The sequence below is a fragment of the Caldalkalibacillus salinus genome, from assembly GCF_016745835.1.
GTDB lineage: Bacteria > Bacillota > Bacilli > Caldalkalibacillales > JCM-10596 > Caldalkalibacillus_A > Caldalkalibacillus_A salinus.
Genome location: NZ_JAERVL010000006.1, coordinates 173015 through 230685 on the forward strand (window position 1 = coordinate 173015; position 57671 = coordinate 230685).

The 57671-nt window shown below is 45.2% G+C and carries 50 protein-coding genes, 2 pseudogenes and 2 riboswitches (2 of these 54 running past the window's edge); of the genes and pseudogenes, 7 read left to right on the forward strand and 45 right to left on the reverse strand.

Annotated elements, in window-relative coordinates:
- The 4 genes from JKM87_RS06720 to ftsE form a co-directional block, all read right to left on the reverse strand.
- Nucleotides 1-1017, reverse strand: partial view of a S41 family peptidase gene (locus JKM87_RS06720; RefSeq protein WP_202079548.1) — the 5' portion only. 450 nt of this gene lie to the left of the window's left edge; the window shows 1017 of its 1467 coding nt (coding positions 1-1017); the start codon lies at nucleotides 1015-1017; its stop codon lies off the left edge, out of view.
- Nucleotides 1018-1142: 125 nt separating this feature from the next.
- On the reverse strand, nucleotides 1143-2348 hold the full coding sequence (locus JKM87_RS06725) for a murein hydrolase activator EnvC family protein (RefSeq protein WP_202079305.1): 1206 nt from the start codon (nucleotides 2346-2348) through the stop codon (nucleotides 1143-1145).
- A 46-nt stretch (nucleotides 2349-2394) separates the two neighbouring features.
- Nucleotides 2395-3294, reverse strand: coding sequence for a permease-like cell division protein FtsX (gene ftsX / locus JKM87_RS06730; protein ID WP_202079552.1), 900 nt, complete (start codon nucleotides 3292-3294; stop codon nucleotides 2395-2397).
- Nucleotides 3284-3970 (reverse strand): cell division ATP-binding protein FtsE, encoded by a 687-nt coding sequence (ftsE, locus tag JKM87_RS06735; protein ID WP_202079550.1) that lies wholly within the window; start codon nucleotides 3968-3970, stop codon nucleotides 3284-3286. The genes ftsX and ftsE overlap by 11 nt, the downstream gene beginning before the upstream one ends.
- Before the next feature lie 344 nt (nucleotides 3971-4314).
- Between ftsE and JKM87_RS06740 the strand changes: the two genes are divergently transcribed.
- Nucleotides 4315-5295: a YpdA family putative bacillithiol disulfide reductase gene (locus JKM87_RS06740; RefSeq protein WP_202079555.1), complete on the forward strand. Its 981-nt coding sequence runs from the start codon at nucleotides 4315-4317 to the stop codon at nucleotides 5293-5295.
- A gap of 11 nt (nucleotides 5296-5306) precedes the next feature.
- Here the strand turns inward: JKM87_RS06740 and JKM87_RS06745 are convergent, their stop codons facing one another.
- The 23 genes from JKM87_RS06745 to JKM87_RS06855 form a co-directional block, all read right to left on the reverse strand.
- Nucleotides 5307-5612, reverse strand: coding sequence for a hypothetical protein (locus JKM87_RS06745; RefSeq protein ID WP_202079307.1), 306 nt, complete (start codon nucleotides 5610-5612; stop codon nucleotides 5307-5309).
- 241 nt (nucleotides 5613-5853) lie between these two features.
- The gene (locus JKM87_RS06750; RefSeq protein ID WP_202079309.1) at nucleotides 5854-6579 is read right to left on the reverse strand and encodes a CPBP family intramembrane glutamic endopeptidase; all 726 of its coding nucleotides are present in this window, start codon (nucleotides 6577-6579) and stop codon (nucleotides 5854-5856) included.
- A gap of 125 nt (nucleotides 6580-6704) precedes the next feature.
- Complete coding sequence (locus JKM87_RS06755; RefSeq protein WP_202079311.1) at nucleotides 6705-7874, reverse strand: phenylacetate--CoA ligase family protein; 1170 nt, start codon at nucleotides 7872-7874, stop codon at nucleotides 6705-6707.
- The gene (locus JKM87_RS06760) at nucleotides 7874-8665 is read right to left on the reverse strand and encodes an ATP-binding cassette domain-containing protein (RefSeq protein ID WP_202079556.1); all 792 of its coding nucleotides are present in this window, start codon (nucleotides 8663-8665) and stop codon (nucleotides 7874-7876) included. Before JKM87_RS06760 ends, JKM87_RS06755 begins: the two co-directional genes overlap by 1 nt.
- Before the next feature lie 117 nt (nucleotides 8666-8782).
- Entirely contained in the window at nucleotides 8783-9970 is a 1188-nt protein-coding gene (locus JKM87_RS06765) for an ABC transporter substrate-binding protein (protein ID WP_202079313.1), read from the reverse strand.
- 77 nt (nucleotides 9971-10047) lie between these two features.
- Nucleotides 10048-11118: a branched-chain amino acid ABC transporter permease gene (locus JKM87_RS06770; protein WP_202079315.1), complete on the reverse strand. Its 1071-nt coding sequence runs from the start codon at nucleotides 11116-11118 to the stop codon at nucleotides 10048-10050.
- A 3-nt stretch (nucleotides 11119-11121) separates the two neighbouring features.
- Nucleotides 11122-12006, reverse strand: coding sequence for a branched-chain amino acid ABC transporter permease (locus JKM87_RS06775; RefSeq protein ID WP_202079317.1), 885 nt, complete (start codon nucleotides 12004-12006; stop codon nucleotides 11122-11124).
- A gap of 2 nt (nucleotides 12007-12008) precedes the next feature.
- Nucleotides 12009-13913, reverse strand: coding sequence for an AMP-binding protein (locus JKM87_RS06780; protein ID WP_202079558.1), 1905 nt, complete (start codon nucleotides 13911-13913; stop codon nucleotides 12009-12011).
- Between the two features lie 11 nt (nucleotides 13914-13924).
- Nucleotides 13925-14695: an ABC transporter ATP-binding protein gene (locus tag JKM87_RS06785; RefSeq protein ID WP_202079319.1), complete on the reverse strand. Its 771-nt coding sequence runs from the start codon at nucleotides 14693-14695 to the stop codon at nucleotides 13925-13927.
- A gap of 214 nt (nucleotides 14696-14909) precedes the next feature.
- On the reverse strand, nucleotides 14910-15806 hold the full coding sequence (locus JKM87_RS06790) for a YitT family protein (protein ID WP_202079321.1): 897 nt from the start codon (nucleotides 15804-15806) through the stop codon (nucleotides 14910-14912).
- 245 nt (nucleotides 15807-16051) lie between these two features.
- Nucleotides 16052-17153, reverse strand: a protein-coding gene (prfB, locus tag JKM87_RS06795; protein WP_202079323.1) for a peptide chain release factor 2 whose coding sequence is annotated in 2 segments (ribosomal slippage) — nucleotides 16052-17080 and nucleotides 17082-17153 — 1101 coding nt in all. Because the reading frame shifts where the segments join, the coding sequence is not laid out codon by codon here.
- A gap of 78 nt (nucleotides 17154-17231) precedes the next feature.
- Nucleotides 17232-19736 (reverse strand): preprotein translocase subunit SecA, encoded by a 2505-nt coding sequence (gene secA, locus JKM87_RS06800; RefSeq protein WP_202079325.1) that lies wholly within the window; start codon nucleotides 19734-19736, stop codon nucleotides 17232-17234.
- 432 nt (nucleotides 19737-20168) lie between these two features.
- A complete protein-coding gene (gene hpf / locus JKM87_RS06805; protein WP_202079327.1) occupies nucleotides 20169-20735 on the reverse strand; it encodes a ribosome hibernation-promoting factor, HPF/YfiA family in 567 nt (188 codons plus the stop codon).
- 490 nt (nucleotides 20736-21225) lie between these two features.
- Nucleotides 21226-21633, reverse strand: a complete 408-nt coding sequence (gene fliS, locus JKM87_RS06810; protein ID WP_202079329.1) for a flagellar export chaperone FliS — start codon at nucleotides 21631-21633, stop codon at nucleotides 21226-21228.
- A 25-nt stretch (nucleotides 21634-21658) separates the two neighbouring features.
- A complete protein-coding gene (fliT, locus tag JKM87_RS06815) occupies nucleotides 21659-22054 on the reverse strand; it encodes a flagellar protein FliT (RefSeq protein WP_202079331.1) in 396 nt (131 codons plus the stop codon).
- On the reverse strand, nucleotides 22054-23556 hold the full coding sequence (gene fliD / locus JKM87_RS06820) for a flagellar filament capping protein FliD (protein ID WP_202079333.1): 1503 nt from the start codon (nucleotides 23554-23556) through the stop codon (nucleotides 22054-22056). The genes fliT and fliD overlap by 1 nt, the downstream gene beginning before the upstream one ends.
- Before the next feature lie 15 nt (nucleotides 23557-23571).
- On the reverse strand, nucleotides 23572-23925 hold the full coding sequence (locus tag JKM87_RS06825; RefSeq protein WP_202079335.1) for a flagellar protein FlaG: 354 nt from the start codon (nucleotides 23923-23925) through the stop codon (nucleotides 23572-23574).
- A gap of 169 nt (nucleotides 23926-24094) precedes the next feature.
- A complete protein-coding gene (locus JKM87_RS06830; protein WP_336885142.1) occupies nucleotides 24095-27328 on the reverse strand; it encodes a M36 family metallopeptidase in 3234 nt (1077 codons plus the stop codon).
- Between the two features lie 350 nt (nucleotides 27329-27678).
- Nucleotides 27679-29118, reverse strand: a complete 1440-nt coding sequence (locus tag JKM87_RS06835; protein ID WP_202079338.1) for an OmpL47-type beta-barrel domain-containing protein — start codon at nucleotides 29116-29118, stop codon at nucleotides 27679-27681.
- Nucleotides 29119-29136: 18 nt separating this feature from the next.
- On the reverse strand, nucleotides 29137-29292 hold the full coding sequence (locus tag JKM87_RS06840; RefSeq protein ID WP_202079339.1) for a hypothetical protein: 156 nt from the start codon (nucleotides 29290-29292) through the stop codon (nucleotides 29137-29139).
- A gap of 12 nt (nucleotides 29293-29304) precedes the next feature.
- Nucleotides 29305-29538 (reverse strand): OmpL47-type beta-barrel domain-containing protein, encoded by a 234-nt coding sequence (locus tag JKM87_RS06845; protein WP_202079341.1) that lies wholly within the window; start codon nucleotides 29536-29538, stop codon nucleotides 29305-29307.
- A 12-nt stretch (nucleotides 29539-29550) separates the two neighbouring features.
- A complete protein-coding gene (locus JKM87_RS06850) occupies nucleotides 29551-32457 on the reverse strand; it encodes an OmpL47-type beta-barrel domain-containing protein (protein ID WP_202079343.1) in 2907 nt (968 codons plus the stop codon).
- 86 nt (nucleotides 32458-32543) lie between these two features.
- Nucleotides 32544-32634, reverse strand: a riboswitch (cyclic di-GMP riboswitch).
- 353 nt (nucleotides 32635-32987) lie between these two features.
- On the reverse strand, nucleotides 32988-33812 hold the full coding sequence (locus JKM87_RS06855) for a flagellin N-terminal helical domain-containing protein (RefSeq protein WP_202079345.1): 825 nt from the start codon (nucleotides 33810-33812) through the stop codon (nucleotides 32988-32990).
- Between the two features lie 261 nt (nucleotides 33813-34073).
- Here JKM87_RS06855 and JKM87_RS06860 point away from each other — a divergent pair, with 261 nt between their 5' ends.
- The 4 genes from JKM87_RS06860 to pdxA all read left to right on the forward strand — a co-directional run bounded on the left by JKM87_RS06860 (nucleotide 34074) and on the right by pdxA (nucleotide 39404).
- The gene (locus JKM87_RS06860; protein WP_202079347.1) at nucleotides 34074-35840 is read left to right on the forward strand and encodes a sigma-54-dependent Fis family transcriptional regulator; all 1767 of its coding nucleotides are present in this window, start codon (nucleotides 34074-34076) and stop codon (nucleotides 35838-35840) included.
- A gap of 244 nt (nucleotides 35841-36084) precedes the next feature.
- Entirely contained in the window at nucleotides 36085-37092 is a 1008-nt protein-coding gene (locus tag JKM87_RS06865) for a 2-keto-3-deoxygluconate permease (protein WP_202079350.1), read from the forward strand.
- A gap of 21 nt (nucleotides 37093-37113) precedes the next feature.
- Entirely contained in the window at nucleotides 37114-38406 is a 1293-nt protein-coding gene (locus JKM87_RS06870) for a four-carbon acid sugar kinase family protein (RefSeq protein ID WP_202079352.1), read from the forward strand.
- Entirely contained in the window at nucleotides 38406-39404 is a 999-nt protein-coding gene (gene pdxA, locus JKM87_RS06875) for a 4-hydroxythreonine-4-phosphate dehydrogenase PdxA (RefSeq protein WP_202079354.1), read from the forward strand. Before JKM87_RS06870 ends, pdxA begins: the two co-directional genes overlap by 1 nt.
- Before the next feature lie 240 nt (nucleotides 39405-39644).
- Here pdxA and csrA read toward each other — a convergent pair whose 3' ends face one another.
- The 16 genes and pseudogenes from csrA to metK form a co-directional block, all read right to left on the reverse strand.
- On the reverse strand, nucleotides 39645-39917 hold the full coding sequence (csrA, locus tag JKM87_RS06880) for a carbon storage regulator CsrA (protein WP_202079356.1): 273 nt from the start codon (nucleotides 39915-39917) through the stop codon (nucleotides 39645-39647).
- Nucleotides 39918-39920: 3 nt separating this feature from the next.
- Nucleotides 39921-40412, reverse strand: a complete 492-nt coding sequence (fliW, locus tag JKM87_RS06885; RefSeq protein WP_202079358.1) for a flagellar assembly protein FliW — start codon at nucleotides 40410-40412, stop codon at nucleotides 39921-39923.
- 117 nt (nucleotides 40413-40529) lie between these two features.
- Nucleotides 40530-41441, reverse strand: coding sequence for a flagellar hook-associated protein FlgL (gene flgL / locus JKM87_RS06890; protein WP_336885143.1), 912 nt, complete (start codon nucleotides 41439-41441; stop codon nucleotides 40530-40532).
- 138 nt (nucleotides 41442-41579) lie between these two features.
- Nucleotides 41580-43151: a flagellar hook-associated protein FlgK gene (gene flgK / locus JKM87_RS18180; protein WP_202079362.1), complete on the reverse strand. Its 1572-nt coding sequence runs from the start codon at nucleotides 43149-43151 to the stop codon at nucleotides 41580-41582.
- Nucleotides 43152-43172: 21 nt separating this feature from the next.
- The gene (locus tag JKM87_RS06900) at nucleotides 43173-43706 is read right to left on the reverse strand and encodes a flagellar export chaperone FlgN (RefSeq protein WP_202079364.1); all 534 of its coding nucleotides are present in this window, start codon (nucleotides 43704-43706) and stop codon (nucleotides 43173-43175) included.
- 37 nt (nucleotides 43707-43743) lie between these two features.
- The gene (gene flgM / locus JKM87_RS06905) at nucleotides 43744-44013 is read right to left on the reverse strand and encodes a flagellar biosynthesis anti-sigma factor FlgM (RefSeq protein ID WP_202079366.1); all 270 of its coding nucleotides are present in this window, start codon (nucleotides 44011-44013) and stop codon (nucleotides 43744-43746) included.
- A 3-nt stretch (nucleotides 44014-44016) separates the two neighbouring features.
- On the reverse strand, nucleotides 44017-44445 hold the full coding sequence (locus JKM87_RS06910) for a TIGR03826 family flagellar region protein (RefSeq protein WP_202079368.1): 429 nt from the start codon (nucleotides 44443-44445) through the stop codon (nucleotides 44017-44019).
- Nucleotides 44446-44489: 44 nt separating this feature from the next.
- Nucleotides 44490-45362 carry a ComF family protein gene (locus JKM87_RS06915; RefSeq protein WP_202079370.1) on the reverse strand — a complete coding sequence of 291 codons (873 nt, stop codon included), beginning with the start codon at nucleotides 45360-45362 and terminating at the stop codon, nucleotides 44490-44492.
- 21 nt (nucleotides 45363-45383) lie between these two features.
- Nucleotides 45384-47417: a helicase-related protein gene (locus tag JKM87_RS06920; RefSeq protein WP_202079372.1), complete on the reverse strand. Its 2034-nt coding sequence runs from the start codon at nucleotides 47415-47417 to the stop codon at nucleotides 45384-45386.
- Complete coding sequence (locus tag JKM87_RS06925; RefSeq protein ID WP_202079374.1) at nucleotides 47402-48010, reverse strand: hypothetical protein; 609 nt, start codon at nucleotides 48008-48010, stop codon at nucleotides 47402-47404. Before JKM87_RS06925 ends, JKM87_RS06920 begins: the two co-directional genes overlap by 16 nt.
- Complete coding sequence (locus JKM87_RS06930) at nucleotides 48007-49731, reverse strand: sensor domain-containing diguanylate cyclase (RefSeq protein WP_202079376.1); 1725 nt, start codon at nucleotides 49729-49731, stop codon at nucleotides 48007-48009. Before JKM87_RS06930 ends, JKM87_RS06925 begins: the two co-directional genes overlap by 4 nt.
- A 228-nt stretch (nucleotides 49732-49959) precedes the next feature.
- The gene (locus JKM87_RS06935; protein ID WP_202079378.1) at nucleotides 49960-50397 is read right to left on the reverse strand and encodes a YaaR family protein; all 438 of its coding nucleotides are present in this window, start codon (nucleotides 50395-50397) and stop codon (nucleotides 49960-49962) included.
- On the reverse strand, nucleotides 50376-50759 hold the full coding sequence (locus JKM87_RS06940; protein ID WP_202079380.1) for a glycosyltransferase family protein: 384 nt from the start codon (nucleotides 50757-50759) through the stop codon (nucleotides 50376-50378). The genes JKM87_RS06935 and JKM87_RS06940 overlap by 22 nt, the downstream gene beginning before the upstream one ends.
- A gap of 185 nt (nucleotides 50760-50944) precedes the next feature.
- Nucleotides 50945-51530: pseudogene (locus tag JKM87_RS06945) on the reverse strand (response regulator).
- Nucleotides 51490-52692: a sensor histidine kinase gene (locus tag JKM87_RS06950; protein WP_236838655.1), complete on the reverse strand. Its 1203-nt coding sequence runs from the start codon at nucleotides 52690-52692 to the stop codon at nucleotides 51490-51492. The pseudogene JKM87_RS06945 and the gene JKM87_RS06950 overlap by 41 nt, the downstream one beginning before the upstream one ends.
- Nucleotides 52693-53024: 332 nt before the next feature.
- A complete protein-coding gene (gene metK, locus JKM87_RS06955; RefSeq protein ID WP_202079384.1) occupies nucleotides 53025-54227 on the reverse strand; it encodes a methionine adenosyltransferase in 1203 nt (400 codons plus the stop codon).
- A gap of 146 nt (nucleotides 54228-54373) precedes the next feature.
- A riboswitch (SAM riboswitch) is annotated at nucleotides 54374-54495 on the reverse strand.
- Nucleotides 54496-54748: 253 nt separating this feature from the next.
- Between metK and JKM87_RS06960 the strand changes: the two genes are divergently transcribed.
- A complete protein-coding gene (locus tag JKM87_RS06960; protein WP_202079385.1) occupies nucleotides 54749-56539 on the forward strand; it encodes a methyl-accepting chemotaxis protein in 1791 nt (596 codons plus the stop codon).
- A gap of 192 nt (nucleotides 56540-56731) precedes the next feature.
- Nucleotides 56732-56872, forward strand: coding sequence for an aspartyl-phosphate phosphatase Spo0E family protein (locus JKM87_RS06965; RefSeq protein ID WP_336885144.1), 141 nt, complete (start codon nucleotides 56732-56734; stop codon nucleotides 56870-56872).
- A 472-nt stretch (nucleotides 56873-57344) separates the two neighbouring features.
- Here the strand turns inward: JKM87_RS06965 and JKM87_RS06970 are convergent.
- Together JKM87_RS06970 and JKM87_RS06975 are read right to left on the reverse strand one after the other, a co-directional pair.
- Nucleotides 57345-57560, reverse strand: a pseudogene (locus JKM87_RS06970) (hypothetical protein); the annotation flags it as partial.
- A 21-nt stretch (nucleotides 57561-57581) separates the two neighbouring features.
- Nucleotides 57582-57671 carry the 3' end of an acyltransferase gene (locus JKM87_RS06975; protein ID WP_202079387.1) on the reverse strand. The gene runs 1107 nt beyond the window's last position, so only the last 90 of its 1197 coding nucleotides appear in the window; its start codon lies beyond the right edge, outside the window; it ends in the stop codon at nucleotides 57582-57584.

Genomic DNA, 57671 nt, shown 5'->3' on the forward strand with positions numbered 1-57671 from the left:
TCCAAAGGATTGCTGTCCAACAACCTTATAACCGCCCGCTTCCTTCAGCGCTGCCGCTAGAATCTCTGATGCACTCGCGCTCCCGTTATCAACGAGGATTGTAATAGGATAAGGCTTTTTACCCTCTAGTGTGGAATGATAAGAGGCGATCTCACCGTTCCGACTATTAATTTTGGTAATGACACTTTCATTTGGCACGATTAAATCACCAATTTCACTCACAGCTTCTAAATACCCACCTGGATTCCCTCTAACGTCGATGACAAGACCGTCGATCCCGTCCTGTTCAAACGCCATTAATTGCTCTTCAAAATCTTGTGCTGTTTGCTGAGCAAAAGATGTGATTTCAATCATACCGAAGGTCTTTCCGTTCGCTCTAATCGTTTCACCATACACGGTATGAAGTGGAATTTCATCACGCGTCACTGTAATGGAAATCGGATCGGACACACCTGGACGCATGACCTCGAGTTCGGCCTCAGAATCCTTAGGTCCTCTTATCTTTAATACGGCACGATGAAGGTCTAATCCTTCTAGACTTTCACCATTTACACTAATAATTTGGTCATTTGGCCTTAAACCTGCTTTTTCTGCTGGAGCCCCACGTATTGGTGCGACGATTGTGACGCGTCCATCTTGCATCATGACTTCTGCACCTATGCCCTCAAAAGATGACTCCAACGAGGACCTGAACTGCTCCGCTGCATCTGGATCCATATACACGGAATAAGGGTCATCTAATGTTTCTAGCATCCCCTCTACGGCACCTTCTAAGAGTTCTGCTTCGTTCACATCTAAAACATAATTACTACGAATAATATCATAAGCTTCTTGAATCTTAGAGAAGTTTAAATCACCCTCAGTATCTCCATCCATTTGCCCTGTTTGTGGGTGACTGACTTCGTTATTAGAACCGCCAGCTAAACCAGGTGTACCCAACACGAGCATCGTCACAACACTGCTCAGAACTATCGATAATGCTACGAGTACAAGAACCGTTCTACCTTTAAATTGCATGGATACGTCACCACCTATTTTTCCTCTTGATTGCATGAAGGAGACCCCAGATAAGGCTATGCATAGCGCCCTATGTGAAGTCTCCTGTTATCTTTATGTGAAGCCTGTACGAGTTATGTGTCTTTTTAGTTTGTATTCTTCAAATAATTCATAGGGTCCACTTGTTGGCCATTTTCGTGCACCTCGAAATGCAAATGTGGCCCCGTCGATCGTCCTGTAGACCCAATTTCAGCTATTTTTTGGCCTTTTTCAACTCGTTGACCACTGTTCACGACAATACCACCATTTCGAATGTGCCCATACAGTGTCCGTGTATTATCCCCATGTTCTATGATTACAGTGTTACCGTACCCTCTTAGGTACTCAGCAACAATGACGATACCGTCCGCTGCTGCTACAATGGTTGTCCCCTGTGGCGCCCCAACATCCATCCCGTTATGTCCTCTGCTTGCACCTGTAAATGGATCAGTACGAAGTCCGAAGTGTGAGGTGATTCTCTGACTGTCTGGTACAGGCCAAGCGAAAACACCATCAAATTGTAGGGTTTGAATTTCCTTCTGTTTCGCACTAATGTCATTGGCCAATTGCATGGCATTTTGAGCCATTTCTGCCTCTCTCTTCGCTAATTCTTCTTCGCTTTCATCTACCTCGGCAATGGCCACGCTTTTTTGTTTACGCTTGTCGCGTAAACTTGCGCGTAGAGTGTCTAGCTCATCCATTTGCTCTTCAAGATCCACTAGAATGCCCTCTAAAACTAATTTCTTTTCATTAATTGTTTCTTTCTCTTCAATAAAGTCCTCTATAATTTTCTGATCTTGCTGTACGAGCAGACTAAGCATATCGAGTCGTTCAATAAATTCTCCAAAGCTTGCAGCGCCAAGCAAAACCTCAAGATAGTTGACCGCTCCTCCGTTCTCGTACATCGCACGGACGCGTGTCTTTAACAAATCCTCTTGGGAGGCTACGCGTTCTTCAGCTTCTTTAAGCTCGACCGCTTTTTCCTCTGCTTGTGTTTCAATAGTGGCAATCTCTTCTCTTTTATTTGAGATCTTGATTTCAGTCTCCGCCATCTCTTGGTCTATTTCTAGTATTTCACGGTTCAACTGATCTCTTTTTCGTTGTAACTCTTCTATTTCCCCTTGCACCTGAGCCCGTTGTTCGTCTGCTTTTCTCCGTTCTTGCTCAAGACGCTCAATTTCCCGCTCAAGTCTCTCAACCTCTTCGGAACTGGCTTGTCCCACATTCTGAGGACCAATATCCCAGAATAGCGCACCTGCTACTAACGTTAATGACATTACAACGGCCATCGTCATTCTCATTCTTGTTACCAACAACGGATACTCCCCTCCAGTCTTACTTATTGTATTGAGCTTTCATTTATACTTTTAAAAAGCGTCTGACGGACGCGATGCTTCCCCACATGCCGATAAAAGCACCGATACCTAATAGTAATACAGCCATTTGATATACGAGTGGGAACAATGGTAAAAGATTGAATAGGTTATAACTGAGTAAATCACCGTACGTTTCAAGCACATGATAATATCCAAAACCTAATAGAATAATAGGTATAACGGCTCCAATCACACCGAGTAGTAAGCCCTCAATAAAGAATGGCCAACGGATAAACCCGTTCGTTGCTCCCACTAGTTTCATAATTTCAATCTCCGTTTGACGCGCATAAATGGTTACTTTAATCGTATTAGCAATCAGAAACATCGCCGTGAAAGCTAAACCAATGATAAAGGCCACACCGATATTGCGTAAGTTATTGGTGATTGAGAAGAGCCGATCAATAATGCCAGCGCCATACTCCACATTATAAACGTCTTCTACTTCCTGCACCCGTCTAGCGATGCGTTCAGTTTGCTGTGGAAATTCTGCTTTGATGATGAACTTATCAGGTAGCGGGTTATTCTCTTCATCGCGGAACCCTTCGAAGAAACGTCCTTGTTCACCTAAACCATCAATAAAATTGTCAATGCCTTCTTCTTTGGGGACATACTCGATAGTATCAACGCCTTGTATTTCTTCAAGATCCTTTTCAATACGGTTGATGTCCTCTTCGTCTGTTGTGAGTTCAACGTAGGCACTGATCTCTACTTGGTCTTCCAATTCTTCTGTGAAATTATTAATATTCATCGCTAGCAGTAAGAAAACGCCTAAGATAAACAACGTGATGGCCACCGATAATACAGACGCAAACGTCATCCAACCGTTACGTCCTATGTTTTTTACCCCTTCTTTGACGTGTCTGCCCAATGTACTAATCTTCATAGCCGTAGTCACCTCGATGCTCATCACGTACAATGTTGCCACTCTCTATGGCAATGACGCGCTTTTTCATGGTGTTTACAATCTCTTTGTTATGCGTCGCCATCACGATCGTTGTACCGGAGTAATTAATATCTTCGAAGAGGCGCATAATATCCCAAGACGTCTCTGGATCAAGGTTCCCCGTCGGTTCGTCTGCAATAATGAGGCTTGGACTATTCACAATGGAACGTGCAATCGCCACTCTTTGCTGCTCCCCACCCGATAGTTCATTAGGGAGATAACGTGCTTTGTGCCTGATATTGACCAAATCCAGTACATCCATGACGCGTTTTTTAATCTCTCGACGCGGTTTCTCAATCACTTCCATGGCATAGGCTACGTTTTCATAGACGGATAAGCGAGGGAGTAACTTAAAATCTTGGAACACAACGCCTAGCGACCGTCTTAGTTTAGGTATCTGTTTTCTTTTCATTTGACTCACGTTCATACCGTTAATGAAAATTTGCCCACTCGTGGGTTCTTCTTCACGGTACATGAGCTTAATAAAAGTTGACTTACCGGCCCCACTAGGACCCACAACGTACACAAATTCTCCCTTGTCGATCTGTACATCTAAGCCATTGAGGGCTTGGACACCGTTATCGTAGGTCTTCCAAACACCGTACATATCAATCATTACTATCACTTCCAATTTCCTCAAGTTGTCTGTCACCATTATGTAGTTGAAGTGTCAATAAATAAGAGTGCATGGCTCATATCTTCAACTATGCCGTACTAGTCGTAAACTTCATGATGTGGTTATCATATATTAACAGTTGTTCACACCGCTTTAGACATTCTTCAAGTATACTTCGACAGCATCAGTAATTTTCCTTTTAAAATTGACAAAACATTTGGGTAAAATATTTGTCAGAAGCAACATATATCTATTATACTTTAAAACTATTGAACATGGTTTGACAATTCCTGTTACTAGGGCAGAATATAGAGAGAGAAGGAGGGTCCATATTGGGTCATCAAGTGCATGAAGAACAAGTCATTATTGTTGGCGCAGGGCCATGTGGTCTTGCTGCTGCCATAGCACTACAACAAAAAGGCATACATCCCTTAGTTATAGATAAAGGCAATGTGGTACACACATTGAGCCGCTATCCTACACATCAGACATTCTTCAGTTCAGCTGAGAAGTTAGAGATTGCAGACGTACCGTTTATCATTGAACAACGTAAACCTTCTCGTAATCAGGCACTGGCTTACTATCGGGAAGTGGCACGCAAAAAGAAGATTCGTATCCAATCTTACGAAAATGTCAAGCAAGTCCAGAAAAAAGACAACCAATATTTTCTAGTGGATACTGAGACTTTAGAAGGTGCGGCTCATACGTATCAGTGTGAGCACGTGATTATCGCCACTGGTTACTACGACAATCATAATACACTGGGGGTCCCAGGCGATCAATTAAAGAAGGTCCATTATTACTTTAAAGAAGCCCATCCGTTTTTCGATAAAGACGTGGTGGTCATCGGTGGCAAAAATTCAGCTGTCGATGCCACTTTAGAATTAGAAAAGGCAGGCGCTCGTGTCACTGCTTTATACCGTGGCCGTGATTACTCTTCGAGCGTAAAACCATGGATACTCCCTGAATTTGTCTCATTGGTGAATCATGGAAAGGTTAAGATGGAATTTGAAGCGCATGTCAAGGAAATCACCCCTCATACCGTCACTTATGAGCAACATGGGGAGAGGAAGGAAATCAAAAATGACTTTGTATTCGCTATGATCGGATACCATCCGGACCACAGCTTCTTAACTAAAATGGGGGTGGACATTGATGAGGAGACGGGACGCCCGCATTTTAATCCTGACACAATGGAGACGAACGTCGATAACATCTATATTGCCGGTGTGATTGCAGCGGGCAACAATGCGAATGAGATATTCATTGAAAATGGGCGTTACCACGGGGAGCGTATCGCTTCAGCTATTGTTACTAAGGCCTAACAATCTAGCCTTCATTTATATCTCAGATCTCTCGTGTATAGGAAGGATAGCGCTTCTCTATCCTTGGTATAGCGTTCGACGTCAACTTCAATCAGATTTTGCTGTATGATATCTAGAAGTCCGTCAACGGTATATTGTTGTAAGGCGTGCGCATGAACAGAGGATAAGTAACCGCTCTGAGGCAATAAAACCTCAATGAGTGTTTCACCGTCCTCTGTTCTTTTAAATTGTATGGACACCTGGCCATATGCCTGCTGTAGAACCTGTTTGATTTGTTCTAAATGATCTAACCTTGAAAGGACACATGGATCCATCATAGAGGGAACACTTCCTTTTACTTTTATGAGAAATGGTTGTTGTTTACAGTTACCATCCTTTCCCTCTAGATGTGGCCGTATACTCGATTCCTGAGACATTCAGCGTCAATGTTAAACGAGCGTTTAAGGTAATTTATTCTTCCAACACATCCCGCGTCGCGCCTAAAACAAAAAGACGTGGATTTAAGACACCCACGTCTGTTGTATGTGTTGTATGTTTTCCGATGTATGTTTTCCGACCTTATTCTAATGTGAGTATGATCACTCCTACAGCGTTCCAGATCATATGCAAGAGGATCGGAGCGGATAGGGATTGGGTAAGACGGTAAAGGAGGACGAATACGACGCCCATTGTCGTTGCGGTAAAAGGATAATCTGTATGGAGAACACCAAACACAATAGCTGAAATGATTAACCCCATCACCCAATGATGGCGCATTTCAAAGAAGCGGTGCAAAACGCCTCTAAATAAGATTTCTTCTTTTAGTGGGGTAAAAAAGGCCACGGCTAAGAAAAAAAGTGTATACTGTACCAACCCACTGACATTGTCCAGCCCTATCATTTGTGATTGGTTTGACGGATCGTCCACATTTAACCACTCGATAAACACATACTGAGCGACCATGACAATGAGTGCACCGGCGGCCATATAAGCGTAAGTACGCCCTTGTTTCAACGCGGATAAGCGAATACTATCTAACACAAAACGTCTGATGTTCTTAAAGAACAATAACAGGATAGCGACCATCAATGCATCTCCGAGTAGATAAGGGTAGCTAATGAGAGAATCAAATTCTATCCCCGCATACTCGCTGTAGATGAGCAGACTAAAGGTGAGTACGAAGCTACCGATAAAAAAAGCGACGATAAAACTTACAAATAGTGGGTAACCAAAGCTGAGCTTAGGTCGTTGATTTGACGACTGGTCTTGTTCACTAACCTGATTCGGTTCTAGATCGTTGTTCATGATTCACGCTATACCTCCCACAGAGTGATGACAAAATGAAACGTAACGAGGGTCAGACCAATAAGATTGTTACCCTCATCAGTTTCGACACCTATGGGGCACATTCCTGCCTTAAGCTTTACATATCACGCTTCTCTCATATCCACTAACTTGTCTCGCTCTGGTTCATGGTGTTGTTCACTAATGTGAATTGTGGGGGTCACCCGAATATGCTCCTTGACGTGTCTCGTCCATTGAGGAAGCAAGTGTGTCTCAACGTGTTCTAAAGGCACCCCTCCCGCTAACGTCACGTGAATTCGCAACACATCTTGACCGCCCTCGTGTTGAATTTGTGCTTGATACGTCTCAACCTCGCGTATACTGTTCATTACCTCGTCTAACTGCTGTGCATGGACGAACATCCCCTTTACCTTATAACTGTCCGCGACGCGACCTAACATCCCAGCGATCGCCTTATCCTTCACAACCCAACGTGACAAGTCACCCGTCCCAAAACGAATGAGGGGATAGACCTGTGATGATAGACTAATCACCACTTCCCCTACTTCTCCTTCTGTCAGTTCTAAGCCTGTATCAGGGTCACATATTTGGAGGAAAATGTCCTCTGTTACGTTAAAGTGATTTTCGCCTTGTAGGCGGTAGGCGATGGCCCCAACATCGGCCGTTCCGTAAGTATCAATGTACTGAATTCCCCGCTCATTGAGTATGGCTTCCATCTCTCGTGTGACCGTTTCCGCTGTAAAAACAGCTTTCTGTAAAGCCAGTTCACGCCCCACTCGGTAGCCTTTCTCTTCCGCTTTTTGCAGTAGATGCATGAGAAAACTCGGCGTCCCGCTATAAACAGTGGTTTGTAGATCTCGCATGACGTCTACTTGGAGATTCGTGTGGCCAGTGCCTGCGGGGATGACTTTGGCCCCTCTAGATCTTGCTGCCTGATCAAACATAAACCCAGCCGGAGACAAATGGTAACTGAACGTATTTTGAACGACATCCTGATGTTGTACGCCTATTTTGTCTAGCAACGGACCGAAACGCCAGTAATCCTCATCCTCTCCCTGAGGATCATAGATAGGACCGGGCGAAACAAAGATTCGGGCCACCTCATCCGTTTGCACAAATTCAGCAAACGGGAGAGATTGCCTTTGCAGCTTGGGCAGATCCTGCTTCTTTAACACGGGTAAGCGGCTAAAGCTGTCTCGACTATCAACGTCCCTTAAATCATAGCCTTGTGCAATGTAATGTGCTTGCCATCCCGTCTTCGTCTGTAATACGTTCCGTATCATATCACGCCACATTAGGATAGCCACCTCTTTCGCCGCTTATAGTGCTTCACATCGCGATAACGCTTTTGCCCCTTGTCACTCATCCCTAAATAAAACTCCTGTACGTCTTGGTTCGCTTTGAGCTGTTCCACCGTCCCTTCAAATACGATCCGACCATTCTCCATAATGTAGCCATAATCCGCAATGGAGAGCGCAATATTTGCATTTTGTTCAACGACTAAGATCGTGACCCCTTCTTCTTGGTTAATACGCTTAATGATGTCGAAAATTTCTTTTACAAGCCGGGGGGCAAGACCGAGAGAAGGCTCATCAAGAAGGATAACCTTAGGTTTGGCCATCAAAGCCCGACCAATCGCCAGCATTTGCTGTTCCCCCCCACTGAGATAGCCGGCAATGTTGGCGCGTAACATTTTGAGTTTAGGAAAATAATCATAGACCATCTGAATATCATGGCTAAGATGTTTACGATCCTTTCTCGTATGGGCCCCAGCGATCAGGTTTTCTTCCACCGTTAAATGCTCGAAAACACGACGCCCTTCCATCACTTGAAAAATGCCCTGTTTGACGATGAGCTCCGGGTCTTCACCCGTCATCAGTTCCTGGCGGAAACGAATATGACCGTCGGTGACCTCTCCATTTTCGCTTTTCAACAAGCCGGATATAGCCTTTAAAGTTGTTGTTTTCCCTGCCCCGTTACTGCCCAGCAGGGCTACAATCTTACCCTCCGGGACATCCATAGACATCCCTTTGAGGACAAGAATGACTTTATCGTACATCACTTCCACGTTATTTAACGACAGTATGGTCATAGATACCCTCCCTCTGTGTACATTCATGCCACCTCTAATAGGACCTTGCCTAGTCAGTAACCGTTCATACATACGTTTGAAAAGTGCCTCATGTTATATACTTGCTGGGCTTTACTCGTAGCCGATATAATCCGTTAACATGACGAATTCACGGTCTTGTATTTGCGCTAATCTAATCTGATTGGCACCTCTATGACTCTCGGCGGAAAAAGTGACGGGTGCGCCTAGTCCCCCAGTGTTGAATTCATTCAATTGCTCTAAGCCCTCACGTACCGTTTCACCGGTCACCGTATCACCTGCTAGACGGACCCCTTCTAGCATAATTTTGGCACTTGTCCAACCTTGGACAAATTTCTGGTCGATGTCCGCAAGTGTCTTATCCTTGGTGTCTAAATAACTTTCAATCTCTGAAAGGCCTTCCACCGTTTCCCCTTCATTAGGAAAGGCGTGAGTGACCACCCCGATAAAGCCTTCCCCTGCTTCTTCCGTAAGAGGGATGAGACCTTCACCCGTGGTCCAATTGAGCCCCATGAAAGTGGCGTCAATGCCTAATCGACGGGCATCTTTTAAAATCGTTGAGGTCGCTCCCCACGTCTGGTTAATGATCACGAAATCAGGGTCTTTCTCCTGCAAATTCAGTAGTTGTGAGGAGGCATCCAACGACGTCAGATCAACAACCTGTTCATCAACTAACTCTACCCCCCGTTCTTCAGCATAGACTCTGGTGTCAGCAACGGGTGAGCGACCGAATGGCGTATCGTTGTAGATTAACGCCAAGCGAGGGGCGCGATTTTCATCCCACTGTTCCAAAAACCAATGTATGGCTACCTTGGCTTGGTCTGAGTAAGTTGCAGCGCTGAGGAAGTTATAAGGGTTCTCCTCTATATCCGCTAAGTTTTCGGAATATGAGGCTGAGATGTAAGGAATATGATCTTCGGCCACTAACGCTCTCAAGGCTTCTGTATCCCCCGTCCCCCAACCTAAGATTCCAACCACCTGGTCTTGTTGAGTGAGCTTTCTATATCCTTCTTGGGCCTGAGGGACACTGTAAGCATAATCAATATCAATGAGGTCTACTTTTTTTCCGTTCACACCGCCTTCGTCATTGATATACTCCACATACGCTTTAGCGCCATCAGCGTAAGGTTTCCCTACATCTCCTGTGGCACCTGTGACATCAAATAATCCTCCTAGGCGGATAACATCCGATCCACCCGCGGGTGAACTACAAGCGGTCAACAGTAACACCGTAAGTCCCACAATCCATCCTAATAACTGTGCACGTTTGATCCCGTTCATTCGTCATCCCCCTTATGTTCTATCGCTTTGATATTTTTTGTTTAATGGCGCTTATCTCCTATCGAAAATGAACCAGCCTACTTCTTGGAGTAAGAGAAAGGCCACAGCTTTAAGTAATCCTTCAGGTTTCGCCACATCTTCACGATACCTTCAGGCTCATAGATTAGGAACAAAATAATCATTAAACCGAAGACGAGCTCACGCAGGGCGGAAAAATGCTCGGCAAGGTGAGGCAGAATGGGCGTAAGTAGATTCAGAGACTCCCGCAAAACGACAGGAAGTAACGTGATGAACACGGCGCCAAAAATAGCCCCGATCACACTCCCTAAGCCGCCAATGAGAATCATGGCCAAGTAAGATATAGATACCTCGATATCGTAATGTTCTGGGCCAATGATGCGCGAGTAATGCCCCATGAGGGCACCCGCAATGCCGATGAAAAAGGAGCTAATGGCAAACGCGTATATTTTATACTTGAAAAGGTTGATTCCCATGACCTCGGCGGCAAGATCGCGGTCTCGAATGGCCACTAACGCGCGACCTACTCTCGTACGGAAAAGGTTCATGGTAAACAGCGCCGTCCCGATTAAGCACACGAGTACTAAGTAGTAATAGCTACGCTCAGAGGCCAAACGGTATCCGAAAATATCGGGTCGTTGTAAGCTCATCCCAGCTGTACCGCCCGTCAAACCCTCCCAACGCACGATGACAAATAGGATAATAACTTGTGCTGCTAGCGTTGCCATCGCGAGATATAAACCTTTAAGACGTAGAGAGGGCACGCCAAACAGAGCACCCACAAACGCTGTCACGAGGCCGGCCAGAGGGACCGCAATCCAAAAAGGTAATCCTAAATGAGTCGTCACAATGGCTGACGTGTATCCTCCTACACCAAGAAAAGCACCTACCCCAATCGAAATCAGTCCTGTGTACCCCGTTAATATATTCAACCCTATCGCACCGATGGCGGCCATGGCGGCCATCGTCGCCAGTGAGATATAGTAAGGGGTTGCGAGCAAGGGGTAGAGAAAGAAGAGACCCAAGACGAAGAGGACCCTACGTCTCACTCTGGGGACTTTATACAGCGCTAAATCATCTTTGTAACGGACTCGGAACTCTCCACATTGAAAAGCAAAAGGATTTCTCATCGCTTACACCCTCTCAATTTCTTGCTTGCCGAATAATCCATAAGGCTTCATCATCAGGACGATGACAAGAATGATAAAAGGCACTACTTCCTTCACGCCGCCCCCTACGAGTGGATCTATATAGCCCCCAGCTAGGTTCTCGATGATGCCGATCGCGAAACCGGCGATAATGGCCCCCTGAATACTGTCCAAGCCGCCTAGTAAAGCGACAGGCAGGACCTTCAGTCCAATCAAGGCCATAGAGGCATTCACGCCATTAATATGACCGAGGAGTATGCCTCCTACAGCTGCTACGATCGCTGCGATAGCCCAAGTCACCGCAAACACGCTTTTGACACTAATCCCCATCGATTGGGCCGCCTGTTGATCATCTGCTGTGGCCCGCATTGCAATACCTGTTTTTGAAAATTTAAAAAACAGACTAAAGACGATGAGAAGTAGTACAACGATGGCTAATGCCCATAGGTACACAGGTGATATGACGACACCACCCATGTGCACCGTATCTGAAGAAAACAGAGGTGGGAATACCCTGAGCTCTGTTCCCCATATCATGTGGACCACGCCGGCCATTAAGCTGGCTAAGCCGATGGTGGCCATAATCATAGAGATCACCGGTTCACCGATGAAGGGACGCAGAATCAGCCTCTCTATAGCGAGACCTAACAGAGCACTGAACGCTAAAGTGATGATGATCGCTGGGAGCAACGGAATGTTGTACGTGGCAATAAGGGTCAGCGATACATACGCCCCGACCAACAAAAATTCACCCTGAGCAAAATTAATCGCATCAGATGATTTATATATCAACACAAATCCTAACGCGACTAGAGCATAAATTCCTCCGATGACAAAACCACCCACTAAGAGTTGCAGGAAAAAGTCCATCGTTATGCGACCTCCTCATCAGTGACCATGATTTGAAGCTGTGTACGGATCATCGTTTCTTGTCCGTCCCGATAGCGTATCTTGCCTTCCACTTGGATCATGGACTCGCTGGAATACAATCCCTCAATAACGGAAGCGTATTTTTCTGCTACAAATTGGCGACGCACTTTTCTCGTTCTCGTCAGCTCCTCATCATCTGCGTCTAATTCTTTGTACAGTAAAACGAACTTCCTGACCCTGGCCCGTTCAGGTAACGCATCATTAATCCGTTCAACCTCTTGCTGTATAAGCTCAAGCACGGCTTCTTTTTGAGATAAGTCTGTATAGGTGGTGTAGGCGATGTGGTTATTCTCCGCCCACTGCCCAACGTTTTCCATGTCAATATTCAGTATGGTGGCCACATAAGGTCGCCCTGTTCCAATCGCTACGGCCTCTTTGATATAAGGGCTGAACTTGAGCTTATTCTCAATGAACTGCGGGCTAAACATGTCTCCGCTGTCTAAGCGAATCACATCTTTCAAACGATCTATCACGATTAAGTGTCCAGATTCATCAATACGCCCTGCATCCCCGGTATGTAGCCAGCCATCCGTTATCGTTTCGGCCGTGGCCTCATCATTCTGATAGTAGCCCTTAAACACGCTCGGACTTTTGATCAGAATTTCTCCCTGCTCCGACATCTTCAGCTCTGTTCCAGGGATGGGCACCCCTACGGTTTCGTATTGCACATCGCCATCCTGGTGGACGATGGCAATACCAGCGACTTCAGTTTGACCGTAAATCTGTTTGAGGTTCACCCCTATAGCATGAAAAAACTTAGTGACATCAGGACCTAACGCAGCGCCACCCGTGTAGGCTCTTTTGAGACGTAAGAGTCCTAAGTGGTCTTTGATCGCGCTAAAGATGAGCCAGTCAGCGAAGCGATACTGCCATCTCAATAACGACGGTATACGTTGTTTGTTAAAGATGTGATCTGCCACTTTAAACCCGATGGGCATGGCCCAATCGTAGCACTTTTTCTTCAGCCAGCCCGCGTCTTGAATACGAACTTGAATCCTCGAGACCATATCCTCCCAGATCCTCGGGGGTGAAAACATACAGTGGGGCCCTATTTCCCGCAGGTTGTCCTGTACGGTCGTCGTTTCTTCTGGGAAGTTCACAGTGAATCCAATGGTCAAAGCGGAAGATAAGCTCATCATCTGTTCTCCTATCCAGGCGAGTGGTAGAAAGGATAAAAACTCATCTCCCGGTTCAAGTGGGTCCATCTCCATCAGATGTTTACCCATGCTAATCAAGTTATCGTGTGTTAACATCGCAGCCTTGGGATTTCCGGTCGTACCAGACGTGTAACAAAAAATGGCCACGTCATCTCCTTGGCCTTGTCTGACCACTTCCTCATAAAGCTTGGGGTCTTCGACTAAAGCTTCGGAGCCTAGCGCTTGAACATCTTCAAAGCGCAATAACCCTTCGTGGCCATAATGTCTCAATCCCTTCGCATCGTAGAAGATAATATACTTAACGTGTGGAATGTCTTCTCTAATCTCTAGAAGCTTGTCGACTTGCTCTTGGTCCTCAACAACGACCATGCTGACTTCGCTATGATTTAAGTAATAGGTGATTTCTTTGGGTAAGGCGTCTTGGTATATTCCCACTGAGATACCACCCACGCTCTGAGCACTTAAGGCTGCGATGAGCCACTCCGGTCTATTATCCCCGATGATGGCTAAGCGGTCTTCCCTTTTAAATCCAAGGGTACTTAGCCCCATCGTAAACGCTTTCACTTTTTCGTAATAATCTTGCCAAGTGTATTCTTGCCAGATTCCGAATTCTTTTTCTCTCAGCGCGATTTGTTTCCCCATTGACTGTGCCCGATTAAAAAGTAGCTTTGGTAGTGTGAGCTCATTCATCCCCATGATGCCTAACCCACCTCCTCTTGTCCAAGATAAGCTTCAATGACCTGCTGGTTCTGTTGAATGTCTTCTGGTGTCCCATAACCAATGCGCTTTCCAAAGTCTAAAACGGCGATACGGTGAGACAGTTCCATGACGACACCCATGTCATGCTCGATAAGGACAACGGTGACGTCCCGGTCTTCATTAATATCAATAATGAAGCGAGCGATGTCTTCTTTTTCTTCATTATTCATACCGGCCATAGGTTCATCTAAGAGGATGAGTTTGGGGTCAGCCGCTAAGGCCCTCCCCAGCTCGACACGTTTTTTTAACCCGTAGGACAACCGCCCCACGGGTTGTTCTCTAATATGCTGTATTTCTAGAAAATCAATGACTTCTTCTACCGCTTCACGATGAGCCACTTCTTCTCTCTGAGCCTTCCCCCAGTACAATCCCCCAGACAGAATACCTGTTTTCATGAGACTATGGCGACCTAGCATCAGATTATCTAAGACGCTCATATGCTTGAACAACTCAATGTTTTGAAACGATCGTGAGAGACCAAGGGAGGTTCTACGGTAAGGCTTCATCCTCGTGATATCCTGGCCCTCAAAGGAAATTCGTCCTGTTGAGGGGCGGTACACTCCACTGACACAGTTGAGCATACTCGTCTTCCCTGCCCCATTCGGACCGATAATGGAAAAGATTTCGCCTTTTTCAACTGAGAGGCTCACATCAGATAAAGCGGCGACCCCACCGAAATGCAATGAGACGCTGTCTACTTGTAATAAGCTCATGGATCTCCCCCTTTGCTGTTTTACTGAAAATATATATGTTTATTATGAAATAATATGGTGGCTTGGTCAATTTATTTTTAGAAAATTCTAAATTGTTACATAAAATGATATAAACTGATAAAAATCGATATACACCAAAGAAAAAAGCACTTCATGTCGAACATGACATTGAGTGCTTCAGTCGTTTATCGAGTATGAATGTATGAACCCCACGCTATGGTGAATGGAGTTCACCTCTAAACCCTTCGCCTAGTACTTCGTTCGCGTTATGCACGATGACAAAGGCTTGAGGATCGTGCGCCCTTACGAGTGTCTTTAGCTTCGTCACCTCACGTTGATTGACCACACACATGAGGACGGGACGTTCACTTTCTGTATAGCCTCCCGTACCAGATAGCTTCGTGACACCGCGGTCTAAATCATTGAGGATCGCATTTCTGAGTTCGTTAGGCACACTGGAAATGATATAAGCCACCTTGGCGTAGCCTAGCCCCACTTGGACCATATCGATCGTTTTACTCGTGACCCATAGCCCTATCAGCGCGTATAACGCTAATTCCAAGTTGAAAAATATTGCAGCACTGGCTACGACCAAACCGTCCATCAGTAAAACGGCCACGCCTAAAGATAGGCCTGTATAGTGGTGGACGATCTGCGCGCCTAAGTCCGTTCCACCCGTGGACGCTTTGCCACGGAAGACGATACCGAGGCCTAAGCCGACACCGATTCCACCGAATAACGCGGCCAATAAAGGCTCCTGTGTGACAGGCTCTAAGTTCCGAGTGAAGTATACAGCAAAAGGCAAATAGATGGTCCCCATCAGTGTTTTAAGCCCAAATTGCTTACCTAGTACGAGTAATCCCAGTCCGAAAAAGGCGATGTTCAACACCCATTGTGTAATCGCAGGCTCTATATTGAGCACGTGTCCTACAACGGTACTGATCCCACTTACACCACCTGAAGCTATACCGTGGGGGAATAAAAACACATTAAAGGCCAGACCCACGATGGTCGCACCAATAAAAACGTTGAGATATTCCAGAAAAATTTGTAGTCCTCTGGGTCTCTGTGGTTGTTTTCGCTTTCTTTTATTGTCATTTTTTGTCAACATTTGTTTATCACCAGCTACGAGTATAACACGCGACTCCCCACGGGGTAAACCCGCTTTTACCCCTTTAAAGCGGGCCTTCAGAGACGTCGTGCTGTATTTTTACACCTGAATCAGATTCCTTTTCGAAGAGCATTCTTGACAATGAGATACACTTATAGGGTGTACGCCTTTGTCGAAAAATACTACATATAAAAAGAGTGCCAATCATATGATTGACACTCCGGTTGATTGAGTCGGATTTGTATTTAATCTAATCGTGATCGGAGGTAACTCTCAATAAATGGATCTAGTTCCCCATCCATCACCGCTTGCACGTTACCCGTTTCCATATTGGTACGATGGTCTTTGACCATACTGTACGGGTGGAAGACGTAGGAGCGAATTTGACTCCCCCAAGCGATATCCTTCTGTTCCCCCTTGATCTCGTTTAGTTCCTTCTGTTGCTCTTCTAGCTGTCTTTCATAAAGTCGACCTTTTAAAATTTTCATGGCGCGTTCTCTGTTTTTAATCTGGGAACGCTCAGATTGACACGTGACGACAACCCCCGTCGGCTCATGGGTAATGCGGACGGCTGAGTCCGTCGTGTTCACGTGCTGACCTCCAGCACCGCTGGCACGATACGTGTCGATTTTCAAGTCTTCTGTTCGAATATCAATATCGATGTCATCATCTAGCTCAGGCATGACGTGACAGGATACAAAGGACGTATGACGTCTTCCTGAGGCATCAAACGGCGAGATGCGAACGAGTCGATGCACCCCGCGCTCCGCTTTAAGAAAACCAAAAGCGTTATGCCCTTTAACGAGCAATGTGACACTTTTCACACCCGCTTCGTCTCCAGGAAGATAATCGAGTGTCTCAACTTTATAACCTTTACTTTCAGCCCATCTCGTGTACATTCTCAGTAGCATAGAGGCCCAATCTTGTGACTCTGTCCCACCTGCACCGGGATGAAGCTCAAGAATGGCACTATTGCGGTCATATTCTTCGCTCAATAACAGTTCAAGCTCAAAGGCCTCTAAGTCCAGCTTTAGCTGTTTCACACCTTCTAAGGCCTCTTTCAGCATGTCGTCATCGTTCTCTTCTTCAGCCAGACCCGTTAAGACCTCTATATCCTCTAGTTGTCCGTTTAATTTATGGTACGTATCGACACTAGACTTAAGGGCATTCGTCTCGTCGATCGTTTTCTGTGCTTTATCTTGGTCATCCCAAAAAGTCGGCTGAGACATGATTTCCTCAAGCTCTGCTACCCGACGCTCTTTTTCTTCGAGGTCAAAGAGACCCCCTTATTTCGTCTAGTTTCTTTTCTAATGGAACGAGGTCTTGTTTCACTTGAATGATATCCATAGAAAACACTCCTTTTTGTCCAGCATATACTCTGTTGTGTGTTTGTATTTATCGTATGCATGTGCCATAAAAAATGGTCTATTTCCCACAGCAATGCTTATACTTTCTGCCACTACCACAAGGGCAAGGTTCGTTTCGCCCAACTTTCGCTTCAGCTCGTACGGGGTCTTTCTTTTTTTGCTCTCCGTCTGGACGGACCGCTTCGCCTTCAGCTACTTTTTGCCTTTCGACATTCTGGTTGATTTGAGCCTTCATGACGTATGTGGCCACTTCTTCCTCAATCGCTTCAATCATAGCCTGGAACATTTCAAAACCTTCAAATTGGTAAGCGCGTAATGGATCCGTTTGGCCGTAGGCACGTAGATGAATCCCCTGTCGCAGTTGATCCATCGCATCGATGTGATCCATCCACTTCGTATCGACAGCACGTAGGACGACCACTTTTTCAAACTCGCGCATCATCTCCGTGCCGACCTCTTCTTCACGCTGATCGTAGATGGTTTTCAGTTTCTCGTGGAAAACCTCTATCATTTCTTCTGGCTCTTTCCCTTTGAGGTCACCAACGCTGATGGTCCCTTCATGGAAAAATGTGCTGTTAGCGTAATCGACAATGGCCTGCAAATCCCAATCCTCGGGTACTTCGCTTTGTGGCGTATGCAGGGACACGATCCGTTCAATCACACTTTTAATCATATTCTCAACGATTTCACGCATGTTACCTTGTTCAAGCACTTCGCGTCGTTGAGAGTAGATCACTTCACGTTGTTGGTTCATCACATCGTCGTATTGTAAAACGAAACGACGGGCGTCAAAGTTATGCCCTTCGACACGCTTTTGAGCCTGCTCCACAGCACGGGTAATCATCTTACTCTCGATCGGTTCATCTTCATCCATTCCTAGGCGATCCATCATACCCATGATATTCTCAGAGCCAAAACGTCTCATGAGTTCGTCTTCCATCGATAAGAAGAACTGGGTTGAACCAGGGTCACCTTGTCGGCCTGAACGTCCACGTAGCTGGTTATCAATACGGCGAGATTCATGGCGTTCTGTCCCGATAATGTGAAGCCCGCCTAGCTGCTCTACCCCTTCACCCAGGACGATGTCTGTCCCGCGCCCTGCCATGTTCGTGGCAATGGTGACCATGCCACGTTGACCAGCGTTTGAGATAATCTCCGCTTCTTTGGCATGGTGCTTAGCGTTAAGGACCTGGTGGGCAATCCCTTTTTTCTTTAATTCAGAGGATAAGTACTCTGACGTTTCAATAGAGATGGTTCCGACCAAGATCGGTTGTCCTCTTTTATGTCGTTCTTCAATTTCCTTTAGCACAGCACGGAACTTAGCGGCTTCCGTCTTATAGACCACATCCGCTAGGTCTTCTCTGATCATCGGTTTGTTCGTCGGAATCACATATACGTCTAAACCGTAAATCTTGCGAAATTCCTCTTCTTCCGTCTTAGCTGTACCGGTCATGCCTCCAAGCTTCTCGTACATGCGGAAGTAGTTCTGGAATGTGATCGTCGCTAAGGTCATACTTTCACGTTTAATTTCGAGGCCTTCCTTCGCCTCGATAGACTGATGCAATCCATCACTGTACCTGCGCCCGTGCATCAAACGACCCGTAAATTCATCGACGATGACCACTTCGCCATCTTCTACGACGTAATCTACATCACGTTTCATTAGGATGTTGGCTTTTAGGGCTTGGTTAATATGATGGTTAATCAGCACATTAGCATGGTCAAAAAGATTGTCTATATTAAAGAATTTTTCTGCTTTTGCCACACCTTCATCTGTGAGCATCACGTTCTTGGCCTTCTCATCGATGGTGAAGTCCTCTTCTTCCTTCAAGCGCGGCACTAATCGTGCCGCCGCTTGATAGTGGCTGGTTGTTTTTTGGGCTTGTCCTGAGATGATGAGTGGCGTTCTAGCCTCATCGACTAAGATACTATCCACTTCATCAATAATGGCATAATGTAACGGACGCTGAGTCATCTGTTCTTTGTATAACACCATATTATCTCTCAAATAGTCAAAACCGAACTCGTTGTTTGTCCCGTATGTGATGTCAGCTTGGTAGGCGGCACGTTTTTCTTCTGCACTCATCCCATTACTATTCAGTCCAACCGTTAAACCGAGAAAACCGTATAATTCACCCATAATCTCACTATCACGTTTGGCGAGGTAGTCATTGACCGTGATGACGTGGGCACCTTTACCCGTGAGCGCATTAAGATAGACAGGCAAAGTGGCCACGAGTGTCTTCCCTTCCCCTGTCTTCATTTCCGCTATTTCACCTTTGTGTAACACGATTCCACCGAGTAGCTGTACATCAAAGTGACGCATCTTCAATACACGCGTAGATGCTTCACGACAGACAGCGTAAGCTTCTGGGAGTATATCGTCTAGAGAAGTCCCTGAATTGTACTGTTCTTTAAACTGTTGGGTCTTCCCTTTAAGTTCGTCATCACTTAACTTAGAAATCTCTGGCTCTAAGCTATTAATCTGGTCAACTGTTTTTTGATACTTTTTAAGGTCGCGTTCAGTCGGGTCACCGAACATTCTTTTAACAATACCGAGCATGGTACCCTCTCCTTTATTGTGTACCGTTTATAAATTCTTTCGCATATCTCACAAGTGGTCTGACAGTGAAGTGGAATAGATCTCAGGTATGGAGGTATGCTCTCATTTCTCAATTCATATATCTATGTGTTTGCCATTCATGATGCATTTCAATCAACTTTAGAAAAATAAATGAAAAGTTCTTTAGACAGTTTTTCATATGCTATAAATTTTATCAGTTATTGGTTAAAAGAACAAGAAAGCCTTAGCCCCGCATTGGTGCACCTCATGCAGGGCTTAAGCAACCAAAAAGAACCAGCCGTGATAGCAATCACAACTGGTTCTCTTTCTCCTTAAGGAGACCTATGCCTCTCATCCCCTTTTATATACAATGTTAGCCGCCCTATACAGTGATGGTCCTATACAATGATAGGTCGCTCACCATCATTCACATCACTCTGGCTGTATGAGGCCATAACGTCCGTCTTTTCGTTTATACACCACGCTTACTTTATCCTCTTCTGAATCATTAAAGACGAAGAAGTTATGTCCCAGTAAATCCATTTGTAACACGGCTTCCTCGGCATCCATGGGCTTTAAATTAAAACGTTTGGTCCGGACGATATCAATTTGGTCTTCATCCTCTTCTTCCTCTGTATAGTAATCTAATGCAGGAGCGGTACTGTCTAAAGACATATATTTGACACTCTGGGCTTCGTTTTTAAACCTGCGATTCACTTTTGTTTTGTGTTTTCTAATCTGCCTCTCTAGTTTTTCCACAACCAAATCAATGGCCGCGTACATATCTTCGTGTTTTTCTTCAGCTCTTAAGAGTAGCTTTGTCATAGGAATAGTGACTTCCACGTTGTGTTGTTCCTTGGTCAGTACTTTCATGGTTACATGTACATCGGAGGTCAGGTCTTCTGAAAAATATCGATCCAGGCGACCTATTTTCTTCTCAACGTAATCTCTTAGCGCCGCAGTCACTTCAATGTTGTCTCCCCTTACGTTAAATTGCATGTTGATTCCTCCTCTCGTATTTCTAATACTATTCCCTACTCGCAGAAAAATTCCTTCCTTTAAACTGAATTTTTAGAAAAATACATTTTCTTCAAATTCTCCACAGAACATACGTCCAAATACGAGCTTTTATGCCCGTAATTTCGGGTTATGCACATTTTTGTCCACATTATCCACAACATTTTGTTCACATTATAGAAGTTATGCACACCCCCTGGGGAAAATTTAGTGGAAACTAGGGTTAATTAGACGAGATAGCCCCGTATAAGGAACAACGGGCTCTATTCTTCCTTACTAAGGCTATACCCTTAATAAACAAGCCTATAAACATCAACTTATCCACATTGCTCTACTGGTAGATAAACCCTTCAGCACATCCCCTTTATCTCATATATCAGTAAACTAGCTTTCTCATAGTTATTCTAGAACCTAAAAAAGGATGTTAAATCATTGTTCTGATCTAACATCCTTGATAAAAAGTTATTTTGCGTTATCCCTGGCTAGGGGTACCTGTACCGTATTGTTGTTGGCGATTGACTTTAAGCGCTTCCTTCCACGTATCCCTGAACTGTACGACAAAGTCTTCTACTTCATTTAGGATAGCAGTGTCGTTGTTAAGATTCGCTTCGATTAAGCGCTGGTTAAGGTAGTCATACAGCTGCATCATAGATTGAGATATTTCCATATCGGTATTGAGTGTCACCATGAGCTCTTCTATAATCTTTTGAGCTTTAATCATATTGGTGTTCTTATCTTGATACCGCTCTTCTATCATGGCTTGTCTTCCTTGTTTAATAAACTTGAGACATCCGTTATATAGCATCAAAGTCAGGTCTCCGGGTGACGCTGTGTTCATGGCATTCTGTTGATACGTTTGATATGGATTGTTGATAGACATTAGGACGTCCTCCTTCCAATAGCCATTACTTTCGTTTATCGAAAAATGCCCCATCCGTGTTACTCGGGGGTTGAGAAGCATGATGATATTTTTGACTCATATGTTTGCCTTGCTGGAATCGGCGCAGTTGATTGGCAAACTGATCGTACACTTGCTGTAAGCTGGTTTGTAGCTGTTGGTCTAGTGTCTGTAACTGTTGAAGCAGCTTTCGTTCTCGCTCATTCCAGTGGCCTCGACGTTTTAAAAAGATCGGTTTTGCATTTTCTAGTTGCTTATCCCGTTGATCAATCATTTTTTCTAATTCGAGTAATACGTGATCCTCATTGTCCGCCATGTTTTGAGATATTGTCTTGGTCTGCTGCTGTATTTGGGTCGTTAGTTCATACAACTCATGCAGTTCTGGTTGAACCTCTTCGCTCATTATACGCCTCCAAACATGTTCTCCGTCATCCAAGCACTCTGTGCATTGGCTTGGTTAATGGCCCGCTCCATGGCAGTAAACTGACGCCAATATCGGTCTTCTATTTCAACTAAACGGTTCTCCCAACGTTGCATTTGGTTGTCAATGCGATCAATATTACGCCCAAGGGTCGACTGATCCCCTGCTGTGATGCCCTGAGAACCCGCTTTTTGTGTTAAACGATCGTTTAAAATATTGATTTCCTCATTTAATCGGCGACCTAAGCCTGATGTTTCTGATGAATCTCCATTCTTCGTAAACAGGTTCATCACCTCTTCAGGGCGATCTGTTAACGCTTCTCTTAATTTACCTTCGTCAATGTGCAAACGGCCACCTTCACGGTAATCTCCAGTGGTAATTCCGATTTCGGACAATTGCTTGATCTCACCTTCGTTCATACCCTGAACAGGATCTGATAAGGCGCGGCGAAAGGAGGTCAATGCGTTTCTGAGTGAAGCGTCGTTACGCAACAGCCCACTCTGCGCTTTCTCATCCCACTGTTCTTGCTCACGCTCAGACATGGCTTGTCTTTGCTCATCCGTTAAAGGTGGGAAGTCTCTATATTGCGGCTCTCTCAGTTTGGTTTCAATATCGGTGATAAACTCATTGTACTGATCCACAAAGCCTCTAATCGATTCCACGACTGAATTCGTATCACGTTCGACCGTTAGCGTTGCCACTTGGCTCGGGTCGGCTTGATGTAAGTTAAGGTTCAACCCGTTGACACTCACCTGATTGGAGGTTAAATCATTAATTTCCACGCCGTCAAAGGTGATATGGCCATACTGTCCTGTGGCGCTAAGTTGCGGTGTCTCCTCAGGCTGCGCACCAAAGATATGCTCCCGTACGAAAGCGGTGTCCTCAAAGGTGAACCCCTGATTTCCACCCTGTTCCTTGGTGGAAAAGAAAAAGTGTGAAGTCGTATCGTCAAAGGAAGCACGTACCCCTAGCGATTGGCCATCAGCGTCTGTAGCTTGGGCAATTTTTCGTGCAAGTGACGTGTATGTATCCTCGTCTGTCACTGTAATGTCAGCGGTCTGCCCTTGTTCGTTAGACAGCTGAAAGGTCTGTGTTTCTCCCTCGGCTAGGACTTTATCTGATCCTGTAACCGCTTGTCCATTCTGTTGAACCGCGTTCATTGATGTTAGCTTTGCCACCTTTGCCATTTCATGAACTTCAACGCTGTATGTGCCAGGCGCAGCATCCCCTGTCGCTGAGGCTGTGACTAGCGATGAGTGAGTGGATTGCACATCATAAGCCTTAAACGTTGATTGAAAACGAAGGTTGTTCGTCTCACTACGGAAACTCATTAATCCCAGGTTGACTTCACGATACGCATCCCGTTGCCATTCTACTTTTTGCTTTTGTTGAAACAAACGGTCCAAAGGGGCTCGCTCTGCTTTCATCAAATCACGAACCATCGAGTCTATGTCTAAACCTGAAGCTAATCCGCCAATTCTCATGTCCATCTCTCCCTTCTATATCTTCTCATCTATTACTAATCCAGCGAGCTCTTGTAATTTCTCGACCATGTCTAAAAACTTCTTGGATGGTACTTCTTTGAGGACTTCATCCGTTTCAGAATCACGTATTTCCACGTAATATTCATTTAATCCCTCATGGAGCTGAAAGGATAAATGTGTATGTGTGACTTGAAAAAAGCGATTCGCACCTGCCACTAGGGATGCTAGTTCCTCCGGTGTGGCGGATGGATACGCTCCTTCGGGTGCTTCCTGTTTATGTTCAGTGCGTTGTATGTTGTTCTCTTGAAATTGCGGTGATGTATGCGTTCTATATGATGAGGTTTTAATCACGTTGGTGATTTCACTCATGCTCATCCCTGCCTCTCAAAAACGTGTTCTTATGATTTATATCGGTCATTTCGTATTGAGATTTAACGCTCATGAAGAAAAAAGCTTTTGTTTTTGATGAGAAAAAAAACAGTGTGCCCCGGGTGGAACCGGAACACACTGTGTGTTGCTATATCTCGTATTATCTTTGTTAAAAAGCGCTATCTACAGAAAGCGTAAACGTTACATCTTCCCCAGACCACAAGGCCACATAAATGTAACGCGTACCTGCTGGAACAGCACCCGATTCATCAGCAGCGGACGTCCCTACACCACTGATGAGGTTATAGTGCTCATCGTAGAAGTATAAATCAAAGTCGTAGGCGCCATCTGAATCACCAACGACGGTAGCGGTCGATAATCCTTGAGCATGTGCTTGAGGAATTTCGACGACATAGCCATCCGTTCCTTGTGAAGCAGGCTCAGGATTCTGAGTGCTTGTAAATTCGTTCTCAGTCACACCCAGGCTCACATCTGAACCGATGAGCCAATAACCCAATCCATTACCAGGATTACCCGCTAAGACATGGCCAGTCGTTTCAAAGGAAGGTTCCGCTTCGATTGATATCGGCTCTAGCTTGACTTTTTGATCTGAGAAGACCTGCACATCAGCGACTTGGACGTATCCCGTTGAATCTGCATGGGTGTTTTTGGCAATAAGCTTCACGTATTTGGCTTTTTCAGGCTTGTCCAGATCCCAACCTCTATAGTTCAGATCAGCGGAGGTTGGACGTGGATCAGCCGCATCAAACGTATCTGCTATGACGGTTGTCCACTCCGAACCGTCGCTAGAGACTTGGACTTCAAAGTCTTTTAGTGTGGCAAATCTTGCGCCCCCTACATCCGTGAAGGCATTAATCTGAACGTGTGAGATGCGCCGTGTTTTATCTCCCGCTAGTTCTATCACGAATTCAGCGCCTTCAAATCCATTCTCGTTAACAGCAGAGGCGTAAACTGAACCGGCCGTATCATCAATGGCAAATGTAGCAGGGTTACTGCTTTGCTCACTCGTCACAGATGAGATACTTGCGCCTATGGCACTCGATGCAAGGTTCGGTTGTAGCACGATATCATAAGCATTGGCCTCACCCGCATCAATGCTCACGTCCTTAATCGTCCGTGAACCGAATCCTTTGGCTTGAATCGTGATATCATATGTGCCTTCAACCATCGGAATCGAAAATCCACCGTTCTCGCCACTAACGGCAGTTGGCGTCGTCCGTGCTTCGTACTGACCTACAATGATATTAGCGTCTGCGATAGGTTCTTTTGTTCCACTATGAATGACCTGTCCCACTAATGTGCCGTTACGCTCCTCATCGGGATGATTGAAGCCAGGCGTTGGGTTCGTGTCATTCGCGCCCAGTGCGTGTGCATCTGCACCCAACCCACGTTGAGCAAAAGTTGTCCATAAAAGGTCATGGTGTGCGGCGTCATAGCGCTCGACATCTGCCGTTATGATCGCTGTTCGCATATCAACCATCGATGGGCTTGGAACAGAGATGGGCATAGCGTCTGTGACGAGTTGCTCGGCGATGTGAGCCCCCTCTTGCTCTCCATACTCAGCCACAAGAGCGTCACGCACATGCCAGAGAATAGCCGCCCAGATGCCGCCATCCGCATGCACTTGAGGGCCTGTTAAGTCATACCCCACGTCGCCATAGTTATAAGGCGCATCAGATAAAGCGTAGTTACGGATGCCGCGCTCATGGTTGCCTGTTACATATTTACCTACGACAGGGTCTGTCTCAAGGCCATTGGAGATGAGATATGACATGCCATACCAGTCACCCCATCCTTCGCCCATCGCACCTGCTTGATGGCCACTAAGTGATTCACCACCAGCCACGAGCCTGTTCGTTAGCGCGTGCGCGTATTCATGGTAAATAACACTGGCATCGTAGTCACCATCTACATACGGGCCATTAAAGGCACCTGGTATAGGTTCCCACAAAAACATACCACTCCAAGACGGGAAGCCGTCAGGTAAGGTCAGCATATACGCATTATTACGACCGGTGTATAATGGGTCACCTCCTGTTGATGCACCCGCTTGTGCCATCCCGAATATAGGGTCACCTTCATTTCCACCTTTTCCGAAATTACTCACTTGTAGGTTTCCGGCAGGCTCAACCCACCCTAACTTGTACGTGTGGTCATGGAAAAGATTATGGTGGTAAAACAAGTTAGCGATCGCACTATTGACATCCTCGGCGTAAGATGGTGGGACGACCTCACCTTCCGCTTCTTGCCAAGCGTTTGTGAAGGGGTAGTTAAATTGTCCTAGTGGGTCCAAAGGACGTACGACCCCACCCTCAGGGACTAAAAAGTTGCTCCAATTAGCGTACGCATTTGCGTTGTTCCCAAAAGTCGTCACGCCCGTTTCAGAAGTAGGGAATACCCATCCTTCTGGCGATGCTTCCGGGTCACCAACGAAAGGTCTTAAGACTTGCTCCCCTCCGGCCGGGGCACCAGGATAATTTTCAAAAATAAGGCCCTGTGCTTCATTAACATCATCGACGAGTGAACGTTCATAAAGCCGTTCGCCTGTCACCCCATCGATGACGATCTCATGACCGACGTTCAGTTCTTCTATCAATAAAACACGGTAGGCTGGACGCACACTATCATGCGTTAAAAAGACGGCCTTTTTCACACGTTGCTCTGTCGGCAATACGTCACCACCAGCAAACTCTTCCCATCCATGCTGTGTGCCTAGATGTTCGGGTTCGTAATCTATGCCAGGCAGTTCCATATCAAGTACGCGTAAAAGGGCCTCCGATTCGGTCAATGAGAAATCGGCCTCTAACTTCCCTGAAGGCCTCGCATTGCTGGCGACGGATAAGATTTTACCGTCCTCATTCACAGCCACATTGATTCGCCCACCAAACACCGAGGCAATGCCATCAAATGTTTGTTGGAATGTAATCGGATTTAACCCTGTTCCAGGCATTTCATAGTTCCTTCGAACCTGTAACTGATTAATATCCGTTTCATTTAACCCAAAAAGCTGTGCGTGTTCTTTTAACCAGTTCCGTGCAATATCCTCAGGCTCTCCCTCAGCTGAGTCTGTTAGATAGCCTTTATCTTTGGTGATCATAGCAGGGGTCCCAAACGTATGATTCCAACTGATTTGCAAACCTGTTCCAACAGTGCTAGACAGCTGCTTCGCTGCCTCTAACTGTGATTCCATTGGTAGAACTTTAGGGTCATCGGTTCGTACGTCAAACCCTCCATGTTCATGATCATGCTCGTCCATCACATTTGCAACAACAAAGGAGTCGTTCTTGTTGGCTTGTGCCTCTGTCATCTGTGGTGTGAATGCTTGTGTCACAATGAGACCTAAAGACAACGTAGTCAAACTGACTGTTTTAAATATTCCCACATTTTTGCCTCCTTTTGTTTTATTTAGAGTAGCTAAATAGACTCTATTATCATTTTAGTGCACATGACGAGAACATGGCTATTGTTCTAAAGTTGTAATCTTCTGAAAGTGAGTGCGACCCTTGACCCAAATTCACGACATGGCATTCATCGTTAGTGATTAAAATGAAAGCAAGTTAGCTGTTTATAAAGGATGTTAGGTTGTGGGGGTCTCATCTCATCTCACGGCCGCTCTTATGTAGATCAGCAAAAAAGAAGCCAGCCGTAATTGAAGCATCACGACTGACTTCTATTAAAGTGATTCTATATAAGGGCTATAGTGCACTATCTAGACTATTTAGCACGATGCTTCTATCTATGACGTTTATTGTTATGCTTCGGTTCCGATTGTTTTACGGAAACGGTCGTAGACCCAAGTACTAGGTCGCCATCGACGTACGCGCTAAATTCAACGTGTTTCTGCCCTTCATCTCCCCAATCCAAGTCTTCACGGTCAAACCTGAATATACCTTTCTGCGCTTGTCTCTCAGACCCTCTGCCATTATGAATCGCTTCAACGCCGTTTAAGGTCACGGTGTCTAAATCAACAAGCTCAATGTCAAACGGCTCTGGTAGCGTAACTTGGACTGTTATGATGCCGTCATTTGGTTTAACGACTTGCGGTCTTACTTCAATGTCTGCTGGAACATACACGACGATGTCTTTCTCAAGTGAGGTTGTCCAACCGGCTTCATCCGTCACGTCTAGTTGAAGTGTGTAGTTGCCAGGTTGGTCTAATGTGATGAAATCACCTTTATTCACTTGCTCCCCATTGATGGTAAAGACTTCTTCCGCCACACCTGACAGGTTGTCTGTTGCCTCATAAGCCACCTCTAGTTCCGTTCCCAGCTCATAGTATTCAACGTCATCCCATGTGACGACAGGGGCAGTGAGGTCGATCTTCACTTCTTCCACATGCTCTTCCTCTACGTTCCCAGCCACGTCTACACTGTAGTAACGGACTTCATGGACGCCTTCTTCTTCTATCGTGAAGTGCGTGCCCTCTGTAAACTCACCACCGTTGACTGCATAATAGGTGCTTTCGACACCACTTAAGTTGTCCTCGCCTGTGAGTTCTACTGTAAAGCTGGCGTTGTGCCACTCATCTGTGATGTTTGACGTGGTCGTTGGGGAGGTGAGGTCGATCTTTACCTCTTCTACCTGCTCTTCCTCTACGTTCCCAGCCACGTCTACACTGTAGTAACGGACTTCATGGATGCCTTCTTCTTCTAGCGTGAAGTGTGTCCCCTCTGTAAACTCACCACCGTTGACTGCATAATAGGTGCGTTCGACACCACTTAAGTTGGCCTCGCCTGTGAGTTCTACTGCAAAGCTGGCGTTGTGCCACTCATCTGTGATGTTAGACGTTGTCGTTGGGGAGGTGAGGTCGATCTTCACCTCTTCCACATGCTCTTCCTCTACGTTCCCAGCCACGTCTACACTGTAATAACGGACTTCATGGATGCCTTCTTCTTCTAGCGTGAAGTGTGTGCCCTCTGTAAACTCAGCACCGTTGACTGCATAGTAGGTGCTTTCGACACTACTCTTGTCATCCGTGGCTGTGAGTTCTACTGTAACGCTGTCGTTGGTCCACTCATCTGTGATCTTAGACGTGGTCGTTGGGGCGGTGAGGTCGATCTTCACTTCTTCCACCTGCTCTTCCTCTACGGTCCCAGCCACGTCTACACTGTAGTAACGGACTTCATGGAGGCCTTCTTCTTCTAGCGTGAAGTGAGTGCCCTCTGTAAACACAGCACAGTTGACTGCATATTAGGTGCTTTCGACACTACTCTTGTCATCCGTGGCTGTGAGTTCTACTGTAAAGCTGGCGTTGTGCCACTCATCTGTGATATTAGACGTTGTCGTTGGGGCGGTGAGGTCGATCTTCACCTCTTCTACATGCTCTTCCTCTACGTTCCCAGCCACGTCTACACTGTACTAACGGACTTCATGGACGCCTTCTTCTTCTATCGTGAAGTGAGTGCCCTCTGTAAACTCACCACCGTTGACTGCATTATAGGTGCTTTCAACACCACTCTTGTCATCCGTGGCTGTGAGTTCTACTGTAACGCTGTCGTTGGTCCACTCATCTGTGATCTTAGACGTGGTCGTTGGGGCGGTGAGGTCGATCTTCACCTCTTCTACATGCTCTTCCTCTACGTTCCCAGCCACGTCTACACTGTACTAACGGACTTCATGGACGCCTTCTTCTTCTATCGTGAAGTGAGTGCCCTCTGTAAACTCACCACCGTTGACTGCATAATAGGTGCTTTCAACACCACTTAAGTTGTCCTCGGATGTGAGTTCTACTGTAAAGCTGGCGTTGTGCCACTCATCTGAGATATTTGACGTTGTCGATGGGACAGTGAGGTCGATCTTTACCTCTTCTACATGCTCTTCCTCTACGTTCCCAGCCACGTCTACACTGTAGTAACGGACTTCATGGACGCCTTCTTCTTCTATCGTGAAGTGCGTGCCCTCTGTAAACTCAGCACCGTTGACTGCATAGTAGGTGCTTTCGACACCACTCTTGTCATCTGTAGCTGTGAGTTCTACTGTAAAGCTTGTATTTAACCACTCATCTGTGATATTTGACGTTGTCTCCGGTGGTGTGATATCACTGATGATCTCCACTTCAACAGCATTAGAGTAATCTGATTCGCCGAAACGCTTATGAACAGCTGTGACCACGTATTGATGGGTACCTTCCTCGATGTCTTCGACTTTATAGCCTGTCCGACTCGTCGTACCTATGTACTGTGGTTCATCATCCGTTAGTTGGTAAACGTTGTATGCTTCTATGTCGCTAATATAACGCCATGCTAAGCTTGCCCAATCATCTCCAACTGAAGACAAACGCAGTTGAGGTACTTCAACATCAGGATAAATAATCGTGGCTACAGTCTGTGCAGGTTGTGATTCGCCAAAACGGTCACTGTAAGCGACAAGCTCGTACTTATAAGACCCTTCTGGAAGATCTCTCACTGAGTAGTAGGTTCTTTCCGTTGACGTTAGAAACACGCTCTCGCCATCGACCACTTCGTATAACTGATATTCTGTAGCATGTTCTACTTCATCCCACCTTAGTAGAACTTCGTTGCCATTTCGGATCAGATTTTCAAAGCTATCAGGTCGATCCAGTTCAGGGAAAGAAATCTCGACCTGTATTCTAGCCGGTTGCGATTCACCAAAACGGTCACTATAGGATGTTAATTCAAACTCGTATGTGCCCTCTTCTAGATTTCTGACCCAAGTATTCAAACGATCCGTGGTTCCTAAGTCATTTCTTTCACCTGTGGTGACATCATACACACGGTACTCGGTTGCTAAATCCACTTCATCCCATCTCAGTATGACGTCATTGCCATTCCTAATCACATATTCAAAATTCGATGGGCTTTCCATCTCTACTTCTTGAAGTTCCACCGTATACGGCGTCCCTAGTGACTCCCCAAAGCGGTCACTATAGGATGTAATTTCGAAATGATAGGTTCCCGCCGGCATATCTCTCACCCAATGGTATTCTCTATCTGTACTGCCGATCAGTTCTCTTTCTTCCTCGTCGTTTATCATATAAACACGATACTCTGTCGATAAATCAACCTCATCCCAGTTGATATACAGATCATTTCCATTGCGAACTAAATGGTTGATGCCTGTTGGAGCTTCCATTTCTGGCTCTTCTAGTTTTACAGTGTATTTTGTCCCTTGTGATTCTCCAAAACGATCACTATACGATGTGATTTCAAAATTATGAGTCCCTGCCGGCATATTCCTCAACCACTGGTAATTACGATCCGTACTGTCTAGTAGATGTCTCTCATGATCAATCATGTGATAAATACGATATTCAGTGGCAAAATCAACCTCGCTCCAGCGAAAATATATGTCATTGCCGTTTCTGATTGAGTGAGTTAGATGTGTGGGGGCTTCCATCTCCACTTCTTCTAATTCTAGTGTATACTCTACCGTCGGGGACTCCCCAAAACGATCACTATATGACGTGATCTCAAACTTATGTGAACCCGCCGACATATCCCTTAGCCAAAAGTTTTCTCTATCATTGGATCCGAGTTCAAATTTTCCTTCCTCAGTCACTTGATAAACACGATACTCAGTGGCAAACTCTACCTCATCCCATCTTAAGAGAATGTCATTGCCGTTACGGATGTCATGGTTAACCCCTTCCGGGGCCTCCATCTCTGGGTGAATGAGGTCCACAGTGAGTTCTGATACTGCAGACGATACACCAAAACGGTCACTATAGGAGACGAGCTCTATTTGATAGGATTTCTCAGGCATATCTCGTAGAGTGAAGGTTGTCCGATCCGTTTCTCCTACGCTCACTCGTTCACCGTCTTCAATTTCATAGATCATGTACTCATTTGCGTATTCCGCTTCGGACCAACGTAACACGATATCATTGCCGTTACGCGTGAAATAAGTAAAATCTTCAGGCGGTTGCATGTCTGGGTGCACAAGTGGCACTTCAAGGGATGCTGGATCTGATTCTCCAATGGTACCGTGATATGTCGTCACTTCAATGTGATACTCTCCCTCTGGCATGTCCCTCAGCCAAGCATATGTCCGCTCAGTATTATCCACTGTTGTCCTATTACCATCTTCGACAAGATAGACATTGTACTGCTCGGCATAATCCGCTTCTTCCCATTGCAAGAGGATATCATTACCGTTACGAATAGAATACTCAGCATTAGAGGGGGCCTGAAGTTCTGGGTATATAATGTCAATCGAGGCGCTCTCAGATAACGAGGACTCCTGTTCATCCTTTACAGCGGTCACAGCGTAGGCATAACGCCCCTCATCTAAACCACGGATTATGGATCTATTATACCTCTCCTCATTAATAAGGACTGGGGTCTCCCCTGACACCTCATATACTCTGTAGTAATCTACTCCAATGATTTCCTCCCACGTGATCCTCACATTAGATGGGGAATATTCCTGTACATTTACATTTGTTGGTACTTGCACCTCTTCCTCTTCTGCCATCACACTTCCTAGTGGCAGAAAAGCTTGTAAGATTAAAGCCAGCATCAACAAGATTGCAATATGCTTCTTTCGTCTCATCTCGTCCTCCTTCTACAAGGAAAAAGGCACTAAAAAAGGACTATCCACCAACTGAATAGGCCCTGACGACTAGATGTAGTTCTTGCTGCGGTAACCGGCTACCTACCCCTTCCTATAAAGTGGCTAAGGTCCGTGGCTTTGCGTCTCATAATTTCCTATGATTTGCCCTTTTCACAATGCATTTATGGTATTATAGTCACAGTTTATGACGGATGCCCAAATGTGTCAATCGACTCATGATTAAATGGTGATAAAGGCCTATATAATTGGTATAAATAGTATAGAAAATACGTGTCATAATGACCATTAGTAGAAATCAGGTTCTACGTTGGATAGAAGACCTTCATAAAGGCGGTAGATCAACTCTCCGGCACAACCCACTATGTCGTGTGTCTGAGTTCATCTCGCTTTTATCATGGGTGGGGGTTGGCGCTTACCCCAACATAATATTGTAGAGCCAAAGATTAAATACAAATATCAATAAAAAAGGATGGCCACATCAAAGTAGCCACCCCTATCATGCATAGTCATTATCTTAGTAATTGTAAAACACCTTGTGGGGTTTGATTTGCTTGTGCTAGCATCGCTTGAGACGCTTGTGTTAAAATGTTGTTCTTCGTGAACTCCATCATTTCTGAAGCCATATCAACGTCTCTGATTCGGGATTCAGCCGCTTGAAGGTTTTCAGCTGTAGTCCCTAAATTATTGATCGTGTGCTCTAGGCGGTTTTGGTTCGCCCCCAGGTTAGCTCTTTCACTAGAAACGGATGTGATTGCAGTGTCAATTGCGGTTAGCTGTGCATCAAAATCACTCCCATCAGTGATAGTAACCGTGTCAACACCCAAGGTTGAGGCTTGCATATCCCCTAATGAAATATCAACCGATTGCAGTTCATTTGCTCCGATCTGTAAACTAAATGTACCAGTGCCGTCTCCGCCAGTGCCATCTAAGAGCTTGGAACCGTTAAATTCTGTTGTGTCGGCAATACGATCGATCTCTGCAACCAGTTCATCGACTTCAGCCTGAAGTGCCGCTCTATCCTCTGTGGTGTTCGTGTCATTGGCAGCTTGTACTGTCAGTTCACGCATACGCTGTAAGATAGAGTGTGTTTCGTTTAAAGCGCCTTCAGCCGTTTGAATTAAAGAAATGCCATCTTGGGCGTTACGAGACGCTTGATTTAAACCGCGAATTTGTCCGCGCATTTTTTCAGAAATGGCAAGTCCCGCTGCATCGTCTCCAGCACGGTTGATGCGCAGACCGGAAGATAGTTTCTCCAAAGAATTGGATACGTTCTGGTTGTTCATTGAAAGGGCACGATGTGTGTTTAAAGCACTGATATTATTATTAATTCTCATGTCAAAATTCCTCCTTGAATTTTAAGTGTTTTCCCACGTCCTTGTGGGAAGCATTCCCCTTACTGGCCAGTAGGTTGAATAGCTTTCTACTACTATTATCGGTTGATCAATGACAATGTTTAGTCTTTTTTCTATCATTTTTTAATATTTTTTTTCCTCTCCCCAACGTATTAGATCATTGTTCTTCTACCCGAACAGATGTGACATGACGCCTCTTTTGTGCCATAATGAAAGCGTTGAAAATTGCAACATAAAGGGTTGATGGACATGATCAAAGCACTTTTAATCGCACCGTACCAAGGCTTAGTTGAAACAGCAAAAAAAATAAAGATACCTGAAGAGATACAATTAGATATGCGGGCCGCTAATTTGAGCGAGGCTGTGGACATCGCTCATTCCGCGGAAAGACAGGGCTATGAATTAATCATTAGCCGCGGAGGGACAGCCACCTTAATCCAGGAAGAGGTTACCATCCCTGTCGTTCATATCGATATCACTGGATATGACATGCTGAGAGTATTTACACTGATTCGGGATATGCAAAAAGGGGTGGCCTTAGTCGGATTCCCGAATATTACTCGCGGAGCAGCCACATTATGCAGTATCCTCGAACAGGATGTACAGATCATTACGATCCACTCGTCAGATGAAGTACGGGGCCACTTAGAACAGCTTAGATTACAAGGTTACACCGTCGTGATTGGGGATGTGATCACGGTACAGGTTGCCGAACAAGTGGGGCTACGAGGCATCCTGATTACCTCGGGTAAAGAAGCGTTACTTGATGCCATAGAAGAGGGTAGAAGACTCTATACTTTGTTTCGTAAGGTCAAGCACCAGTCAGCTTACTTGAGAGATACGTTTCAGACCCTTCCGTCCGCTATGGTGCTCTTAGATGAGAGCGGGGCCATCATTGAGCATAATGACAAGTTCAATGCCTACGGATTAAGCCCTAACCGGACGGCCCCCGTTTTTCAGCAGCTTGTGAGGCGGGTGCTTGAAGGAGCAGGTGCTCAATGGGCCCAGTTAGACGACGAAGTTGGTACCTACGACTTACATGCCTTTCTCATAAACACAGCAGCCCCGCTAGTGGGGATTACGCTCGATCCTAGCCCCACACATCGTCAAAAGCAGGCTGTTAAAATCAATAACAGCCCGACTCATCTGCCTATTATTGGGGAAAGCGAGCATACGCGTCGGTTACGCGAGAGAATTCATCACTACTATGCTCATACCGATCGCCCCGTCTGCATCATCGGGGAGCCAGGGACGGGGAAAGACACGGTCGCTCGTGCGATTCATTTTGAAACGTTTGCCTATGAATCTCCTATGATTGAGGTGGACGGCAAACGGGTGACAGCAGCGGAAATCGATCGGCTCATGGTAGACCTGTTGAAGATACAAGAGGGTACAGTGCTGATCAAAACGCTCGAAGCCCTCAGCACAGAGACACAACAGGCCATACTCAGTCTGATTAACAGTAAACCGGAAAAAGTGAGGGTGATCGCCCTCACAAACGGAACGTTAGAGACACTGGTCCAGCATGGCACATTTGACTACGACCTGTATGAAATCGCCATGGCCTATCCCTTACACCTGCCGCCATTAAGGAAGAGAAAAGAGGACATTCCAGCGTTTGTCACTTATTTTCTAGCTGAGTTTCATACCGAAAACGGCAATGAAACACTGGGCATGAAACAGGATGCCATAGACTATCTCAAAGCGTACGACTGGTCTGGCAACCTGACACAGTTGAAGCAAACGATTAGAGAGTTAAGCACCATGACCACGCAACATTATATCGATCTGCAAGAAGTGACAACATTACTGAGTAAACAAGCGTCGGCTCATGGGGATGTGCCTCAGCAAAAAGAGCTTCTCCCTTCTATCCCACTGCAAGGGACGTTAAAAGAGATAGAGCAGCAAGTGATTGAAAAAGTTCTGGTGGAAGAAAACCATAACCAAACGAAAGCAGCAAAGAGGCTGGGTATTAACCGCTCGACATTATGGCGTAAATTAAACGGATAGGGGTATAAATATAGGAAAAGGCTGTCAGTCAACTATCATCCGACAGCCTTTTTATATTATAGTTGTTGCATTTTTAAACGATTAACTAACAACCGACCGCTTTTTATATCTATATTACTGAAGGCGCTTTAATTTTATGTTGCATTTTGAATCCATATGGTTTAATATTAAATTTGTAAACGCTTTTATACTTTCATTATTGTACGATTTTTAAACACCATATACAATGAAGGGGGACACCAAAATGAAAATCAAACAGACATTAGACAGAATCCCAGGCGGTATGATGGTGGTGCCATTGTTGCTTGCTGCAACGCTCAACACATTTGCGCCTGATCTGCTCCGTATCGGCAACTTTACACAAGCCTTATTCGTTGACGGGGCAGGCGTTTTAATTGCCCTATTTCTACTATGTACCGGAGCTCAAATTAACCTTAGAAATGTCGGCGTCAGTCTTGGAAAAGGGGCAACGTTACTTGGGACTAAGTGGCTCTTTGGTGCGACTGTCGGTTTAATCGCTTACATGTTTGCAGGTGATAACGGTTTATGGCTCGGGCTTGCTCCTATTGCCATTATTGCGGCCATGACGAATAGTAACGGTGGTCTATACGTTGCCCTTGTCGGTCAGTACGGGGACAAAACGGACCGCGCAGACTACTCATTACTCGCTTTAAATGACGGCCCTTTCTTCACCATGGTTGCGCTTTCGATCTTTGGCGCTATGGGGTTCGTTGACGGCATGTTCTCATTTGTATCCTTTATTTCAGTCTTACTCCCTATTATCGTAGGGATGGTGCTCGGTAACCTCGATGAAGAAATGAGAGATTTCTTAAATACTGGAAGCTCAATGTTAATTCCTTTCTTTGCTTTCGCGCTAGGAATGGGGATCGACTTTGCCAGCATTATTGAAGGTGGACTCGGTGGTATTATCCTCGGTCTGTTAACTGTTTTCGTCACAGGTACGGGTGGTTACTTCGTATTCAAGGCACTTAAATGGAACCCGATCGTGGGTGCTTCTGAAGGTTCAACAGCTGGTAATGCGGTTGCGACACCAGCCGCCATCGCTGCTGCTAGTGCAAGCTTTGCCCAAAACGTGGACATTGCAACGGTACAAGTGGCCGCTTCCACTGTGACAACGGCTATTCTATTACCTTTATATGTCGCGTTCTTAGTCAAGCATCTTGAGCGGAAAGGCGTCCGTTTGCCAGAGGACTTTTCTGTGGAGAGTCAAAGAGAGAGCGTCTCAAAATAGAACGTAAATGAGGGGATCAACATGACACAACTTATCGGTATGATAGCGGATGACTTAACAGGGGCTAACGATAGTGGCGTACAATTAGCAGAGAAAGGGATTCACACGTCGGTCCTTTTCGATATCCCAAACCGTCTTCAAAACCTAGATGCTGGGGTTGTGATTGACACCAATTCTAGAGCATTGTCTAGAGAGGCGGCGATGAGAGAAACAAAAAAAGCAGGCCTATTCTTAAAACAAGCAGGTTATAAGCATATCTATAAAAAAATGGATTCGACCCTGAGGGGACATATCGGCTCAGAATTACAAGCGTTAGCAGGTGTCTTTAATCCTGACTTTGTCTTTATCGCACCTGCCTTCCCCTCTATGGGCCGAACGACGACGAATGGGGTACACTATGTGCATGGGGTGCAAATCTCAAATACTGAAATCAGTCGAGACCCCAAGCATCCCGTAAAAGAATCATCCATTCCTAATATAATCGAACGTGAAACAGGACAACGCGTCGGTTTAATCACGACAACGGATCTAGAAAGTAGGCCACGATTAAATGAGAAGTTGGCTGACTTTGTCAAAAGTGGTGTCACGTATATTGTGTCGGATGCTGAAAGCCAAGCCCATTTGCAACTCGCGACCCGAGCCATACTCAACTTTTCTGAGCGTATCATTTGGGCTGGTTCAGCAGGGCTAGCTGAAGTGCTTCCTGAAGAACTGCAGCTAGAGACGACAGACACACCACGTGATTTTTCACAGTCAGGACAAGTGTTGACGGTATGTGGTAGTCTTTCAGAGGTGACACAAAGCCAGGTCGCCTTTGCCATGAAACAGGAAGGAATCACGAATGTTGAAATTGATACGGTACAGATATTTGGCCCTGATTGGCCACGCGTGCGTCATGATATTATTTCCTCCTGCCTGCAAGGTTTAGAGCAAGGAGACGATCTCGTGCTCTATGTGCCCTCGCATGATAAGGTCAGAGAAGAGGTCAAAAGCATCGGACAGCGTCTGGGTTTAAATGGATATGAGATTGGTGAGGGTATATCTAGCGCAATCGGGGAGGTCGTAGCCGAAGTGGTCAAAGCGCATGAAGCGTTGACTGCGCTTATTCTTACAGGCGGGGATACTGCAAAAGAATCTTCTCGTTTCCTTGGGGGGATTGGTTTTCGCTTAATCAAACAAATTGAAGCGGGTATCCCGCTTGGTACCCTTATCGGTACGCCGAGAGAGCTCACCATCGTCACAAAGGCGGGCGCTTTTGGAAAAGAAGATTCTATTTATAAGGCCATGCAAGAATTGAAGGGAGTGCGTGTGTGATGAAAAAACCAATTATCGGCATTACGATGGGAGACGCAGCTGGTGTCGGACCTGAAATTATCGTTAAAAGTCTACAAAGTCAAACCTTATATGAGCAAGCTCATCCGATCGTGATAGGTGATGCCAAAATGCTGAAGCGTGCGAGTGAGATCTTGAACATTGATATCACAATCAGAGAGATCGACTCTGACGATGATCTCAGTACTCGTTTTGGTGAAATTGCTTGTTATGACTTAAATCTATTACCACAAGATCTGCCTTTTGGACAGGTATCATCTGCATCAGGGCATGCTGCCTTTGAGTATTTACGAACGGCGATTGAATTAGCAAACGCAGGCAAAATCGATGCCATTTGTACAGCGCCACTAAATAAAGAAGCGCTTCATAAAGGCGGGCACATCTATCCAGGGCACACTGAAATCTTAGCTGACTTGACCGGAACGAAAGACTTTTCAATGATGCTTTCGTCCCCTAAGCTAAAGGTCATTCATGTGACAACACACGTCGGTTTGATCGATGCGATTAACATGATTAAACCGGAACGCGTCTACAATGTGATCCGTCTCGCTCATCAGACGCTGTCTCAATCCGGCATTGAGCAACCCAAAATTGGCGTGTGTGGGATCAATCCTCATGCGGGGGAGAACGGTTTGTTCGGCTATGGTGAAGAAGAGGAGAAGATTATCCCTGCCGTCGGACGAGCTCAGGAGGAAGGCATCCATGTGGAAGGACCTCTACCGGCCGATACCTTATTCTTCCGTGCGCAGCGAGGAGACTTTGATATTGTCGTTGCGATGTATCATGATCAGGGACATGGGCCGATCAAAGTACTCGGTCTAGAAGCCGGTGTCAACATCACCGTTGGCCTCCCTATCATTCGCACAAGCGTGGACCATGGTACTGCTTTTGATATTGCTGGTAAAGGCCTCGCCGATGAACGTAGTCTACTAGAAGCCTTACGCCAAGCGGTAGAGTTGGCACCTCAAAAAGGATCGTAGCCTCCAAGGCTCCAAGGCTCCAGGATTCATGAAACATGCATCACTCACTTGCCGCTCATGGGCCTCTCATGCCGCTCATAAAGCACTCGCAACAAACTGTCGTAAATCATAGCCAATCTTTAGCCGCTCATGAGCAGGGCTTCGGGCGAATAAGAATAACCCATGTGGTCTAGTTTGTAACCTAGGCCGCATGGGTTATTTCTTTTTAATTATGGTTATATTTGATTAAGTATATTTTGATTAGTCATCATCTGCAGCGTGGTGGGCATTCTTCTTCTCAGGTACCGTGTGGTTGTTGAGTTCTATGAGTTCACTTAACTCAATACTCGATTGGGAAGCTGCTGCTCTATTCTCCTCTTGTATAGAAAGATACACTTCCTTACGGTGGATTGAGATATGCTTCGGAGCCTCAACCCCTAGCTTGATCGTATCTCCTTCTACGGCTACGACCTTAATCTCAATCTCCTCGTCTATGATAATAGATTCTCCTTTTTTTCTGGACAGCACTAACATGACTTAACCCCCCGTCGTCGCATCTCTTGGGCTTGTCGTTTGGGTCGTTTGGCCTGGGCTTGATGTGCTAGCGTTTTGGAAAAGAGGTTGCTTAATGAGGTAATCTTCCTCTAACACGATCTGTTTACCCTGTCTGTTGTGGGTATGAATGATGACTGGGGCTTTCAGGTTTGTTGTGGCATGTTTCAAGCTGTCGGTGACCGTCACGAGTGTAAACACTTGGATGTCCTCAGGCTTTTGTATATTTAATTCCTTTAACACCTGGTCTTTTAACGTGAAGTCATAATCTTTGAAGAAGGTCAGTGTATCTAAAAGGATAAAAGATAAACTTTCTTCCTCTACAGATTGTAAATAGTAGAAGGACGTTTCACCTTCCTGGGCCGGTATGAGTACAAAACCGTGCTTGTCTTCAAAGCCAAGGAGACCTTTATTGAAGTGAAGGATACGGTCTTCTTCTATCTGTAGCTCTCCGAATCTCGTAGTCTGAAGTTGCATGAGCTCCCTCCGTTCATCTCCTTTGACACGTTAACGTTATTTTTATTCTGGCGGCTTATGGTATCAGATGCTATTCTTTATTCTTTCAGATGCTACTCTTCATTATTTTTGATCCCATTATCTTAAAAAGTCCATCAGCGTCGGACTAATGATCCTTGCTCCTGTGGCTAGACTAGCCTGATACACGTTTTCGGCTGTTCTCAAGTTCGTAATAACGGCGGCCATGTCCGCATCTTCTGTTTTAGACAGCAAGGTTTGCATGTTTGTGTCACTGTCTTTCAAACGATTATCAATCAGTTCTAAACGGTTGCTTCTGGCCCCTATATCAGACCAGCTTTCTAAAACCTGGTCTAAGCGACTGTCTAGATGCCCTAAGGCCTGGTCCACACCATCCTTGTCCCCGTCACGTAAAGCTGTAGATAGGGCGTTTAGTGTTGCAAAAGCATTATCCTCATCTTCCGCTTCTCCAAACACTTGACCCGCATGCACATTGACATTTAAGACTAACGAACGAGACACTTCAAAGTTAATTTTGCCATCATCGAAAGTGGTGTCCTGATACGCATCGTCAGTAGGATACGGTGGCTGATCCGTTTTTTGGCCATTAAAAACGTATTTTCCGTTAAATTGACTATTCGCAATGTCCATGAGTTGATCGAACAGCTCTTCAACCTCGGACGCTACAGCATTCTTGGCCTCTTGAGGGTTGGAATCATTGGCCCCCTGCACCGCTAGTTCCCGCGCTCGGTGAAGCACATCAACCGCTTGTCCTACCGTCGTGTCATTAAATTCAACCCAAGACTGAGCGTCATCCAAGTTGCGTTGATACTGTTCATTCGCCTCTAGCTCACTGCGATAGCGCATGGCAGAGCTAAGTCCTACAGGGTCATCGGAAGGCTTATTGATCTTCTTACCGGTCGTCATTTGACGCTGTAAGGTTTCCATTTTTCCTAAATTACGATTGAGACTGGTTAACATATTCTGATTCAACATGTTCTGTGTGACTCTCATCGTTTCCCCTACTTTCATTCTTCTATCATTTATCTATCATTTATCTTTCATCCATTTTTCGTTACATCGCCTATCGTTTACTTGTTCAGTGAGCCGTTCAGTAGGACGTACTGTGGGCGCCCACATTCAAAAGTGATGTCGTCGCCTATTCACAAACTATCGTCCGACAAGTCCCATTCTATTAACAACGGTGTCTAACAATTCGTCCGTTGCGGTGACCATACGAGCTGCCGCGTTGTATGCATGCTGGAATTTAATCATATTGGACATTTCCTCATCCAAAGATACACCACTCACAGATTGACGACGGTTATCTGCCGCGTTGAGCAGCATCTCCTGATTATCCGTTTGCCTGGTGGCTTCCTGTGTCTTGACACCGAGTCCACCAATCACTGAGCGGAAGTACTCATCAAAGGTTCCTTCTCCTGCGGCGCCTTCTTCAGGTTGAAACTGAAATACCCCATCCCTCAGCTGACCCATAGCGAGGGCTAGATCTCCGTTCCCTCTGATGACTTTATTCATCCCGTCTTCCTCTTCTACACGGAGCGAAGCCGCAATCAATCCAACGTCTTTGGCAATATACGGGTTTAATTCGACATCTTGAATATTAAAATCCTCTTCATCAGCAGGTAAAAAGAAGGCCTCTCCCGGTATGGCATTTCCATCATCATCTTCCCGTAAAGTCCACCCTAATTGATGTAAGCCGTTAATCCCTTCAACGGTGGTATCCATACCGCCTTCAGGTATCGGTTCCCCTGCCGGCCATGTTTGTCTATTATCTTCGGGACCATACTCTATATCTTGAGCCAATACACTCCCTTCAGGAATGTGGACCTCCACTTCTCCGTACAGAAGCCCTTGAAACATTGTATTAAGATGTGTCTGATATTCGTTCACTAGTTCATCCCGAGAGACGACAATGCCGTAAATTTCTCCACCGGTGATTTGGTCAACACTTATGCCATCGCCAATATGTTGCCCCTCCATGCCGTTGACGACATCCGTTCCATCGGGCAATGTGATACTGTACATCCCGCTTTGCTCTTCTTGTACGTTGATCTGCACTAGTTCAGAGAGTTTGTCCACAGCAAGGTCACGTTGGTCCCGGAGGTCATTGGCGTTATGACCGAGCCCTTCAACCCGTCGTATTTCTTGGTTCAAGTGAGCGACTTGATCAATGTATGTATTCGCTTCTTGTGTTTTCACATCTAAGGAATGGTCTAGGTCATCTCTTAAGTCTTGTAACTTCGAGTCGGTATGTTTAAAAGCGTCGGTCATGGCCAAGGCGCGTTCCTTTACAACCGAGCGTGCTGTGAGGTTATCCGCTTCACGGCTCAGCTCCTGCCATCCATTCCAGAACTCATCGATGACACTACGTAGGCCTTCTTCACTAGGTTCATTGTAGATGCCCTCGATCTTCTCTAGGGTATCCTTCTGTACTTGCCATGTTCCATGCGCTTGGGACTCATTACGATACTGAACATCTAAAAATGCTTCTCTTATTCTTGTAATCGATTGAAAATCAACACCCGTCCCTAATTGACCCGGTGCCGTAGATCGGGTCATGCTCGGGGTTTCAATAGGTGTGGCAGCCTTAAAATTAACGCGCTGCCTAGAGTACCCTTCTGTATTGGCATTGGAGATATTGTGCCCTGTGGTGGACATGGCTGTTTGCTGAGCGTATAGCCCTCTTTTGGCCACCTCTAGGTTATGAAATGTTGACCTCACGCTTCTCACTCCTTTTATTCATTACGCCTTCGTATCAAAGAAACTCTGTGTCGGGGAGGAAGCCACCTGCACTTGACTTCCACTCTGATTCGACGTCGGCTTATGATAAGTGGGGGACTGTGGTTCTGTCATATAATCCAATGTTGTTTGAGCATACGATAGCGCATCCTCGATCAGTTGTTGGTTCAAGGCATTCACGCTTTGAACCTCTTGTATCACCCGTTGTAACTGATCACCCACAGAGAAAAGCGCCTCGCTTCCTTCAATGCTCCGCCTGCTTTTTGCACATGATAACAGTTCTACGAGCATAGTCAACGTGGTCTCTTCTGCGCGTCGGCTGATACCGTTAGTCCGTAGCAACTGATCCACTGCCTGTACCCGTTGCGCTTCTATGGCACTGATCCGTTTGATCACATCCGACTCCTCTTTTTGGATATGTTGGAGCTGCTCTACATCTGCTTCGACCAGCTTTAACCGCTTTTGATTCGCCAGTTTTAATAAATCTTGATGGGCCTCTAGTAGTTGTTGTAGGACTTGTTGCACATGATGTAGCACGGTCTATCTCCCCCTATTACTGATCATTTTCAACCCATCACGATTCGTTTCCATACCAAAAGTCATAGAGTTTGTCTGCAACCTTACGGCTATTGACTTCATATTCGCCCATCTTGATTTGCGCTTTGAGCTGATCAATTTTCTCTTGTCTGGTGCCGTCCGTCTGTTGCTTCTCCTCAAGCATTGCTTTCGCTTGGTCTGAAATTCGAACCTCGTCCTGCCGCTGGTGCCCTTCTTTTTTCTGGGTGAGCTGTTGGTTTTGCTTGTAGACATTCATCACTGTCGGTATAGCTTTATTGATTTTCATAGCCTACACCTCGCTTCCTTTGACTCTTCTATATCCTGTTTGTTTAATATCTGTTCGTGACGTATCACTTTGTTTGTGTTCTGTGCGATTTATTTTTTCAATGTCCTGATTTAACTGTTGATGACAATTTTGGCATAACGTACCCGCTCTCGTTAACGCTCCACAAGACTCACAGGGATAACCCATATTGGGGAGATTCTCGAGTGTAATCCTCTTTTGGCGTATAAATTTAGAGATTTTGTTAATGGTCACGCCTGTATCTTCACTGCATTCATATATGGTTGCTTTACGGTTTTTACGACTTCTTAAATATTCAGCTACAAGACGATACTCTTGATCTTCTATTTTTATGCAATTTCGACATAAATCCTGTACCCCTTTAACGAAAAGCTTATTACATTGGGGACAGTTGGCTAGTTCATTGACTCCCATAGCAATCTCCTCCGAAAGTGGGGTGATAAGTTTTTTTTATTCCATTAGCGTGCCATCGTCAGGCTGATGACGCTTTTGGCACCTGCACTTCTGAGTGCATAGGCTGCGGCGTATATCGTTGCACCTGTTGTGTATATATCATCAATCAGGCATACCCGCTTATTATGTATATCGGCATTCCGCACCGGATTGTTAATAAATTTATCCCATAATTCTTTTAATCGTGCTTGTCTATCCTTTTGACTCTGCTTGTCTAAATCCCCCTGCCTGATTAAGGCGTCCGGTACAAAGGGAAGGTGACTTCGTGCGGCGAATAGCTCCCCTATCTGTTCTGCTTGGTTATAGCCTCGCTCAATAAGGCGATCAGGCGCCAGTGGGATGCATGTCACAAGATCCGTTTCCTGGCTCAGTCTCTGTATGCTGGGGTCAGTAGATTCGATGAGGTTACGCCATTGTTCCCACAGCAGCGAAGCGAAAAAGTACTTTAGGCTTTGATTCCCTTTGAATTTGTATTGGGCGATCAAGTCTTGTACCACCTCGTTATATTGCCAGACACTCCTGTTCCACATGAGAATCCTGCCTGCTTCTTCCCCACTATCCTCCGTTACAGGATTAAGACATAAGTCAGGTTCTTGCCTCAGTTGTTCCTCCGAAGCCAGCCAACGCTCACAATCATAACATATCTGCCAGTCCTGATGAGCATAGGTAAAAGAGGAAGAGAGTCCCGCTAGTGATCGGTCGCAACGATCACATTGGAGGTTGTCCTCTAACCAAGGTAAGTCTTTGAGACAGGTAGCACAGAGCCAGTCCTCTTTATCTAATAAAGGCTGAGGCTGAAAAATTTTAAACGTGACAAGGTGTTGCCAGGAAAAGGGAATGGTTCGGGTTTCCTGACACGTGATGCATGTGGTTTGCATGGGTACCTCCAGAGTATGCTTTTATGTTTTATTCCATCCTTTGATCCTGTTGATAGCAGACACTTGGTCCTGCGTGCGAACTTCAGGGAAAAACCACACGTTGCCGATCGGGTCGTCTGGTTTTCTCCCTGCTCGCCCGGCCATTTGGATCAGCGCAGCCTCGTTAAAGACGGGGTCATCACTTCCGAGGACGGCCACATCACAGTAAGGGATGGTGACCCCTCTCTCTAAAATGGTCGTGGTGATTAACAGTCGGATATCATGACGCCGAAAGCGTTGGACGACCTCCGTGCGACGCTCATCTTCTGAGTGTACCGTATCCATTGCAAATCCATGGCCGAGGGGTGGCCCCTGTCTGGTGATATAGGGAAGGATCATGTCTTCTATATAAGACATGACAGGCTGTAAATCATCCACCCTGGGTACAAACAAGTAACCGTAACGTTCCTCTTGAATAAGATGCTGAACGTACGCGAGTAACTCTGTGAGGATGACAGTAGAGCTGATCGTTTTTCGCCATGACCCTACAGGTTTGAGTTGAGGCACTGCTAAGGGATGTCCGTGAAAACGTCTGGTGATGGTGACATAGGGTAGCTCCTGACGTCGCACACGTTTTTGCATGTGTCTATTGGGTGTGGCCGTCAGATAGACCATCACACCACTAGGCCTCAAGGCACGCTGTACAGCATACTGAAGCATATTATCAAAATGATAGGGAAAAGCGTCCTCCTCATCAATGACGATCAGATCGAAATAGCCATGGAAACGTAAGGTCTGATGGGTGGTGGCCAGAAACAAGTCACCCGCTTCATACTTCTCTTCACTTTCTCCGTGTAGTACTCTCACCGTTTGTCGGGGAAAAGCGTCTTTTAACCTCGGGGCTAGCTCCGTGACCACATCCCGTCGTGGAGACGTAATTAGTACCTTTTTGCCACACTTTAAGACATCATCTAAGCTGTGGAAAAGGATCTCTGTTTTTCCGGCGCCGCAAATGGCCCAGATCAGGAACTCGTGAGGACCACTGTGACGGGCTGGCATATTGGGCACCTCTTGACATGTGTGAGGGCCATCTTCTTCGTAGGTTTGAACCTGGTCTAGATCATGTGCATTGGCATGAAATTGGGCTTTGGTTTGGGTTTGCACACCCTGTTCTTGATACACCTGAGCCTTATGGAGTCGGAGCCCAAACTTCTGTTGCACAAACGATTGCAACTGATCTGAGGCTTGCTGTTGTGCAGCGCTTAGTTGCCCTTCCCACTGTAAAACGGAAGGCATGTTCGTCACATCATGCGATGACGTGTACGCATTCGTTCCGGTTCTTAGAGACATTGGTTGCTGTTGAAGAGGCTCGTGATGAGTAGAGGCTTCTTGTGTCAGGTTCCAACCATACCAATGCAAATAAGGCTGGCACGATTTGGCTAATCCCAACTTAGCGCATCGAGGACAGTACCGACAATCTCCCTGTCCACAAGAAGCACAGGGCATCTGGACGACCTGCTCTTCCTTTCCACGCAGAACGTCGATCACTTTAAACACCTTCGACCGATGCTCTCGTCCCTGTGCATAACCACACCGCTTACACGCATGGATGCCAATGGGACTTAACCAATCAAAAAGGCCACATAGGTATAGTGCCTGCAAAACAGCAGACATCCTTTCAGGCAGTGGATACTGAGGACATAATTGACGATAGGCTGCCACAACTTCTGTTAATAATAGACGACGGCCTTGTAGCGTATCAGCCCACCGAAACCACGCCTCCGGTGTAGGGCTCCTGTGCTCCTGCGCAAGGATGTGACGTACACTTGTCATGCCTATATCACGATGCAATGCTTGTCTCACTTCCGCTGGACACTGTGTGTGTCGGGACATACAAGCCGTGATATGAGGCCATTCTTCAATCTCGCAAAGCTCAATATCCTGTGCTAAATGATCAGATATCGTGTGCCAAAAAGGAACGTCGACCCTCTCAAACACTTCAGCGGGGCTAAAGAACGTCCATTCATGCACCCGATAGGAGATAAAAGCCGGTTTCCATATCATTGTTGCTCCCATCCTTCTCCTCCACGCCATTGTTCTTTCGCTTTCGCTTTGTTCCGTTGGTAGACAATATAGTAAAGCTGTGGAAGCATAATCATGACTGCGACCGTCACGACCGCTCTCATCACCACATCACCGACATCTCTATGTAACAGTAAGAGCAGAACGGTCACTGTACTGATCATCACAACACCGTAACTGATACGACGCCCTACGTGTATGGTGATATAGATGACAGGTAAGACGAAGGCTTCCGGGAACAGTGGACTTGTAGCCTGACCCGAGATCATGACCAAGATGATGACCGGAAAGTAGAAGGCTAAATACGCGACGGGGTGATCGATCAAAACATGTTGTTCTCCAACTTGATGTAAAAAGTAAGTCAGTAATCCGAGTAAAACAACCACGAGCAATAAAGCGTATAAGAGCATATGTCTAGGAACTAACATCAAGGCGATAAACGAGAAAATGACCAGTACCGCTAACATGACCTGATTGACACGATCACGGTAAGCTGCGTCAATCTTCATGGACGTGATAATGACGAGTAGGAGGGTCAGCATACATAGTTGAACGATCCATTCTGTCTGTAAATTCGTCACACTCATGCGCTTGTTCCTCCCTCATTCTGTTCATATACAGCCACACGGTTACGTCCCCTTTGTTTGGCTCCTACGTACATCGCCCGATCAGCGTGTCTTACTAGACTGAGGGCATCATCCGCATGAAGTGGATAGACGGCCACTCCGATACTTACCGTATTACGAATCAGAACTTCCTTACCTGAATGCAAATCATCTGTCACACTCACCGGTGCAGATTGGATGGCCACCCGTAGACGATCAGCTATACCATACGCTGTGTCTTGTGAGGTATGAGGTAAGAGTATCGTAAATTCCTCTCCTCCGTAGCGCGCCACCACGTCTTCCTCCTGACGCACGTGTGATTGTATAAGAGTGGCTATATGCGTAATGACTTTATTTCCAGTCAAGTGTCCGAATTGATCGTTCACCTCTTTAAAATAATCGATGTCTAGAATAAGCAATGCAAGTGGATATTCAAACTGTTGAGCGTGTTCAATCGCCTTTTCCAGCCTCTGCTCGAAGCCTCTATAGTTAAATAGTCCTGTTAGTTCGTCCTTCAGGGCTCGGCGTTCAGTCTGTTGATAAATATAAGCATTATGAATTGATGTCGCAGCGTGATGCGCCATAATTTCCAGTAGCGTGACATCCTTTTTGGAGAACCCGTTTTCCTTTAACTTGGCGAGAAAGATGACTCCGACAACCTCTTCCTTCGTCTTCAAAGGCACGGCCATTAAACTTTTAATAGGTACGTTTATGTTCGGCCTGCCCTTAGCCAAATACAGTTCTGTTTCTCGATTAATGATTATCGGTTTAGTTTTCTGTATGACTTGAGAGGCGATCCCTGCATCGGAGGACAGTGTCTCAGACGTGGCATATCGTCGATGAAAAGTATCACGTACATCGATACGAATAGGGTCTAACTGTTGGCGTTTTTCATTTAAACGGTATATGTAACACATATCGTAGGTTTGAATGTCTTGGATGGCTTGTACTAGTGCATCTAAATTTTTTTCTAGGTTTAATTCAGAGGTGAAGGAGGAGGTCAGTTCGTGGATCGTCTTAAGCTGTTGATTGGCTTCTTCGACATCATTAACGAGCTTAAAAATGTAAGCAATGATCAAAATCGGGATGGTGATGACTAATGCCCCAAACAATCCAAATCCGTATTCGTAAACGACGATTAATAACGCACTGATAGGAATAGCAAGGCAATGGGTCACCACGTTCCAGCGCAATTCCTCCCAAGTGAAAGTTGAAAGAGGCAACCGCCGTATCCACAACGTCCAATTCAGTATGACGTGATTTGTGAAAAAGCTAGTGGCAATATAGGCCACAATGGGAATAAGAGGAATATCCCCTATCAATGTGTAGGGAAACATGGCCTCAACGACATAATAAGAAAGCGCACTCATGAGTGACATCCAAAAAATTAAACAATGGAAAAAGAAATGTTTGATTTTCCATTGGTACTGAGAAAAGAGAATAAACAAAAATAAACTAATTTGAGACACCATGAGTTCAATGAGAAAACCGTATTGGAGGAATATAAACAAATGGACTAGAGGGACTAAAGACACATAGGTCTCTTTCAAGCGAATGGGGTAGGCGTTAAGTAAAACACTCACGATAAAAAACAACAGCAAGGCTATGCTATCGATCGGGGTATTCATATACGGAAATGGAAAAAACAACGCTGTGAAAATGATGGTTAACATCGTTAACCCTAAAAACGGATATAGCCTCATAGGGGAAACAATCATCATTACAGCTCCTACCCTCTCTCTTCATCCAAGTTCGAGTCCATGACTAGTACAAAACGCCTATGCTTTATCTTCTTATTATATGTTAGTCGAGTGTGAATTTCACGCGTTTTTGGAGGGTTTTAAAGCAAAAAAAGATAGAGCGACAACCATCGACACAGGCTTACATAAAAATACAAAAAATAGCAAGCCGCCTTTGACATGAGACGCTTGCTATGTATATAAGTTCACCATCATCCCTTTGATATCTTCGATGAGAGATAAGATGTTGATTTGATTTTGCTCTTGCTCCAAGACTTCGTTTGTGAGTGACACTAGAGCCTTGTCAATTTCTTTGACCGTCTTGAACTGTTTGGACCTCCCCTTAGGAGAAAGGTTTTGTTTTTCGTGGAGCTCTAGGCCGTGCTGCACTGTTTCTTGAATAAGTTCCTTGACGAGTTTTTTATACTCTTTTAAATGCCCCACTGTCATATGCTGCCCCAATTGACGGCCTTTTACATCTATTTGGGAAAGCAGCGTTCGTATGGATTGCTCATGTAACGTTTGCGTTGTCTGAGCTATCGTGGTTGAAAAAGAGGTTTTGTGCCCTCCTTTGGGGTTTCCCTTCTGTGTTGTCTCTATTTTAGGGCTTACATGGTTCTCAATCCGCAAGTAAAGGCCCCCTCCCTTAAGTCAATCACACTCTGGAGTCGCTGTGGTTGATAATGTATTTCTTTCGGCATTTGAGAGAGATACTCAATCCGAAGCCCTTCATTTGTGAGTCGTTCGATAATCTTTAATGTATCATCTTGTGAACCTGTATCTATGAGGTAAATTGTCATATCTTGCCCTTCTATTTTTGCCCATTCGCTTATAGAACGAATGACCCATTCTACTTTACTTTGTGAATAATGCGTACAGATATAGAATGTCTTTGACGCGGGGTCAATCTGGACTTGCCATAATTTTTTACACTGTACCCACACGCAGGCTAATCCGTACATTGCTAATATCCAAAGGATTAAGGATGCCATACCCATACCTCCTTTATGTCAAGGTATGCGTACGCACCCACTTTAGTGACATAGGTAAGTAAGGGTGTTCGTAACCGACCTGCTCTATCTCAGAGTATATATATAACAAGATAAGTACATTTAAGCTGAAATAGATCAGGTCCCGGTGAGTGTCGTTCTTATCTCGCCTCTCTATGCCAACATGATTACAACCGTACCCAGTTGTTCTTTATTGCTTCTACTACGGCTTGTGTACGGTCATTGACTTTCATTTTTTGCAGGATGTTGCTCACATGGTTTTTGACTGTTTTTTCACTGATATATAATAGGTCTCCAATTTTCTTGTTCTATCTTCATGCGTCGGAATTCATCAATGAGTTTCCCCGTTACCTTGGGATGGATGTACGCCCCTCCAGAAGATACGACCTTAATCGCTTCAACTAATGAGTCGACGTCCATCTCCTTTAATAGATACCCACTTGCACCTGTTTGCAGTGTTTTGTACACATAAGCTTCTTCGTCATGTATAGATAAAATAATAATCTTCGACTCAGGTGAGAAGCTCAGGATTTCTTCTGTTGCTTCAACGCCGTTCATGTTCGGCATATTAATATCTAGGAGTATGACGTCGGGCTTGTATTGTTGAACGAGTAGTAACGCTTCTGTTCCGTCTGATCCCTCTCCAACAACACTAAAGTTATCTTCCATTTCAATGATGCGTTTCACACCTTCTCGAAAGATCTTGTGATCATCAATGAGCAGTATATTGACTTGTTTGGTTTGATTCACCATCGTTGACTCCCTCCTCATTTTGGTCTTCATCGGCCGGTAGCATGATGATAACCTTGGTGCCTTTACTCGGCTCGGAATACACTTGAAAGTCTCCTTCAAGCAGTTTTACCCTTTCTTTCATACCCATAAGTCCAAAACCCTCGCTCTCAGATTGAGATTGATTGTCTTGGTCAAAACCCACTCCATTGTCTTCTATCACAACCTGAACATGATCGCTAGAGAAAGAGAGATTCACTGTCGCTTTTGTCGCTTGTGCATGCTTGATAATATTATTAAGCGACTCCTGAATTAAACGGAAGACGGCAACGTCCAATGATGAGGATGAATGAATCTCCTTCCCTTTCGTCTTAAATTTGATTTTCACGTCTACTTTTTGTTGTATTCTCTCTATGTATTTCTTCAGTGTAGGAACTAGACCCAAATCATCCAGTGCCATTGGCCTCAAGTCAAATATGATACGCCTAACATCCGCTAAGCTTTCTCTAGCTGACTGCTTGAGACTTTGTAATTCTTCTTTCGCCCTTAACTCATCCCCAGTTGAAAGGACCTTGTCCACTAAGTCCATTCGTAGGACGAGGTGCGCCATTGATTGCGCTGGACCATCGTGTATCTCTCTCGCTAAACGCTTCCGTTCCTCTTCCTGTGCTTGAATGACTTTAAATCCTAATTGTTGGTTCTGGTGTGCATCCTCGATCATTTGTTTCATTTCTGCCATGTTACCCGACAGATATTCGACAACGACACCAAACTGTGTTAAGACCCCTTCTGCCCTTTCAACCGTTTGTTCAATGTTGCGCAAGCGCAACTGAAGATCATCCCTTTTCTCTCTCAGTTGCTTTTCTTTTTCCTGTAACAAGATCCGCTCAACCTGTATGGTATTTGCCCTCTCGTACGCTTGGCGTATATCTTCTTCTGTGTACACCGTAAAATTACGACTCACTTGTGAAAGTTTTTTGCGTGCGCTCAGGAACTGCGCTTCTAAAACATCGTTTTTTTCGATTACGTCTTCGACTTCGCCCTTGACCTTTTTGATTTCGCGCTCTAAGTTGATCATTTCTTGTCTGGCTTGTTCTGCGATATCAAATACTTGATACTTGGTTTCTTCCATTGTGTTGAGGGCTCGTTCAATCACGCCGTCTAACGACGCTACTTCAATTGCCATCATCTCACATCCCTGTTCCCCATAGTTTTGATTAAGTCTCTGATTAGGCGGGACAGCATCTTGAAATCGCAGTTACCTGACTCAATTTTTAGTTATTAAGTCCTTCATACCTATATCTATCTCTCTACTTCTATTGTAGCGGATAAAAGGCTTGGCAACATTGGGAAATTTTCTAGGGTACTTTTTTACTAGTTTAAGATAAAATTTGCCATTTGCACAATAATAAAAAAACCTCAAAAGCTTTGAATGTGAGCTTTTGAGGTCGTTTAATGGCGATTTATTGCATTTTTTGACCAATTTTCATTCGGACATCGCCTGCCCTTAAACAGATATCATGGTCGATACTTTTTAAGGATCTCCGCTCTATCTGTTCTTTCCCAAGGTAAATCGACGTCGTGACGCCCGAAATGACCGTAAGCAGCTGTCTGGCGATACATCGGACGGCGTAGGTCTAATTCTTTAATTATCCCTGCCGGGCGTAGGTCAAAATGCTCGCGTACGATTTCAGCTAACTTTTCCTCATCTAGGACACCTGTCCCAAACGTGTCGATCGCGACTGAAACGGGTTGAGCCACACCAATGGCATATGCGAGCTGGACTTCAACCTTATCTGCGAGGTCAGCTGCTACGATATTTTTGGCCACATATCTTGCAGCGTAGGCTGCTGAACGGTCGACTTTAGTGGGATCCTTACCAGAAAAAGCACCCCCGCCATGTCTGGCATACCCTCCGTACGTATCAACGATAATTTTACGGCCGGTTAGACCTGCATCACCCTGAGGCCCCCCAATTACAAAACGGCCTGTCGGGTTAATGAAGATTTTCGTCTCTTCATCCACCCAATCACTCGGGACATTAGGCGTGATCACTTTTTGGATAAGGTCTTTCCTAATTTGCTCTTGATCCACTTCAGGATGATGTTGTGTTGAAATCACGATTGTATCAATTCGAACGGGTTCATTATTTTCATCATATTCAATCGTGACTTGTGTTTTGGCGTCAGGACGAAGATAATCTATCGTTTCTTTTTTTCTAGCTTCGCTCATTTTTCTAGCCAATTTATGTGCTAATGAAATCGGTAGAGGCATAAACTCAGGTGTTTCTTTACACGCAAAGCCAAACATTAGCCCTTGGTCTCCTGCACCTATGGCTTCAATCTCTTGATCAGTCATTTGTCCTTCACGGGACTCCAAAGCTTGGTTGACACCTTGGGCAATATCAGGGGACTGTTCATTAATGGCCGTTAATACTGAGCAGGTTTCGTAGTCAAATCCGTATTTGGCCCGTGTATAGCCAATATCTTTGACCGTATCGCGAACAATCTTGGGAATATCGACATAACACTCTGTGGTAATTTCTCCGGCTACTAATACCAGGCCCGTGCTGACGGAGACTTCACAAGCCACCCGGGCATTGGGGTCCTTTTCCAAGATGGCGTCTAAGATGGCATCTGAAATTTGATCACAAATTTTATCTGGGTGACCTTCTGTTACGGACTCAGATGTAAATAAGCGATGTCCCTTTTTTAAGGCCATTCTCGTTCCTCCCTTTCATTATTACGTTATAGTATGTGCATGAATTGATACGGTACTCATTCCCTTTGATATGCCATGATAAAAAGTGCTCTATACAAATAAAAACGCCTAGAGAAAAAGGCGTTTACAGTAAAGCATGACCTCTTCTCTTATCTTCCAAGAACGTCGTCGTTCTTGCAGGTTAGCACCTGTTCCTCTTTTATACTAAAAAAAGAGGGAGGTTGCCGAGCGTCATTGGGCCTGTCCCTCACACTCCTCAGGATAAGAGTATCCGTTTCAGGCATATCCTACCCTATTTGTCCACCTCTGTCAACGAATATAGTCAATTAGTCTCAATTTATAAAATGAAGGAATTTTTATCCTCTACTAGCAGGAAGATGTCACAACATGTCGAATAGTCATAATAAAGAAGTTTTATGCGATTTTTTGGCGCATTTTGTTATCTTCAGGCGGCACCTTATCTGGTTTTATAACCAGACAAACAGACGTCAGACTACAAGAGAGAATAGGAGGAAAAACGTATGAACTTAAACCTAAGGGGTATTCAAGGGAAACTCATACTGGTGTTAGCAATTACACTGATTGTCCCAACGTCCATACTCGGGTTTCTGAGTTACAAACAGACGGAGGTTATCAATCATACCGCTGTGATTGGCTCCAAAGAAGAACTAGAGGACATGTCATCATCCTTTAAAAAGTTATTCGAAGAGACAGAGGAACTTCTTGATGACTTAAGTCAAAGACCAGAGCTTAACGTTGCTCGTAATAACTTTCAAGACGCTACGACGGACTTAAACCATTTACCGTCCGTTAATGATGGCAGTAAAACGGAGTACTACTATGAGTATTTCAAAAAAATCACAGATGAATCTGAATACATCATGAACGCGTATGTCGGGTCTCAAGAAGGAGAATTCTATCTCTACCCTGTACCACCTTCTAGTGTGGACTTGACAGAATTCGACCCTCGTGTACGTGATTGGTACCAACAAGCTGTGGACAATCCAGGACAGATCATCTATACAGAGCCCTATATTGATACGGGTTCGGGAGACACCACGCTCACATTGGCCAAAACCGTACATGCAAATGACGGCAGTGTCGTAGGGGTCGTTGGGCTGGATTTTGAAATGAACAAGCTAGCAATTATGAGCCGTGAAACGATCAAAACGAACACGTTCTTAATTATTATCTTATCTTCTCTTATTGGTTTGGTGGGTCTATACTTCTTCATTCGCTCCTTTACGAGTCGGATCTATGCTCTGAAGGATACCATTGCGGCTTTAGAAAGAGGAGACTACACACAGCGTGTTAACATCAGTGGAAATGATGAGATCAGCGAATTAAGTCAATCCTTGAACCGTATGGCCGATACGAACCAAACATTATTAAGAACTGTCCTGGACTCTACAAGTAATGTGACACACTCGGCGCACGATATGCTGTCTCAAACCCAAACGTACAATGCGCAAACGGATGATATCGCACGTGCCATCGAAGAAATTGCTAGTGGGGCAACAGACCAAGCCAACTCTGCTGAGGAAAACTCACGCATGATTAGTGAATTGGCTGATATGGTCATCGAGCTAAAAGAGGATTCTCAAGAGGCTGCCACATTAGCGAACCAAACAGAACAAGTGAGTACCCAAGGGGTTAACACACTCACTTCACTCACGAAGCTATCTAGTGACGTGGCGAGTAAAAATACACAGACAGTGGACACGATCCAACAGCTCGGAGCCAAATCGAAGCAGGTTGGAGAGATTTCACAAATTATCACCAATATTGCTGATCAAACGAACCTACTAGCCTTAAACGCAGCGATTGAGGCAGCACGTGCTGGAGAACACGGTAAAGGGTTCGCCGTTGTTGCTGACGAAGTCCGTAAGCTTGCTGAGGAATCCGGTAATTCGGCGTCTAACATCGAAGATATCGTGAAGGATATCCAGAACGAGATTAAGAAGAGTATCTCCTCTATGGATTCGATGAAAGACATCGTAGATGAACAGAACAACGCCGTCGATCATACAAAAGAATCCTTTGAAGAGGTCCTCAAGGCTATCGAGGAGACGACAAGCCGCATTCAAAGAATCACGACCTTCATTGAGCAGATCGACAAGAAGAAGGATGGCATGTTAACAGCCATTGAAGATATGTCTGCGATCAGTGAAGAAACAGCAGCAAGCTCAGAAGAAGTTTCTGCTACAACGGAAGAGCAGCGTAAACTGATCGGTAACCTCCTTGAAGTTGCGGATAGCTTAGAAGGTACAGCACAAGAGCTTGAAGGTAAGATTAGAAGATTTACACTCTAAAATAGGTCTGAAATTTTTTCAGTGTATGACTTTCACAACCTTTAGATTCCCCAGCAATGACGATTTTTTATAAACTTTGTCGAAGCTGTACTCTTCTTCCAAATTATATAGTACAATGAGTTTACGACTTTTGATACACGGTAGAAGGAGGGGTATCTACTGGTTAAAAAAATCGATCAACTATATACAGAAGTGGAAATCAAAAGGCATATTCTACACGAACGCATTAGAGTCTATCGTGACTTTACACACCCAAAAATCGTTGAAATAAGCCAAGAGCTTGATACCCTTCTGAACCGAATTAACGCTGAAAAGGTTAAAAATACGGAATAAAGTTTTAAAAATGGTACTTGCTCATAGCAACGATTGTAAGCATATATAAATTTGATGTTTTAAATCGATCAATACCAGCATTAATAAAATGCCATATGGAAAGGGTCAAGACATTCTGTCTTGACCCTTTTTCAGTCTCTTTATTGTGATTGAGCGACATCCTGCTGTTTCTACAATACTATATACTAATTTCTATTATACGAATCAATTTCATAAAGCACTGTTTAAATTGCTCGGAAGAGCATAATGTTCAAAAATTGCCTTTTTTCATGGTCTGTTTGATCCTGAACCCATTACCTTTCTAAGAAGGTTATTCTGTCCGTTTATCCTGCTGAACGCATTCGTTTCGTTATTGCTATTTGAAGATTTGCTTCGCCAACACTCACTTGTTCAGATTCGGATAAACAAATGAAATGGATCGCCGACTAACATCACAACGTCCTGTTGTAACGTCGGCACTAGCACATCCTGTGCGTCGAAGGTCAGTCATCAAACAGAATCTGAACAAAGCAACTCTAAGAATCTTATAGACCTTTTGGCAAAGCGAATATTGGGCAAGTGGGCAGTCCTTACATTCTTTTGGACGGGTGTACCTTATCGTTTGGTATTTCGGGTCAAAACTGTCATATCGATAAGAATGTTCTCGAACGCATGTCGGTGCAAAATGTTTGTCAAACCCTTCGGGTTCTATCATACATGTATGTGGCGACTACAGAACTTTTTGTTTTCCACGCTTCTTTTTCTTTCCTTGACCAAAGATCATCCATGACCCTGGTAAGTACTGTACAATGAGTACAAT

Excerpts from the sequence above, each read along its gene's own strand:
- JKM87_RS06825 (WP_202079335.1), bottom strand. The coding sequence starts at position 23,925 with ATGAGTGAAATCACCAACGTGATTAAAACCTCATCATATAGAACGCAT.
- JKM87_RS06745 (WP_202079307.1), bottom strand. The coding sequence starts at position 5,612 with ATGATGGATCCATGTGTCCTTTCAAGGTTAGATCATTTAGAACAAATC.
- JKM87_RS06870 (WP_202079352.1), top strand. The coding sequence starts at position 37,114 with ATGACACAACTTATCGGTATGATAGCGGATGACTTAACAGGGGCTAAC.
- JKM87_RS06960 (WP_202079385.1), top strand. The coding sequence starts at position 54,749 with ATGAACTTAAACCTAAGGGGTATTCAAGGGAAACTCATACTGGTGTTA.
- ftsE (WP_202079550.1), bottom strand. The coding sequence starts at position 3,970 with ATGATTGATATGTACGGTGTTTGGAAGACCTACGATAACGGTGTCCAA.
- fliD (WP_202079333.1), bottom strand. The coding sequence starts at position 23,556 with ATGAGAATTGGCGGATTAGCTTCAGGTTTAGACATAGACTCGATGGTT.
- JKM87_RS06790 (WP_202079321.1), bottom strand. The coding sequence starts at position 15,806 with ATGTTGACAAAAAATGACAATAAAAGAAAGCGAAAACAACCACAGAGA.
- fliS (WP_202079329.1), bottom strand. The coding sequence starts at position 21,633 with ATGTCTATCAACAATCCATATCAAACGTATCAACAGAATGCCATGAAC.
- JKM87_RS06765 (WP_202079313.1), bottom strand. The coding sequence starts at position 9,970 with ATGAACGGGATCAAACGTGCACAGTTATTAGGATGGATTGTGGGACTT.
- metK (WP_202079384.1), bottom strand. The coding sequence starts at position 54,227 with ATGGCCTTAAAAAAGGGACATCGCTTATTTACATCTGAGTCCGTAACA.
- secA (WP_202079325.1), bottom strand. The coding sequence starts at position 19,736 with ATGCTCGGTATTGTTAAAAGAATGTTCGGTGACCCGACTGAACGCGAC.
- JKM87_RS06785 (WP_202079319.1), bottom strand. The coding sequence starts at position 14,695 with ATGAGCTTATTACAAGTAGACAGCGTCTCATTGCATTTCGGTGGGGTC.
- fliT (WP_202079331.1), bottom strand. The coding sequence starts at position 22,054 with ATGAGCGAAGAGGTTCAACCAGAACTGCATGAGTTGTATGAACTAACG.
- JKM87_RS06940 (WP_202079380.1), bottom strand. The coding sequence starts at position 50,759 with ATGGCATCCTTAATCCTTTGGATATTAGCAATGTACGGATTAGCCTGC.
- JKM87_RS06850 (WP_202079343.1), bottom strand. The coding sequence starts at position 32,457 with ATGAGACGAAAGAAGCATATTGCAATCTTGTTGATGCTGGCTTTAATC.
- ftsX (WP_202079552.1), bottom strand. The coding sequence starts at position 3,294 with ATGAAGATTAGTACATTGGGCAGACACGTCAAAGAAGGGGTAAAAAAC.
- JKM87_RS06865 (WP_202079350.1), top strand. The coding sequence starts at position 36,085 with ATGAAAATCAAACAGACATTAGACAGAATCCCAGGCGGTATGATGGTG.
- JKM87_RS06925 (WP_202079374.1), bottom strand. The coding sequence starts at position 48,010 with ATGAGTGTGACGAATTTACAGACAGAATGGATCGTTCAACTATGTATG.
- flgL (WP_336885143.1), bottom strand. The coding sequence starts at position 41,441 with ATGAAAGTAGGGGAAACGATGAGAGTCACACAGAACATGTTGAATCAG.
- JKM87_RS06950 (WP_236838655.1), bottom strand. The coding sequence starts at position 52,692 with ATGGCAATTGAAGTAGCGTCGTTAGACGGCGTGATTGAACGAGCCCTC.
- JKM87_RS06755 (WP_202079311.1), bottom strand. The coding sequence starts at position 7,874 with ATGTGGCGTGATATGATACGGAACGTATTACAGACGAAGACGGGATGG.
- JKM87_RS06770 (WP_202079315.1), bottom strand. The coding sequence starts at position 11,118 with ATGAGAAATCCTTTTGCTTTTCAATGTGGAGAGTTCCGAGTCCGTTAC.
- JKM87_RS06780 (WP_202079558.1), bottom strand. The coding sequence starts at position 13,913 with ATGAATGAGCTCACACTACCAAAGCTACTTTTTAATCGGGCACAGTCA.
- JKM87_RS06915 (WP_202079370.1), bottom strand. The coding sequence starts at position 45,362 with ATGCAAACCACATGCATCACGTGTCAGGAAACCCGAACCATTCCCTTT.
- pdxA (WP_202079354.1), top strand. The coding sequence starts at position 38,406 with ATGAAAAAACCAATTATCGGCATTACGATGGGAGACGCAGCTGGTGTC.
- fliW (WP_202079358.1), bottom strand. The coding sequence starts at position 40,412 with ATGCAACTTCAGACTACGAGATTCGGAGAGCTACAGATAGAAGAAGAC.
- JKM87_RS06910 (WP_202079368.1), bottom strand. The coding sequence starts at position 44,445 with ATGGGAGTCAATGAACTAGCCAACTGTCCCCAATGTAATAAGCTTTTC.
- JKM87_RS06750 (WP_202079309.1), bottom strand. The coding sequence starts at position 6,579 with ATGAACAACGATCTAGAACCGAATCAGGTTAGTGAACAAGACCAGTCG.
- JKM87_RS06855 (WP_202079345.1), bottom strand. The coding sequence starts at position 33,812 with ATGAGAATTAATAATAATATCAGTGCTTTAAACACACATCGTGCCCTT.
- JKM87_RS06920 (WP_202079372.1), bottom strand. The coding sequence starts at position 47,417 with ATGGGAGCAACAATGATATGGAAACCGGCTTTTATCTCCTATCGGGTG.
- JKM87_RS06775 (WP_202079317.1), bottom strand. The coding sequence starts at position 12,006 with ATGGACTTTTTCCTGCAACTCTTAGTGGGTGGTTTTGTCATCGGAGGA.
- flgM (WP_202079366.1), bottom strand. The coding sequence starts at position 44,013 with ATGAAAATCAATAAAGCTATACCGACAGTGATGAATGTCTACAAGCAA.
- JKM87_RS06860 (WP_202079347.1), top strand. The coding sequence starts at position 34,074 with ATGGACATGATCAAAGCACTTTTAATCGCACCGTACCAAGGCTTAGTT.
- JKM87_RS06930 (WP_202079376.1), bottom strand. The coding sequence starts at position 49,731 with ATGAGGCTATATCCGTTTTTAGGGTTAACGATGTTAACCATCATTTTC.
- hpf (WP_202079327.1), bottom strand. The coding sequence starts at position 20,735 with ATGCAATTTAACGTAAGGGGAGACAACATTGAAGTGACTGCGGCGCTA.
- csrA (WP_202079356.1), bottom strand. The coding sequence starts at position 39,917 with ATGTTAGTGCTGTCCAGAAAAAAAGGAGAATCTATTATCATAGACGAG.